The organism is Sphingopyxis sp. CR5 (assembly GCF_059693785.1).
The window spans coordinates 306336-360184 of record NZ_JCATIE010000001.1 but is presented as its reverse complement, the minus strand read 5'-3'; the positions used below and the strand labels follow the sequence as shown (position 1 = coordinate 360184).

Sequence of the window (53849 nt, the reverse complement as noted above, 5' to 3'; positions counted from 1 at the left end):
CGTGCTGACCTTTGCGTCGAAGATGCCGACGGTAAAGCTCGGCCGCATGGCGGGCCAGTTCGCCAAGCCTCGGTCCGCCGACATGGAGGAGGTGAACGGCACGTCGCTGCCCAGCTATCGCGGCGACATCATCAACGACATCGCCTTTGCAGCCGAGGGCCGCGAACCCGACCCGCAACGGATGATCAGGGCGTACAACCAGTCGGCGGCGACGCTGAACCTGCTGCGCGCCTTCGCGCATGGCGGCTATGCCAACCTGCACCAAGTCAATGCCTGGACGCATGATTTCATGGACCGTAGTCCGTGGGCGAAGAAATATCAGGAAACCGCGGCGCGCATTTCCGAAGCGCTCGCCTTCATGGAAGCGTGCGGCGTGACGCCCGAAACGGTGCCGCAGATCAAGGGCACCAGCTTCTACACCAGCCACGAGGCGCTGCTGCTCCCCTATGAACAGGCGTTGACCCGGCAGGACAGCCTGACCGGCGGCTGGTACGACACCTCGGGCCATTTCCTGTGGGTCGGCGACCGCACCCGCTTCGAGGGATCGGCGCACATCGAATATCTGCGCGGCATCGGCAATCCGGTCGGCATGAAATGCGGTCCGAGCCTGGAGCCCGACACGCTGTTGCGACTGCTCGACACGCTCAATCCGAACCATGTCCCGGGGCGCATGACGCTGATCACGCGTTACGGCCACGACAAGATCGAAGCGTATCTGCCCAGGCTGGTGCGCGCGGTGAAGGAATCGGGCCATCCGGTCGTGTGGTCCTGCGACCCGATGCACGGCAATGTCATCAAGACGTCGACCGGATACAAAACCCGGCCTTTCGAGCGCATTCTCGCCGAAGTGCGCGGCTTCTTCGCGGTCCACCGCGCCGAGGGGACGCACGGCGGCGGCATCCACATCGAAATGACCGGCCAGAATGTCACCGAATGCACCGGTGGTGCGATGGACGTCACCCAGATGGATCTTGCCGACCGCTATCACACCCACTGCGACCCACGCCTCAACGCCGGGCAGAGCATCGAGCTTGCCTTCCTGCTGGCGGAAATGCTCAATCAGGAAATGACCGAGCGCGCAAAGCAGGCGGCATGACCGAGCGGCGGGTCATCGTCCAGAACGAGGTGATCCGCAACGGCGTCGGCTTCGGCAGCGCCCTGGCAATCGCGATCAGCTTCACGACCCACAAGTCGGTGCTGTGGGCGATCATCCACGGCCTCTTCAGCTGGTTCTACGTCGCCTATTTCGTCCTGACACGCTGACTTTAATCGCCCGGCCATCGCTTCGTATCGGCAAAAGCGCGGCCGAGCGCGACGTGCAGGTCCGCATCCTCTGCCGCGCCGCCAAGCGGGATCTTGTCGGAAAATTCGTCCGCGGGCTGATGATAATCGCTGCCGAGGAAGGCCTCGAGCAACGCCATGTCGGAAAAACTGCCCCCGACCATCAGCGACGTCACGCCCTTTGCCCCCAGCGCCCACCCGTCCTGCCGCTGGACAAAGGCGTCGGCTTCGCCGTCCGAATCGATCGTGCGCCCCAATCCGGTCGCGACGCTGCGTACCATCGCATCATAGGCCGGCTTGCCGCGCCCGATGGTCGCAACCGGTGTGCCGCGCGGCGAGATGGCGATCGTGTCGACGTTGAGCGCAACGGTGATGTCCTTCAGCGGCAGCACCGGATGGTCGGCGAACCAGCGCGCGCCGAGCAGGCCTTTTTCTTCCGCGGTCGTCGCCATGAAATATATATCGCGGTCGGGACGCTGGCCCGCGGCAAGGCGCTTTGCGACCTCGATCAGCACCGCGATCCCGCTCGCGTTGTCGACCGCGCCGTTGCAGATGCGGTCGTCGGCATCGGCGGGACGGCAGATGCCCAGATGATCCCAATGGCCCAGGAACAGCACAGCCTTGCCGTCGGGCTTGGCGCCGGGCAGCTTTGCGATGATATTGTTGCTCGCAAAGGGGCGGATCGCGGTCCGCGTGTCGATATCGGCGGCCACCGGCAGGACGGCTCCGCGATAGTCGGGCGCCTTCGCGGCCTCGCGCAGCGCGGTGCCGTCCAGTCCCGCCTTGGCGAACAGCGCATCGGACGCCTCGAGCGACAGGAAGCCGGAGATTTGCGGCCCTTCTCCCTCGTCGCCGCCTAGCCGCACCGTCTTCGCACCCAGCGCGTCGCGAAGCCGCCCCCACGGCACCGCGTCGGTCGCGATGACGAGCACCCCCACCGCGCCGGCGTCGGCGAGCATCTGGCGCCGCTCGCGATAGCGCGGCTGCGTCTTGCCGAACGGCGGCGTATCCATCAACATGATCGCCAGCTTGCCACGGACGTCGGCGTTCGGGCGGCCACCGGCATCGACGCCATAACCGACGAACTGCGCCGGGACATCCTTCAGCGATACCGACGGATCGCGGCCGCTCAACAGGATGCCGTCATCCTCCAGCGCGAAATCGCGCCCGCGCACGCGGAACCGCGCGCTGCTTTCCAACGGCTCGCTTTCGACGAAGGGAACGGGCTGAAGCCACGGCGTCGCGCTGCCCGGCACCGGTTCGAGCCCCGCTCCGGCCCATGCCCCGACGATATAGGCGATCGTGCGATCCTCGCCCTCGCTTCCCGGAGCACGCCCCTCGAAAGCGTCGCTCGACAGGGTGCGCATGTGCGCCGCCAGGTCGGCTTCGGCGACCGGCGCGTCGGCGCTCCGGGCCTCGACCGCCGGCGCGGCAAGAAGGGCGAGGGCCGCGACCGCGGCTCGAAAAGCGGGATTCTGCATGGGTCGGCCGCATGACATGGCGCCCCCCATCAGGCAAGATGCGTTCGTCGAACGACGGGCGGCGCGGTCCTGTCAGGATGCGGCGCGCGCGAGCAGCACCCGCGCCGCCGCGACGTGCATATCCTCGATCATCCGCCCCTCGTGCCGCTGCGCCCCGCCGGTCGCGGCCGCGACGAGCGCCTCGGCCGCCGCAATCTCCTGCCCCGACGGCGCGAAGGCCGCGTTGCACGGATCGACCTGCGACGGATGGATCAGCGTCTTGCCGTCGAAGCCGAACCGACGCCCCTCGCCCGCTTCGGCGGCGAAGCCGTCCGCATCGTCGATCGCATTATAGACGCCGTCGAAGCACCAGGCGCCGCCCGCGCGCGCGGCGAGCACGATCGCCTGGATGGAAAGGCTCATCGCACCGCGATCGCCGCCGGGTGGCAGTTTCAGCTCGTGCGCGAGGTCGTTAAGCCCCGCGATCAGCCCCCGCACCCCCGGATCGGCGGCAATCGCGCGCGCCGCATAGATGGCGGCGGGCGTCTCGATCATCGCGAGGATCGGAATGCCGAGCCCGCGCGCAGGGTCGACATCGCCGGGCGCGTCGACCTTCGGGAGCACCACCGCATCGAGCGCGAGCTCCGCGACCGCGCCGAGATCGGCCGACTGGTGCGGGCTGCCGTGCCCGTTGATCCGCACCGCGATCCGCTTGCCCGGATATCCGTCCGCCACCGCCGCGCGCATCGCCGCCCGCGCGTCTTCCTTGCGATCCGCGGGCACCGCATCTTCGAGATCGATGATCAGCATGTCGGCGGCAAGTCCCCGCGCCTTTTCTAGCGCGCGCGCATTCGATCCGGGAACGTACAACAGCGAGCGCGGGGCGAAATCGATATCGGTCATGCGCTTTTCTGTGGCGCAGCGCAGCCGTTGCCGCAATAGTGGGGGCGCAATAGAGAGAGGGGATCGACATGTATTTCGCGCTGGCGCTGGTCATACTCGCCCTGGTGTTTCTGGTCTGGGCGCTGACGCCCGTGCGGCAGGGCTACGCCTATACGATCGAGCGTTTCGGCCGTTACACCCACACCGCTCAGCCGGGGCTCAACTTCATCATGCCGATCTTCGACCGCGTCGGGCGCAAGGTGAACATGATGGAGCAGGTGCTCGACATTCCGGGGCAGGAGATCATCACCAAGGACAATGCGATGGTCGCGGTCGACGGCGTCGTCTTCTTCCAGGTGCTCGACGCTGCGAAGGCCGCCTATGAGGTCAGCGACCTTTACCTCTCGATCATGAACCTGACGACGACGAACCTGCGCACCGTGATGGGATCGATGGACCTCGACGAAACGCTGTCGAAGCGCGACGAGATCAACGCGCGCCTGCTCCATGTCGTCGACGACGCGACGACCCCGTGGGGGGTCAAGATCACCCGCGTCGAGATCAAGGACATCCGCCCGCCCGCCGACATTTCGAACGCGATGGCGCGCCAGATGAAGGCCGAGCGCGAAAAGCGCGCCGCGATCCTGGAGGCAGAGGGGCTGCGCGCGTCGGAAATCCTGCGTGCCGAGGGCGAGAAGCAGGGACAGATCCTACAGGCCGAAGGTCGGCGCGAGGCGGCCTTTCGCGACGCCGAAGCCCGCGAACGCGAGGCCGAGGCCGAGGCCAAGGCGACGCAGATGGTCAGCGATGCGATCGCGAGCGGCAATGCGCAGGCAATCAACTATTTCGTCGCGCAGAAATATGTCGAAGCGGTAAGCCAGTTCGCGACCAGCCCCAACGCCAAGACGATCCTGTTCCCGGTCGAGGCGACGCAGCTCATCGGCACCCTGGGCGGCATCGGCGAGTTGGCGCGCGACGCGCTCGACCGCAAGGCGGGGGGCTGACATGCCCGGCTGGCTCGCCACCCTCGAACCGCATTGGGCGTGGTTGTCGCTCGGCGTGCTGCTGGCCGCGGCAGAGATCGTCGCGCCGGGCTTCTTCCTGATCTGGCTCGGCGGTGCGGCGGTCGTCACCGGTGTTCTCGCGTGGGTACTGCCAATCGGCATTCCGTTCCAGCTCGGCATTTTCGCGGTGCTGTCGGTCCTGATCCTCTATGGCGCGCGCAAGTGGCTCCACGACAATCCGATCGTCTCCACCGACCCGCTGCTCAACCAGCGCGGCGGCCGCCTCGTGGGCGAGGTGCTGACCGTCACCAAGGCGATCGAGGATGGCCGCGGCCGCGTGCGGGTCGGCGACGGCGAATGGCCGGTGCGCGGCCCCGACGCCGCCGAGGGCGCCAAGGTTCGCGTTGTCAGCGCCGACGGCGGGGTTCTGGTGGTCGAGGCGGTTTAAGGTCATGTCGTCGCCCCCGCGAAGGCGGGGGCTGCCGGCGGCCTTGCGCAGCGCGGCCGCGTATAACGACGACGCCCTTCCCGCCTTCGCGGGGGCGACGGATATTTCTACCCGCCCCTCGGCCGGCTATAGATCGCGACCACATGCCCCAGCGCATCGCTGTCGCCGATGCGGGCGAACCCCAGCTTGGACGCGACGCGTTCGGACGCGGCGTTGCCGGGATCGATGATGCAGCGGACCTCCTTGGCGTCGAGCGCCGCATCGGCCCAGCCGAGCGCGGCGGTCATCGCCTCGGTCGCGAGCCCGCCGCCCCAATGGTCGGCGTCGAACGCCCAGCCGGCCTCCGGCTGTCCTTCCAGTTCGGGGATGCCACGGCAGAAATAGCTCAGCCCGCCCATGCCGATCAGCGCGTCGGTCGCCCTGTCGGCAAAGACCCAATAGCCGAAGCCCATCACCGGCCAGAGGCCCGCGGACCCCAGAAACTTGCCCCAGCTCACATCGGGCGCACGCGGTTCGCCGCCGATGAAGCGCGTCACCCGCGCGTCGGCCCACATCGCGATATGCGTGTCCTTGTCCGCTAGGCGCGGCTCGCGCAGCCGCAGGCGGTCGGTTTCGATGACGGGCGGCGACGAAGGCATGGCGCGGCGCTATCAGCGCACGGCAAGCCAGGCAGGCGCCCCGCGATAGCGGACACGGTGGGGGAGAGAGAAGACCGCACCGTGCCCGCCGCCTCCGCAAGGAGCGGGTTCAGGCCGCGGCGGCGGCCTCGCGCGGCGCCGTCGATGCCTGTTCGGGCATCACCGCGGCGGCGTAATCGCTTTCATATTTGCCGATCAGCGCGCGATCGTCGTGGTTCCACGGGTGGAAGCCGGGCAGAAAATAGGCGAGCCACGGCAGGAAGCTCTTGCGCAGCACCCCCGGCGAGCCGAGCAGATACCACCAGATGCGCGCGGTGACCCGCCAGCCGCCGAGACCGTCCTGCGCGAGCAGCGCCTTCATGCCGCGCACGCGCTTCGGCCAGAAGCGGGTCGTGATGACGAGCATCATCAGCGACTTCGCCTTCCAGCGCCGCCAGCGGCTCCAGTCCTTCGTCGCGTGGAGCCAGGTGTCATAGGCGACGCCCTTGTGCTCGATCTCCTCGATCGCGTGCCATTGCCACAGCGCGCCCCATTCGGGCTCGGCGCCATCGTACATCTTCGGGTTCGACAGCATGATCGACGCGAGCATCGCGGTATAATGTTCGAGCGCGATCGTCGCCATCAGGTTGACGATCGGCGGGCGCTGTCTGATCAACTCCATCACCTGATCGACGTCGCCCTCGAGCTCCGAAAGATCGTAGCCCGCCTCCGCCGCCTTGCGGTTGAACACGACATGCTCGCGGCTGTGGATCACTTCCTGCTGGGTAAAGGCGCGGATTTCGCGCGCCAGCTTTTCGGGCACGCCGTCGCGGTGCGCCTTCACCGCCTCGATGAACATCGCCTCGCCCTTCGGAAAGGTCACCGACAGCGCGGTGTGAAAGGCGGAGGCGATCGGGTCGCCGTTCAGCCACCAGCGACCCTGCTTGTCGTCGCGCCCGAAGCGGCGATCGCGCGGCGTGATCGACAGGTCGTGCGGGGTCGGCGAAAGCGAAAGGCTGGACATATGTTCCTCACCGGCGTTTAGGTGGTGTCGGCGCGGGGGCGCCACAGGGGCAAGCATCTAGGAATTACTTACAGTGGTGTCAATAGCGAAGAAGCGTCTCAGCCCGGAAGAAAGCCGGTCGGTCGCGCTCGAAGCGGCGCGGCAGATCCTGATCGAAATGGGGCCGCAGGCGGTGACGTTGAAGGCCGTCGCGGCGCGAATCGATCGGACTCACGCCAATCTCCTGCATCATTTCGGCAGTGCTGCGGGGCTTCAGCGCGCGCTCGCCGCCTATCTGGCCGAAACCGTGTGCGACACGATCGCGGCAAGGATGACCGCCTCGCCCCCCGGCGAGCGCAACGTTCGCGAGATCGTCGACCTCGCCTTCGACGCCTTCGACAGCGGCGGCGCCGGCGCGCTTGCGACCTGGATGGCGGCGACGGGCAACGACGATGCGCTCGACCCGATCGTCGAGGCGATCCACCGCCTGATCGACGGCATGAGTCCCGACGCGCACGAAAAGAAGCTGATGCACGAAGACACGCTGGCGCTCGTGCTGATGGCGATGGGCGATGCCCAGCTCGGCGGCCCGATGGCCGAGGCGCTCGGCCTGCCGCGCGACACCGCGCGCGGGCTTGCAACCGAGCTGATTACCGGGCGTATCGCGGCTTTCTGGGCCGAGCAGGGCGGGAAGGCGGATTGCTGAAAGCGTAGCGCGAACAACCGGCTTTGGCAGATCGACGACCCTATTTTAATCGTCATCCCGGACTTGATCCGGGATCCATTTACGCAGCGCTGGAGCCTATGGATCCCGGATCAAGTCCGGGATGACGAAGATGGGTGAATGTCTGCTCCCGCTCCCCCCCTACCGACACCTGATCCCGCCGCCCGCGAAATCCGGCGCCACCTAGCCAAATCCCCGCCTTCCCCTTAAAGGGCCGCGATGCACTTTCTCGACCAGGCCAAGATTTTCGTGAAGTCCGGCGACGGCGGCCCCGGTGCCGTGTCGTTCCGGCGTGAGAAATATATCGAATATGGCGGTCCCGACGGCGGCAATGGCGGCAAGGGCGGCGATGTCGTGTTCGCGGCGGTGGCGGGCCTCAACACGCTGATCGACTTTCGCTATACCCAGCATTTCAAGGCCAAGCGCGGGACGCCGGGCGCGGGGCGCGACCGCACGGGCGCGGGCGGTCCCGACCTTGTCATCGAGGTGCCGGTCGGCACCCAGATCCTGGCCGACGACGAGGACCGCACGCTGCTTGCCGACCTCACCAAAGAGGGCGAACGCGTCGTCTTTCTGCACGGCGGCGACGGCGGGCGCGGCAATGCGAGCTACAAAAGCTCGACCAACCGCGCGCCGCGCCAGCACGGCCCCGGCTGGCCGGGCGAGGAAATGTGGGTGTGGCTGCGGCTGAAGCTGCTCGCCGACGCGGGCCTCGTCGGCCTGCCCAACGCCGGCAAGTCGACCTTCATCAACGCTGTCAGCAATGCGCAGGCGAAAGTCGGCGCCTATGCCTTCACGACGACGCGCCCGCAGCTCGGCGTGGTCAGCCACAAGGGGCATGAATTCGTCGTCGCCGACATTCCGGGACTGATCGAGGGGGCCGCCGACGGCGCCGGAATCGGCGACCGCTTCCTGGGTCATATCGAACGGTGCCGCGTATTGCTCCACCTTGTCGATGCGAACGACCCCGATGTCGCGACCAGCTATCGCGTCGTGCGCGACGAGCTCGACGCCTATGGCGCCGGCCTGACCGACAAACCGGTGATCGTGGCGCTCAACAAGGTCGATACGCTCGACGACGAGCTGATCGCCGCCTTGTCGGCCGAGCTCGAAGCGGCGAGCGGCCATCCCGTAATGGCGCTGTCGGGCGCGAGCGGAGCCGGCGTCGAAGCGGTGCTCGACAAGCTGCTGGAGGCCATCGGCCCCGCAAGACCCGCCGAAGAGGATGGGCGCGAAGACGGCGACTGGTCGCCGATCTGACGCCGAAAAACAGCGACGCGGCGTCGCGGAACCAAGCCTCCGCCGGGGGATTGCCTTTCAAACAACAAGGATTTTCCCATGCACCGCGCCGTTCGCCTCACCCTCGCCTGCCTGCCCCTCGCCGCCTTGGCCGTCCCGGCGTCGGCGCAGGACACCCCCGACGGCCCGGCAAAGCGCACGCGCCTGATCCTCGGCCCGCAGCTCGCGCCGTCCTGGCCCGGCGCCGATCGCTATAGCCTTGGCCCCTATGTCGACCTGTCGCGCTCGCCCGAAGGTGTGCCCTTCGAGTTCGAGGCGCCCGACGAGAGCTTTGGCTCCCCCCTCGTCCACAGCGGCAAATTCGCCTTCGGTCCGGCCTTCGGCTTCATCGGCAAGCGCACCCCGGACAAGCTCGGCGCGCCGCTTCCCAAGGTGGGCCTCAGCGTCGAGGCGGGCGCCTTTGCGCAAATGTCGGTGACGCCCGGATTTCGCGTCCGCGCCGAAGGACGCAAGGCGCTGAACGGGCATAAGGGCTGGGTCGGCGAAGTGAGCGCCGACTATGTCGCGCGACAGGGCGACGACTGGCTTTTCTCGATCGGCCCGCGCGTCACCCTGGGCGACGCCAGATACACGCGCGCCTATTTCGGCGTCGCCCCTGCCGACGTCGCGGCGTCGGGCCTGACCGCCTTCGATCCCGGCGGCGGGGTCCAGTCGGTCGGCGTCACCGCCGGCTATCTGCGCCAGATCGGCGGCAATTGGGGCATCGCACTCTATGCGCGCTACGACCGGCTGGTCGGCGACGCGGCCGACTCCCCGGTCACGCGCGCGCTTGGATCGCGCGACCAGCCGTCGGGCGGCATCGCGCTCAGCTATACGTTCGGCGGCGACCGCTGACGCAATAGCCGTTGGCGCGGACGTCTGCGCGCGCTATCGGCGGCGGCATGTTGTTCGCCCCCGCCTCCTGTCCGCGGCTGATCGTCAAGATCGGATCGGCGCTGCTCGTCGACGACCATGGCGCGGTCCGGCGCGAATGGCTCGCGGGCATCGCTGCCGATATCGCCGACCGCGCGCGTGCGGGACAGCATGTCGCGGTGGTATCTTCGGGCGCGATCGCGCTCGGCGCGCGGCGGCTGGGCCTGGCGAAAGGCGGACGCGCGAGCCTCGAGGACGCACAGGCGGCCGCCGCGACCGGCCAGATCGCACTCGCAGGCGTATGGGCCGACGTGCTCGGCGCCGAGGGCCTGACCGCTGCACAAATGTTGGTGACGCTGGGCGACCTCGAACATCGCCGCCGTTACCTCAACGCCGCAGCCACCCTTGATCGCCTCCTCAGCCTCGGGGTGGTACCGGTGATCAACGAGAATGACAGCGTCGCGACCGAGGAAATCCGTTTCGGCGACAACGACCGGCTCGCCGCGCGCATCGCCCAGGCGGCGGGCGCGCAGGGGGTCGTGCTCCTGTCGGACATCGACGGCCTCTACGACCGCAATCCGGCGCTGGCCGGCGCGCGGCATATCCCCCGCGTCGCGCGCATCGACGCCGCGGTCGAGGCGATGGCCGACACGGGCTCGGCGTCGGGCATGGGATCCGGCGGCATGGTGTCGAAAATAGCCGCGGCGCGCATTGCGGGGGCCGCCGGCGCGCATCTCGCGATTGCCTCGGGCCGGATCGATCGGCCCCTGTCCGCCGAGGCACGGCACACCGTCTTCGTCGCCGAAAAGGGCGCGAGCGCGCGCAAGGCGTGGCTCGCCGGCGGCCTGACCGCTCAGGGGCGGCTCACGATCGACGCCGGCGCGGTCGGGGCCCTTCGGGCAGGCGCGAGCCTGCTCGCCGCCGGCATCACCGGCGCGAGCGGCGATTTCGCGCGTGGCGACATTCTGGACATCGCAGGTCCCGACGGGCGCACCGTCGCGCGCGGCCTGTCCGAATATCCAGCGGCGGACCTCGCCGCGATTCTCGGTCTGGGCCGCGACGCGCAGGAGGCCGCGCTCGGCTATGCCCCGCGCGCCGCGGTCGTCCACCGCGACCATATGGTACTGGTATGACCGCCGCCCGGCCCGTCCTCGCGATGACCGGCGCGACAGGCTTCGTCGGCGGCGCGGTGCTGACGCGCGCGGTTGCCGGGGGCTGGCATGTCCGCGCGCTCACGCGCCGTCCGCAGCCCGAGCGGGCGGGGGTGACCTGGATCGCGGGCGCCCTCGACCGGCCCGACAGCCTTGCCGAAATGGCGCACGGCAGCGAGGTCGTCGTGCATGTCGCCGGCGTCGTCAACGTACCGACCCGTGCCGATTTCGAGGCAGGAAACGCGCTCGCGACCGGCCATGTCGTCGACGCTGCGCGCCGCGCGGGCATCGCACGCTTCGTCCATGTTTCGTCGCTTGCGGCGCGCGAACCCGACCTGTCCAACTATAGCTGGTCGAAGGCGCGAGCCGAAACGATCGTTCGGGCCAGCGGGCTCGACTGGACGATTGTCCGCCCCCCGGCCGTCTTCGGACCCGGCGACACCGAAATGCTCGATCTCTTCCGCATGGCCCGGCGCGGTATCGCGTTGCTGCCGCCGCGCGGCCGCATGTCGGCGATCTATGTCGACGAGCTCGCGCGGTTGCTCGTCGCGCTGGCCGGCGAGCGGCATATGAGCATCGGACAGCTTTACGAGCCCGACGACGGCCGCCCGAACGGCTGGTCGCACCGCGCCTTCGCGCAGGCGATCGGGCATGCGGTCGGCCGCAGCCATGTTTCGACGCTCGCGGTTCCGGCGCCGATCCTCAAGGCCGGGGGGCGCATCGATCCGTTCGTGCGCCGTCGCCGCGCCAAGCTGACCGCCGACCGCGCCCGCTATATCGCACACCCCGACTGGGTGGTCGCCGATGGGGCGGTTCCGCCGTCGGCATTGTGGGCGCCCGAAATCGCGACCGGAGAGGCGCTGGCGGAAACCGCGCGCTGGTACCGGGCGCAAGGCTGGCTCTGACGTCGCCGGTGGGCTGCCAACCGCCGCCGGTCGAAGCGTGCATTGCCAAGGATCGGCGGCGCGACTAATCCTTGCGGCATGACCGATACCACCGCCACTCCGCCAAGCGACAAACAGGGCCCCTGGGCCATTCCCGTTCGCGCCGCACAGCCCGGCCCGGACGCACCGCGACCCGCGACCAGCTTTCCGCGCAAGGTCTGGAACCTGCTCGTCGCGATCAAGGACGGGCTCGCCCTGATCTTCCTCCTGCTGTTTTTCGTGCTGCTCTTCGGCCTTCTCATGGGACGCCCCAACAGCGCGCTGCCGGTCAGCAAGGGCGCCCTGCAGATCGAACTCGACGGTGTGGTCACCGAACAGCCGACCGAAATAGACCCCTATGCGGCGCTCTCCGGCGGCAACAATCTCAAGGAAATCCGCGTCCGCGACGTCGTCCATGCGCTCGAGACCGCGGCGCAGGACGACCGGGTGACGTCGGTGGTGCTCGACCTCGATCGCTTCCTCGGCGGCGGACAGGTGTCGCTCGCCGAAATCGGCGGCGCGATCGACAAGGTCCGTGCCAAGAAAAAGCCCGTGCTCGCCTTCGCCACCGCCTATACGACCGACAGCTACCAGATCGCCTCGCACGCAAGCGAAATCTGGGCCGACCCGATCGGCGGCGTCGCGCTCGCCGGGCCCGGCGGTTCGCGCCTCTATTACAAAGGCCTGATGGACCGGCTCGGCATCACCGCCCATATCTATCGCGTCGGCACGTTCAAGAGTGCGGTCGAGCCCTATCTGCGCAGCGACCAGTCGCCGGAGGCGAAGGAGGCCAATCTCGCCTACGCCAGCGTTCTCTGGGACAAATGGCTCGCCGACGTGAAGGCGGCGCGGCCGAAGGCAAAGGTCGATGCGTTCGTCGCCGACGCCCCCGCGCTCGTCGCAGCGGCGGGCAACGACCTGTCGAAGGCGTCGCTCGACGCCGGGCTCGTCGACAAGCTCGGCAGCCGCATGGCCTTCGGCGAGCGCGTCGCCGACATCAGCGGCACCGAGGACGACCAGCGTCCGTGGGATTACAAGGCGATCCCGCTCGAAAACTGGGTCGCCGCCAACCCGCCAAAGGACAAGGGCAGCACGATCGCGGTCGTGCCCGTCGTCGGCGAGATCGTCGATGGCGAAGCCCCTCCCGGACAGGCGGGCGGCGAAACGATTGCCGAACATATTCTGGATGCCGCGACCGACAGCAGCGTGAAAGCGATCGTGTTGCGGGTCGATTCCCCGGGCGGGTCGGTGATGGCGTCCGAGGAAATCCGCCAGGCGCTGCTCGCGGCCAAGGCGAAGAAGCTGCCGATCGTCGTGTCGATGGCGAACGTCGCGGCGTCGGGCGGCTATTGGGTCTCGACCCCCGCCGATCGTATCTTCGCCGAGCCCGACACGATCACCGGCTCGATCGGGGTTTTCGGCATCATCCCGAGCTTCGACAAGGCGCTCGGCAAGATCGGCGTGACCGCCGACGGCATTGCAACGACCCCGCTGTCGGGACAGCCCGACATATTGGGCGGCGTCAACGACACGTTCAACACGCTCGCCCAGGCCAGCGTCGAGGACATCTATGCCCGCTTCACCGGCCTGGTCGCCAAGAGCCGCAAGCAACCGATCGAGAAGATCCGCACCATCGCCGAGGGTCGCGTCTGGGCCGGCGGCACCGCGCGCCAGCTCGGCCTCGTCGACCAGTTCGGCGGGCTGCCCGACGCGCTCGCCGCCGCGGCCAGGCTCGCGAAGGTCGAGGGCGATTTCCACGCGAAATATTTCGAGGAAGAGCCGAGCGAATATTCGAAGATCCTCGCCGGACTGCTCGGCAACGACAGCGGACAGGCGCACGTGCAAAGCGGCTGGTTCGGGGTCGCCGCGGCGCAACGACAGCTGCTCGAACAGCGGCTGTCTCAGGATGTCGGCCTGCTGACGAGCGAAGCGGGTTCGGTGCAGGCGGCGTGCCTCGACTGCCGCGCCTATCGCCCCGCGACGGCGCATCCGGCAGCCGGGACGAAAGGACTGTTCGCCAACCTCGCGCTGTTGCTGCGCTAGGCGGCGGCGGCCGCCGCGCCTGCGTGGCCGGCGATCGCGTCGGCAAGCGTATCGACGAGCGCGAGCGGCAGGTCGTGCCCCATGCCGGGGATCGTCATCAGCCGCGCGCCCGCGATGCTGGCCGCGGTGTCGCGCCCGCCCGCCGGCGGCACGAGCGGGTCGTCCTCTCCGTGGATGACGAGCGTCGGGGCGGTCACGCGCTTCAGCATCGAGCGCCGGTCGCCGTCGGCGACGATCGCCGCCATCTGGCGCGCGACACCCTGCGGATAGAAGCCGCGCTCGTAATCGGCCCGCACGCGGCGTTGCAGCCGCTCCTCTTCGGCGGGATAGCCCGGGCTGCCGATGACTCGCGCTGCCCGCACCGAATAGGCGATCATCGCCTCCGGATCGCCACCGATCGGACGGTTCGCGAGCACCTGCATCGCTTCCTTCCTGGCGCGCGGCAGGCGGCGATTGCCGGTCGTCGACATGATCGAAGTCAGCGACAGCGCGCGCTGCGGGTAGCGCGCCGCAATATGCTGCGCGATCATCCCGCCCATCGACGCGCCGACTATATGCGCGCGCGCGATCCCAAGATGGTCGAGCAGCGCAATGCCGTCGGCAGCCATGTCGGCGAGGCTGTACGCGCTGCGCACGGGCAGGCCGATCGCCGCCTTGACGAACATCCATTTCAGGTTAGGCACCCCCACCGCGTCGAACCGCGTCGACAGGCCGACGTCGCGATTGTCGTACCGAATGGTGCGAAAGCCGCGCGCAACCAGCGCGTCGACGAACTCGTCGGGCCACAGAGTCAATTGCCCGCCCAGCCCCATGACGAGCAGGATGGACGGCGCGTCGCGCGGTCCGCGGTCCTCATAGGCGAGGCGTACGCCATTCACGGTCGCCTGGTCGGTGGTCATGTGGCTGTCCCCCATCGCTCGATGGACCAAGCTTTGCCGCACCTTTTCCAGCGGTCAAGCCTTTGCTGCAACTGGTAGACTAGCGGGCCGCGGACCTGGTGCGCCGACGCATGCGGCCGGTTCGCGGCATCGCCGCAAGCGCCTTGATCGCCCTCCCGGCTTTCACGCCCAGGCGGAGCATCATCGGCCAGGCAAGCATCAGCGCCGCGACGAGCACGAGCGCGGGCAGGCCGGCCTCACCGCCCCCGCACGCGTGCGTGCAGGCGGGCGCCCGCACGCCCGCGCCGAAAGACATCAAAAGGAACGTCATGGAAATCCGGGGAGCGTCGCGACCTTGTCCAGCCTCTTTCGATCGGGCTGTTTAGGACAACAGGGTTAAATCGACATTTAGGTCGAATTATGACAGATCAAAACTGTTCGCGGCCGGGCCCCTGATCGTCGCGCCCTCGATAGACTGGCAGGGCCAGCGACCATCGGATCGCCGCGCCGCGTAGCGCGAAGCCCGCCGCCGCCCCTGTGATCGCCGCGACCGCGGTTCCCGCGCCGATCCAGATCAGGAGCAGGTAAAGGCCCGACGCCAACGCGGCCGCGGTCACATAGATTTCGGGACGGATGATGATCGACGGCACCCCGGCGAGCATGTCGCGGATGATCCCGCCGACGCAGCCGGTGATGACGCCCATCAACAACGCGGGAACGACCGGCACGCCCCAGCTCGTCGCCTTGGCGGTGCCGAAGACGCTGTAGGCCGCCAGACCGACCGCGTCGGCCCATTCGAGCAACCGCCCCTGCCACCAGCGTTCGGGGGTCACCCACACGAGCAGCGCGATCGCTATGCACACCGCGGCGACCGCGCCGTCCTGGATCCAGAACACGGGCGCGCCGATCAACAGGTCGCGCACGCTGCCGCCGCCGACGCCCGTTACCAACGCGAAAAAGCCCGCAGTGACGAGCGTCTGGCGCAGGCGCACCGCCATCAACGCGCCGGTGAGCGCGAACACGCCGATCCCGGCCAGATCGGCGAGCGCGATGATCGAAGGCAGGTCGGCTTTCATCGGGGCGCCCTATATCGCCTAAAAGCGGACCTGTCTCGCGCAGGTGACAGGCATGCCCGCCGCTGGCACAGTCCGGCCATGGACAGGACAGGCTGGCGCCCGATGCGCCCCCACGACCTCGACGCGGTGGCCGCAATCTCCGATGCCGTCCACGACGGCGCCTATTCGGAACGCCGCGCGATTTATGCCGAGCGGCTCGCGCTCTATCCGGCGGGCTGCCATGTATGCGCGATCGCGGGCGAACCCGCTGGCTATCTGATCGCGCATCCCTGGCATCGCGATGCGCCGCCGGCGCTCGACGCGCCGCTCGGCACCCTGCCCGTCGATGCCGGCACCTATTATCTCCACGATATTGCCCTCCTCGCGCCCGCACGGGGCGGCGGCAGGGGCGCCGCGGCGCTGGGCCTCGCAATCCGCGATGCGCGCACCGCGGGGTTCACAGAGATCAGCCTGGTCGCGGTCGGCGGCGCCGACGGCTATTGGGACCGGCAGGGATTCCGGCCGATCGCGCCCTATCCGGCCTATGGCCCGGAGGCGGTGCTGATGCGTCTCGACGTTTAGGCCAAGAAAAGGGCCGCCCGGCAATCCGGGCAGACCCGTTCATGGGCATGGTCGATCAGACGTGGATCGGCTTGCCGGTCACCGCCATCGCTGCTTCCTTCATCGCCTCGCTGTGCGTCGGATGCGCGTGGCAGGTATAGGCGATGTCCTCGGAGGTCGCGCCGAATTCCATGGCCTGCGCGGCCTGCGCGATCATCGTGCCCGCGACGCTCGCGATGCACCAGACGCCGAGCACGCGGTCGGTCTTCGCATCGGCGATCACCTTCACGAAGCCGTCGGGCTCGTGGTTGGTCTTGGCACGACTGTTGGCGAGCATCGGGAATTTGCCGACCTTGACCTCGCCCTGTTCCTTCGCTGCCTCTTCGGTCAGGCCGACACCGGCGATCTCCGGCATCGTATAGACCACCGACGGGATGACATCGTGATTCACAATGCCGGTCAGTCCCGCGATATTCTCGGCACAGGCGATGCCTTCATCCTCGGCCTTGTGCGCGAGCATCGGGCCCGGCACGACGTCGCCAATCGCCCAGATGCCGTCGACCTTGGTGCGGAAATCATGGTCGGTCTCGATCTGGCCGCGTTGGTTGACTTCCAGCCCCGCCTTGTCGAGTGCAAGCCCGTCGGTGTTGGGGCGGCGCCCGATCGACACGAGCACGACGTCGGCCTCCAGCGTCTCGGCTTCACCGCCAGCCGCGGGTTCGAGCGTCAGCACCGCCTTCTTGCCTTTCACCTCGGCCTTGGTGACCTTGGTCTTCAACTTGAATTCGATGCCCTGCTTCTTGAAGATCTTGTTCGCTTCCTTGCGGACGTCGCCGTCCATACCGGGCAGGATCTGGTCGAGGAATTCGACGCAGGTGACCTTGGCACCCAAGCGGCGCCACACGCTGCCGAGTTCGAGCCCGATCACGCCGCCGCCGATCACGACCATATGCCCCGGCACCTTGGCGAGCTCGAGTGCGCCGGTCGAATCGACGATCACGCCCTTGTCATTATCGACCTCGACGCCGGGCAGCGGGGTCACCGACGAGCCGGTGGCGATGATGATATTCTTCGCACGGACCGCCTTCCCCGCGACTTCAACCGTGTCGGCGGAGGTAAACTTGGCATAGCCCTTCAGCCAGTCGACCTTGTTCTTCTTGAACAGAAATTCGATCCCGCCGGTCAGACCCTTGACCGCGTCCTTGCGCTGGCCGTGCATTGTGTCGAGGTCGAGCTGGGGCTTTACCTTGATCCCCATTTTTTCCATCGCGCCATTTGCGGCGGCGTCGAAATATTCCGACGCGTGGAGCATCGCCTTCGACGGAATGCAGCCGACGTTGAGGCAGGTGCCGCCGAGCGTTTCGCGTCCCTCGGCGCATGCGGTCTTGAGCCCGAGCTGCGCCGCGCGGATCGCCGCGACATAGCCGCCGGGACCGGCCCCGATCACCAGAACGTCATAATCATAGTCAGCCATCATTCACTCCATTTCGAGTCCCGGCGACGCGACATAGACCCAGGCCGCACGACCCGATTCCAGCGTCACGTGCCGCCGCTCATAGTCTTCGGCCTCATAAGCGTCGGCCGCGGCCAATTCGTCTTTCGTCAGCCAATATAGGGTGCCCGCCACGCGCTGCGAAGCCGCTGCGTCGACAGCGAGCACCGGATAATGCGTCTCCCCGCTCCGCCGGACGACCTCCGCGTCGTCGATCGCGATACGTCCCATGCGAAATCCCGAGAGGGCGTCCGCCGTTCCGTCGAGCATCCGCCCGATCTGCTCGCGTTGCACGTCGGCGCGCTGCAAGCTGCCATAAGCGAACAGCGGTTCGAGGGCCGCAGCCATCGGCCTAGACCTCCAGCCCCGCCCGCTTGGCGCATGTTTTCATCACCGGCACGGCCTTGTCGTCGGAAAGCGACATCAGCTGCGCCGGGCTGTATTTCGCGACCAGTTCGTCGGCGGCGCAGCGGCAAACGGTCGCGGCAATATCGGCGGGAGCGCCGCTCTCGCTCGCGCTGGCCTGGCACGACTTGACGAACGAATCGACGAACTGCTTTTTGTAGCCGTCGTCGAACTCCTTCTTTGCCTCACCGCAGCCCGCCAGCGCCATCGCCGCCGTCAGGCCCGCACCCGCAAACCAGACGCGCGTCGCGGCGAACGACTGCAAGTTCATGCCCATCTCCTTCGCTTTGGCGTGGCGCGCGGCCGTCAAAGGTCGATCAACAGCCGCGTCGGATCCTCGATCGCTTCCTTGATCGTTTTCAGGAAGGTCACCGCCTCGCGGCCGTCGACCAGCCGATGATCGTAACTCATCGCGAGGTACATCATCGGACGGACCACGATTTCGCCGTTGCGCACGACTGGCCGGTCCTCGATGCGATGAAGGCCGAGCACCGCCGACTGCGGCGGATTGATGATCGGGGTCGACATCAGACCGCCGAACACGCCCCCGTTCGAAATGGTGAAGGTGCCCCCGGTCATGTCGTCCATCGTCAACGTGCCGTCCTTGGCGCGCTTGCCAAGGTCGGCGATCGCCTTTTCGATGTCCGCGAAGGACAGGCTTTCGGCGTTGCGCACGACGGGCACCACAAGCCCGTTCGGCGCGCTCACGGCGACCGACACGTCCAGATAATCGTGATAGACGATCTCGTCGCCATCGATGCGCGCATTGACCGCCGGAATATCGTGCGCAGCGAGCGCCACCGCCTTGGTGAAGAAGCTCATGAAGCCAAGGCGGACGCCATGCTTCTTTTCAAAAATGTCGCGATACTTCTCGCGCGTCTCGATCACCGCCGACATGTCGCAGTCGTTGAATGTCGTCAGCATCGCCGCCGTATCCTGCGCCGACTTGAGCCGCTTCGCGATCGTCTGGCGCATGCGCGTCATCTTGACGCGCTCTTCCTTGCGGCCGGGCGCGCTTGCTGAAGCGGGGGCTGCGGCTTCCGGGCTCGGCGCGGGCGATGCGTCGGGCGCGGCATTGGCGGCCGCGAGCACATCTTCCTTGGTCAGCCGCCCATCCTTGCCGCTGCCCTTGATCTTGGTCGGGTCGAGCCCGTGCTCCAGGACAAGGCGGCGCACCGCCGGCGACATGGTGGTGACGGTGTCGACGCTCTCGCCGCCCGTCGCGGCGGGCGCGGGCGCCGCGCTTTCCGCCTTCGCTTCCACCTTGGGCGCCGGCGCGGGCGCAGCCTTGCCATCGCCCGCCTCGATCGTCGCGATTACCGCGCCGACATTGACGGTGTCGCCGACCGCGACGACCTGTTGCCCCATCACCCCGGCGACGGGCGACGGCACTTCGACCGCGACCTTGTCGGTTTCGAGACTGGCGATCGGTTCGTCGGCGGCAACCGCCTCGCCGGGCTGCTTAAGCCATTCGCCGATCGTCGCTTCGGTGACGCTTTCGCCGAGGGTGGGAACTTTGACTTCGGTGCTCATGGGGTTCGTTCCTTGGGGATCAGGCTTTTTTCTTGGTGCGGCGGATTTCGGCGCGGACGCTGAGGCCCAGCGCGTCGGCGACGAGCGCCGCCTGTTCGGTCTGGTGGCGGCTCATCAGCCCGGTGGCCGGCGACGCGGCGGCATGGCGACCGGCGTAGCGCGGCCGCATATCCTTGTGCCCGGCCTCGTCCAGCGCTTCCTCGATCAGCGATTCGACAAAGAACCAGGCGCCGTTGTTCTTTGGCTCTTCCTGCGCCCAGACGACGCATTCGAGATTCTTCATCCGCTTGAGCCGCACCGCAAGCGCTTCGCCCGGGAAGGGGTAAAGCTGTTCGATGCGTACGACGCTGACATCGTCGAGGCCGGCACTGTCGCGCGCTTCCATCAGGTCATAGGCGACTTTGCCCGAACAGAGCACCAGCCGCTTGATCTTGTCGTCGGCGGGCGGGGTCATGTCGGACTTGATGCGCATGAAGTGGCTGTCGCCCAGAAAATCCTCGCGCGGACTGACCGCGAGCTTGTGGCGCAGCAGCGACTTCGGCGTCATGATGATCAGCGGCTTGCGGAAATCGCGAAGCATCTGACGGCGCAGCACATGGAAATAATTCGCCGGCGTGGTGATGTTGCACACCTGGATATTGTCGCCCGCGCACAGCTGCAGGAAGCGCTCGAGGCGCGCCGAACTATGCTCCGGCCCCTGCCCTTCATAACCGTGCGGCAGCAGCAGGACGAGGCCGTTGGCACGCAGCCACTTCGCCTCGCCGCTCGCGATGAACTGGTCGATCATGATCTGCGCGCCGTTGGCAAAGTCGCCGAACTGCGCTTCCCAGAGCACGAGGCTCTTCGGATCGGCCATCGCATAGCCATATTCGAAGCCGAGCACCCCATACTCGCTAAGCGGGCTGTCGAGCACCTCGAAGCGGCCGTGCGGCAGCGTCTTGAGCGGAACATATTTCGCCTCGGTCGATTGATCGACCCAGACGGCATGGCGCTGGCTGAAGGTGCCGCGCCCCGAATCCTGACCCGACAGGCGCACCTGATAGCCTTCGCTGAGCAGCGTACCGAACGCGAGAGCCTCGCCGGTCGCCCAGTCGAAATTATCGCCCGATTTGAACATCTCGGCGCGCCCGTCGATCACGCGGCGCAGCGTCTTGTGGACGTCGACGTCGTCCGGGATCGTCGTGATCGCGCGGCCGACGGCGTCGAACAGCTTGCGCTCGACGCCCGTTTCGACGTTACGGCGTGTATTGCCCTCGTCCTTCGGGGCATAGAGCCCCGACCAGCGGCCCGCGAACCAGTCGGCCTTATTCGCCTTGTAGTTCGCGCCGAGCTTGAACTCGTCTTCGAGATGGGCGGTAAAATCGCTGCGATGCGAGGCCACGAAATCGCCCTCGATCACGCCTTCGTCGACCAGCCGCGCACCGAACAGCTCGCTGACCGGCGGATGCTTGCGGATGATCTTGTACATCAGCGGCTGGGTGAAGCTCGGCTCGTCGCCTTCATTGTGGCCGAAGCGGCGATAACACCACATGTCGATCACGATGTCGCGCTTGAACTGCTGGCGAAAGTCGATCGCGAGCTTGCAGGCAAAGGTTACCGCTTCGGGATCGTCGCCGTTGACGTGCAGGATCGGCGCCTGGACGCCCTTCGCGACGTCCGACGGATAGGGGGACGATCTCGCGAAAGCGGGACTCGTCGTGAAACCGATCTGATTGTTGACGATGAAGTGGATACAACCACCGGTGTTGTAGCCGGGGACGCCCGAGAAGCCGAGGCATTCCCACACGATGCCCTGACCCGCGAAGGCCGCATCGCCGTGGATCAGCACCGGGAGCACCTGTTCGTGCTTGGCCAGGTCGTCGCGGTGGACCTGCTGCGCGCGCACCTTGCCGAGCACGACCGGATCGACCGCTTCGAGGTGCGAGGGGTTGGGGACGAGCGACATATGGACGCTGATCCCGTCGAACTCGCGGTCGGTCGAGGTGCCGAGGTGATATTTGACGTCGCCCGATCCGCCGACATCGTCGGGGTTCGCGCTGCCGCCCTGGAATTCGTGAAAAATGACGCGATACGGTTTCGCCATCACATTCGCGAGCATGTTCAGCCGCCCACGATGCGCCATGCCGTACACGATCTCCCGCACGCCATATTGGCCGCCGTATTTGATGATCGATTCCATTGCCGGGATCATCGCCTCGCCGCCATCGAGGCCGAAGCGCTTGGTGCCGACATATTTCTTGGCGAGGAATTTCTCCCACTCCTCGGCTTCGATCACCTTCTTGAGGATCGCCTGCTTGCCTTCCTTGGTGAATTCGACGCGCTTGTCGGCGCCTTCCATCCGGTCCTGCAGGAAGCGCCGTTCCTCGACGTCGGCGATGTGCATATATTCCAGGCCGACATGCCCGCAGTAGTTCGCCTGCAGGATCGACACGATCTCGCGCACCGTCGCGCGCTCGACGCCCAGCGTGCCGCCCAGATAGACGGGACGGTCCTGATCGGGACCGACGAAGCCATGATATTCGGGGGTCAGATCGGCAGGAAGCTCACGCGTCGACAGGTGCAGCGGATCGAGATTGGCGGCAAGGTGACCGCGCACGCGATAGGTGCGGATCAGCATCATCGCGCGGATCGAATCGTCCGCCGCGCGCTCGACCTCCGCGTTCGACAACGGAGCGCCGGCTTTCGCGGCGGCCGCCTTGACCGCGACCTGCATCTGCTGCGGGTCCAGTGCAGCGGTCCAGTCGTCGCTGAGGGTGGGCGGCCAGTTCTTCGGCGCCCAACTCGGCCCCGCCTGCGGCTCGTCGATGTCAAAGCTCTGTCGTTCGAGGTTCATATCATTTCACTCGCTGTGCCCCTGCGAAGGCAGGGGCCCATCTTTTGGGGACTAAACAAGCGTCTCGAATAGATCGGTCCAATCGGGATTTCGTTCCTCAATTCGCTTGATCTTCCAAGCCCGTTTCCATTTCTTCATTCGCGCTTCAAACTGCCGGGCGTCATGAATGCTTTCGAACATCTCGAACCATACCAGCAGTGTGCAACTATAATCCTTTGTAAAACCTTCGACCATGCCTTCGCGATGTTGCCATGCCCGTTGGGGCAGGTCGCTCGTCACGCCGATATAGATGGTCCCGTTTTTCCGGCTTGCCATGATGTAAACATAGCCGGGGCGGACCATCTCAAGCACCCCATCCGTGTGTCCCCGCGAAGGCGAGGACCCATGCAACGCTGCAATGGGTCCCCGCCTTCGCGGGGACACACGAATTGGCAGGTTGCCCTGAAATCACACCCGCTCCTTCAAAACCTCCGCCAGCGTCGTGCCGAGTTCGGACGGGCTGGCCGACACGGTGATGCCGGCGGCTTCCATCGCCGCGATCTTGCTTTCGGCGTCGCCCTTGCCGCCCGACACGATCGCGCCGGCGTGGCCCATGCGGCGGCCCGGAGGCGCGGTGCGGCCCGCGATGAAGCCGACCATCGGCTTCTTGCGGCCGCGCTTGGCTTCGTCGATCAGGAACTGCGCCGCCTGCTCCTCGGCGTCGCCGCCGATCTCGCCGATCATGATGATGCTCTTCGTGGCGTCGTCGGCCAGGAAAAGTTCGAGTACGTCGATGAAGTTGGTGCCGTTGACCGGATCGCCGCCGATGCCGACGGCGGTGGTCTGGCCGAGGCCGGCGTTGGTGGTCTGGAACACGGCTTCATAGGTCAGCGTGCCCGAGCGCGAGACGACGCCGACGCTGCCCTTTTTGAAGATGCTGCCCGGCATGATGCCGATCTTGCATTCGTCGGGGGTCAGCACGCCGGGGCAGTTCGGGCCGATCAGCCGCGACTTCGAACCCGACAGCGCGCGCTTCACCTTCACCATGTCGAGTACCGGGATGCCTTCGGTGATGCAGACGATCAACTCCATCTCGGCGTCGATCGCCTCGAGGATCGAATCGGCCGCGAACGGCGGCGGAACATAGATACAGCTCGCGGTCGCGCCGGTCGCCGCCTTGGCTTCTTCAACGGTGTTGAAGTTCGGCAGACCGATGTGCGTCGTGCCGCCCTTCCCCGGCGTCACGCCGCCCACCATCTTGGTGCCATAGGCGAGCGCCTGCTCGGTGTGGAAAGTGCCGGTGGCACCGGTCATCCCTTGCGTGATGACCTTGGTATTCTTGTCGATGAGGATGCTCATTTATCTATTCCTATCTTTGTTCCGGCATCAGCCGCGCGCCGGCGCCTCTAGCCAACTGAAAAAGCGACGCCCCAACGGCCAGAGCAAAATCGCGAGACATTCGAGAAGTAGAACTCCCGTAATTCCGTCTGCGATTCCCGCGTAGGCGACCCGGTTTCCATAAACCGGCGGAGCGCCGTAAGAGGACACCAATACGAACGCACAATAAGACGCCGCAACGGCACAAACCGCTCTAAGCGTCGCGGCCCCTGCAAGCTTGAAAATCAGAAACTGGATGCCGCCGACCACAATGATCGGCGCCCCAATCAGGATTACAAGAAGCAGGCCCACGTCCATCAGGCTAGGCTAGGGTCCAGATTCTTGCACGCGTCGAGCAGTTCCTTGACCGCGTCGACCGAGACCTGCAGGCCCGCCTTGTCGGCGTCGTCGAGTTCGATTTCGACGATCTTCTCGACCCCGCCCGCACCGATCTGCACCGGCACGCCGACGTACAGGCCATCGACGCCATACTGGCCGTCGACATAGGCCGCGCAGGGCAGGATGCGTTTCTGGTCACCCAGATAGGCTTCGGCCATCGCGATGCCCGAGGCTGCGGGCGCGTAGAAGGCCGATCCGGTGCCGAGCAGCGCGACGATCTCGCCGCCGCCGCCGCGGGTGCGCTTGACGATCGCGTCGATCTTGTCCTGCGTCGACAGGCCCATCTTGACGAGGTCGGGAACGGGGATGCCGTTGACGGTCGAGTAGCGGACGACGGGAACCATCGTGTCGCCGTGACCACCGAGCACGAAGGTGTTCACATCCTTCACCGATACGTCGAATTCGTCGGCGATGAAGTGGCTGAATCGCGCCGAGTCGAGCACGCCGGCCATGCCGACGACCTTGTTATGCGGCAGCCCCGAGAATTCGCGCAGCGCCCAGACCATCGCGTCGAGCGGGTTGGTGATGCAGATGACGAAGGCGTCGGGGGCGTTCGCCTTGATGCCCTCGCCCACCGCCTTCATGACCTTGAGGTTGATGCCGAGCAAATCGTCGCGGCTCATGCCCGGCTTGCGGGCGACACCGGCGGTGACGATGATGACGTCGGCGCCCGCGATGTCCTTGTAATCATTGGTACCGGTGATCTTCGCGTCGAAGCCCGCGATCGGACCGACCTGCGACAGGTCGAGCGCCTTGCCCTGCGGCACGCCTTCGACCACGTCGAACAGAACGACATCGCCGAGTTCCTTTTGCGCGGCGAGCAGCGCCAGCGTTCCGCCGATATTCCCGGCGCCGATCAGCGCGATCTTCTTACGTCCCATGGTGCGCGGCACTCCCTTCGTGGCAAGCCCGGCAAAGTGATTCACAGACCGGCGGGGGCACGGGCCAAAGCCTCTTGCCGGTCCCAAGGATGGCGACGCCCCTACGCCGATTCCGTTAACGAAACAACCGCGAAAAGGAGGAAAAACCGGCTTTCTTTGCAAATAGTTCGCAATATCTTTTGAGGGTGCATGAGTGAAGCCGTGTCGGTCATCCTGGCGCATCCGGCGGCTGCGGACAGCCATCTTGCGTTCGTCGGCGACAGGCGTAAGACAAATGGCGGTAGGGGCGTCCGGCGCAAGGGAGAGCCGATGCCATGAAGATATATCTCGCAGCCGCCCTGGCGGCCGCATCGCTGGGTGCGGGTATCCCGGCGCAAGCCAGCGAAAAAGGCTGGGACGATGCCGGATCGATCGCCCGCGACGCGCTGGTCGTCGCTGCGCTCGGCGTTCCCGCGGTCCAGGGCGACTGGGACGGCGCGCTCCAGGCCGGCGGCAGCATCGGCGTGTCGGCAGGCGTCACCTATGGCCTGAAAGAGGCGTTTCCCGAACGCCGGCCCGATGGCAGCGACAACAAGAGCTTTCCCTCGGGCCACACATCGATGTCCTTCGCCGCCGCGGCGACGCTGCATAACCGCTATGGCTGGGAAGTCGGCCTTCCGGCGCAGATCGTCGCGGCCTTCGTCGGGTTGAGCCGGGTCGAGGCGAAGAAGCATCATGTCCACGACGTGCTCGTCGGCGCGGCGATCGGCGAAGCGTCGGGATTCCTGATCACCCGCAAGGCGAGCGACCGCGTGCAGATTTTCCCCTGGGGCGATACCAAGAGCGGTGGCGTCGCGATGACCATGCGCTTCTGAATCGACCGGGCTCAGGCCCTATAGGGCACTTAACCGTCCTTTTAGGCCCTCTTGCTACGCACGATCGCCATGACGCGGGCGATTATCAGCTTCGACACCGAATTGTCGGCTGCCCTTTACCAAAAGGGGGCCGACGCGCGCGCCAATTTCGAAAGCTCGATCCTCGGCCGCTGTCGCGACGGCGATTTCGGGATCCTGTTCCAGATGGACCTGCTCGAAGCCCACGGGATAAAGGGTGTTTTCTTCGTCGATCCGATGCCCGCGCTCGTCTATGGACCCCGGATCATCGCCGACATCGTCCGGCCGATCGTCGAGCGCGGCCATGAGGTGCAGCTCCATATTCACACCGAATGGCTGAAATTCGCGCGCTTCAACCCGGTCGGCAAGCAACTCGGCCGCAATATCGGCGATTTCTCCCTTGCCGCGCAGAAAAAGCTGATCGGCCTGGCCCGCGACATATTGGAGCGCGCGGGTGCACGGCCGCCCACGGCATTCCGCGCCGGGAACTTCGGGGCCAACGACGATACGCTTCGCGCCCTCGCCGCCCTCGATTTTCGCTACGACAGCAGCTTCAACGCCGCCTATCGCGACCGCGAATGCCGGATCGGCCTCGACGCCGACAATCTGGGCATGCGGTTTCACAACGGCATCTGCGAAGTTCCGGTCAGCGGATTGATGGACAAGCCCGGTCGCTTTCGCCCGGCCCAGTTGTGCGCCATGTCCAAGGAAGAGATGCGGGACGCTCTCGCCCATGCCGTAGAGAGCGAGGCGATCCAGTTTTCGGCCTTCAGCCATAGCTTCGAATTGATGAGTCGCGATCGCGCGGTGGTCAACCGGCTCGCGGTCGCGCGGCTGAAGGCGCTTTGCCGCGCTGTCGCAGACGATCCGCGCGTGACGAGCGGCGGATTTGAAGGGCTGCCGCTACCGCCGGTGCAGCCGGGGCGCATCGAAGCCGCCGCTCCGCGCCCGGTTCGCACCTGGAAACGCGTCGTCGAACAGGGAGTCGGCCATCTCGCGCACGAGGTCCATTACATCCGCAGCCTTACTTATGTCGCCGCCAACTCATCGCGCTGGGGGAAGTTTGTCGGGAGCATCATCCTGGCCATGGCCTAGGGCGAGATATTCGTCGGACTGCATCTCGGCGAGGCGGCTGGCGGTACGCTCGAATTCGAAGGCGCCGTCGCCCGCGACGTAAAGCTGGTCGGGCTCGGCCGCGGCGCTCGCCAGCAACTTGACCTTATATTCGTAGAGCGCATCGATCAGCGTCACGAATCGCGCCGCCTCGTTGCGATTCTCCGGCCCCATGCGCGGAATGCCGACCAGAATGACGGTGTGGAATTGCCGTGCGACCGCCAGATAGTCGGACGCGCCCCGCGCTTCGCCGCACAGGCGCTTGAACGAAAAGACGGCAACGCCCTTCAGGGCCTTGGGCACCCGCAACGCGCGACCGCCCCCGACATCGAGGTCGAGCGACGGCACGTGCGCGCGGTCTTCGGGTGGATAATCGGTCAGGCGGAAAAAAGCCGCCGAGAGCGCCTCGGTCGCCGCAGCATCGGCGGGCACGAACCAGCGCTTGCCGTCGCCGAGGCGATGGCGGCGATAGTCGGTCGGCCCGTTGAGGCTCATCACGTCGAGCCGCTCTTCGATCAGGGCGATGAAGGGCAGGAAATGCTCGCGGTTGAGCCCATCCTTGTAGAGATCGTGCGGCGGACGGTTCGAGGTCGCAACGACGGTGACCCCCTCTTCGATCAATGCCGTAAACAGGCGCGAGAGGATCATCGCATCGGCGCTGTTGTTCACCACCATTTCGTCGAACGCGAGGCAGCGGACATTCTCGGTCAGCATGGCCGCGACCTGCGGAATCGGGTCGCCGCTCTCGGTGCGCCGCACCTCGCGCATCCGCGCATGCACGTCCTGCATGAAGGCGTGAAAATGGACGCGCCGCTTTCGCTGGATAGCGAGTCGGTCGTAGAACAGGTCCATCAGCATCGACTTGCCGCGACCGACCGCGCCCCACAGATACACGCCGCGCGGCGACGGCGGCTTGCGACGCGCGATGCGCCAGAGCAGGCTGCCGCGCGGGGGCGCCGCCTCCAGCTCGTCCTGCAGCAGCGCCAGTCGTTCGGCGGCGGTGCGCTGTTCGGGGTCCGGCTTCAGCTCGCTGGCGGCAACCAGCGCATCATAGACCGCGAGCAGCGTCATTCAGCGCTTGCTCGCCTTGCGGATCGTACCCGCGAAGCTCAGCACGATATGCGCATCGCCCTCCCCCTGGACGACCAGGCCGCGCAGGAAGATCAGTCGCCCGGTTTCGCGTACCAGTTCGACTATGGCGTCCATCGGTTCGCCGATCCGGCCGGCCCCGACAAATTGGGTCGACAGGTCGAGCGTCACCGAATGGCCGGCATCGAGCGACCCGAACTGGTGCGAGGCGGCAAACAGCGCGATATCGACAAGCGCGAGCGTCACCGCGCCATGGACGTTGTCGCCAAGGTTGCTGTGCTTGCGCTCGGGCAGCATCCGGACCCGCGCACGGGGGCGGCCGTCGGGCGTGGGTTCTTCACGGCGCACCGACAGGGGTTCGATAAAGGCGTTGAAGCGGCTGGGATCCTTCAGGTTCCAGCTCACCCAGCCGTCATCGAGCGCCTCGGCGCTGAAATTATCGCGGCGCTTCGGCTCTTCTATCCCGTCATTCATGGGGTGAGGTTCGCCATGCCGCCGTCGACGCAAGCCGTCATCAGACCTGCCGCTCGGCTTCCATCTTCTTGATCTCGGCAATCGCGCGCGCGGGGCTGAGCCCTTTCGGGCACGCATTGGCGCAGTTCATGATCGTGTGGCAGCGATAGAGGCGGAACGGATCCTCGAGTTCGTCGAGACGCTCGCCGGTCATCTCGTCGCGGCTGTCGGCGAGCCAGCGATAGGCCTGGAGCAGGATCGCCGGGCCAAGGAACTTGTCGCTGTTCCACCAATAGCTAGGGCAACTCGTCGAGCAGCAGGCGCAGAGGATGCACTCGTACAGCCCGTCCAGCTTTTCGCGCTCCGCGGGCGATTGCAGCCGCTCCTTGCCGCTCGGGGTCGTCGTCTTGGTTTTCAGCCACGGCTCGATCGAGGCATATTGCGCATAGAAATGGGTGAAGTCGGGGACCAGATCCTTGATGACTTCCATATGGGGCAACGGGGTGATCCGGATGTCGCCCTTCAGATCCTCGATCGCGGTGGTGCAGGCGAGGCCGTTCTTGCCGTTCATGTTCATCGAACAGCTGCCGCAGATGCCTTCGCGGCACGAACGGCGAAAAGTCAGCGAGCTGTCCTGTTCGCTCTTCATCTTGATCAGCGCATCGAGCACCATCGGCCCGCACGTGTCGAGATCGACCTCGAACGTGTCGAAATGCGGGTTCTCGCCGCTGTCGGGAGTGTAACGATAGACCTTGAACTTTTTGACGTTGGTCGCGCCCTCGGCAGTATGAACCGTGCCGCTCTTCTTCACGCGGCTGTTCTTGGGCAGGCGAAATTCGGCCATGTCGCGGGCTCCCTTGTGCAATCGGGCCGACGCCTAGACCCGATGAACCGCGACGGCAAGGGGGTGATGTCCCCATCGAATCGCATTCGTGTATCTCCGCGAAGGCGGGAGCACACAGCTTTTCTTTCGCCTCAATACCACTTAGGGGCGCAGCGATGAGCGAAGAGCCCGCCCCCGCGTCAGCCGTGACCAGCCGCCACGTTGCGAAGGGGCTCGGCACGACCGTCCTCGCGCGGCTCGGCGCGGTGGTCGAGATCGTCGCCCAGCCGCTCTATGTCGCGATGTTCGGGCTCGCCGGCTACGGCCTCTATGCGGTGCTGTGGGCGACGATCAACCTGATAGAGAATATCTTCGACCTCGGCATGACGAGCGCGATGCAGCGCACCGTGCCGCAGTCGGCGAGCGACGCCGACGCCGCCGCGGCGCTGCGCACCGCGATGCTGTTCGGGGTTGGACCGTGCCTGGTCGTCGCGGGAGCAATCGCGCTCTTCGCCGCCGACCTTGCGCCCTTCCTCAACGTCGCGGCGCGCGATCGCCCGCTCGTCGTCCCCGCGATCCAGCTCTTCGTCTGGGCACTTCCCCTGTGGGCCTTCGTCGAGATCGCGACGTCGGCGATGCGCGCGCGGATGGTGTTCGGCGCCGAGATCCGGCTGCGCATCGTGTGGGAACAGATCATGCGGTTGGTCTTCGCCGGCCTGTTCTTCGTCGGCGGACTGGGCCTCAAGGGATTGTTCATCGCCCATATCTGCTCGCTGGCGATCACCGCTCTGCTCTGTATCCGCCTGCTTGCGCGCTATTACAGCTTCGGCGACCTGTGGCGCGGGCCGTGGCGTGGCCGGACCGCGACGGACACCTTTTGGGCCGGCCTGTCGATCCTGCCCTCGAACGTCATCGCACGACTGTTCGGCGACGCACCGGCGCTGATCCTCAATCTGCTCATCCCCGGGGCAGGCGGCGCGGCGGCAGCGGGCCTGTTCACCATCGCGCGCAAGCTGTCGAGCGTCGTCCAGCTGGTCCGCATCGCCTTCGTCTATGTCCTCGCGCCGCTCGCGGCGAGCGCCGAGCGTGCCGACCGGAGGCAGGTCGCGGACATCTATGCCTATGCGACGCGGTTGATTTCGGCGATCGCGCTGCCGCTCGCGGCGGTTCTCGCGGCGGGCAGTTCGTCGCTGCTCGGCCTGTTCGGCGCGCAGGCTCATGTCGCGCAGGGAGCCGTCGTCATCCTGCTTTTCGCGCGCGCGATAGAGGCCGTGCTCGGCATATCGCTGCCGGTGCTCCAGGTCGTCGCCGCCTTTCGCCACCAGCTCACCGCGAGTATCTTCGGTGTGCTCGTGGCGCTGGGCGCCGGCTGGCTGATCGTCGGCCACATGGACGAACTGACCGGGGTGACGCTGGCGATGGCCATCGGCCTTGTCGTCATGGCGGGCATTCCGATGATCCAGCTTGCGGCGGGCGAGCAACTCCAGCCCTTCGACCATCAGTTCCCCAAGGTCGCGGCGATCGGGCTCGCGATCACCATCGCCGCCGGACTGCTCGCGCTCGCGGTGAGCCGCCTGCCCGACGCCGCCGCGCTGCCGCTTATCGCCCTCATCGCGGCGGGCGCGATCTGGCTGTCGCTGCGCTTCGCCCTGCCCCATGCCGACCGCGCGTCGCTCGGCAAGACCGCGCGCAAGCTCAAGCTGGTCTGACCCTGCTTTCGTCATGCTGGTGACGATGACGGGTTGGGTCTTATTTTGGCCGCAAACTTTGCTAGAGGGGACGGCTCGTAATTTGCCGCACAGCGGCCAACAGGCGGAACAGCATGTACCAGCAAGAACTCGCTCGCAGCGGCAAGCGCCTCTTTTTCATCCGCGGCACCTATATCTACATCACCATCGCGATTTCGGTGCTGATTGCCTGGGTATCCAAGGACTGGGGTCCGTTCCAGACCGCGACCGGCGATTGCGCCTGGTTCTGGATATCGCTGGCGGTCGCCAGTGCGGGCGCGATCGTCCGCATCTTCACGAGTGGCTGGGCCGCGCTCGGCACCTCGGGCCGCGCCAAGGTCGCCGCCGAGGCGAGCGAGCTCAACACGACCGGCCCCTACAGCCTGGTGCGCAATCCGCTCTATGTCGGGCGCATCCTGAACTTCACCGGCCTTGCGATGCTGTCGGGAAGCTGGGTGTTCGGTGCGATCGTCTTTCTGCTTGCCGTGCTGATCTATGAGCGCATCTCGATCTACGAGGAAGAGTTCCTGCGCGAAAAATTCGGCGCCGCGCATGCCGAATGGGCGAAGGACGTGCCCGCACTCCTGCCGCGCCTGTCGGGCTGGGTGAAGCCCAAATATCCCTTCTGGTGGAAGCGGATGATCTGGCGCGAGCAGAACAAGCTGTTCCTGCTCGCCACCGCGGTCTTCCTGACCTGGTTCGCGCGCCTCGACTTCAACTTCGACGCGCTGACCCCGGCCCAGTGGAACTGGATCTATGCTTATGCCGCCTTGGTCGTCGTCCGCTTCTTCATCGGCGGGTTGAAGATGATCGGCTTCTTCAAGGAACTGAGCTGACGCGATGGGGAGCGATCTCGCTCCCCTGATCGCCGTCGTCGGCAGCGACGGGTCGGGCAAGTCCACCCTGTCGGCCGATCTGCTCGCGCATATCCGGGCAACGCGCCCGGCCGAGGCGGGCTATCTCGGTCTCGGGTCGGGCGAACAGGGGCGTCGTATCGGCCGCTGGCCGATCGTCGGCCCGCCGCTCCACCGCTTCCTCGACGGCATCGCCGACCGACTGCGCGAACGCGACGAGCCGATCCCCGGCCGCTTCGCCGCACGCTACGCGCTCGGAAAATCGCGCAAGCGGCGTGCGAAGTTCGAGGAATTGCTGGCTCGCCGCCGCGCCGGCATCACCATCGTCACCGACCGGTATCCGCAGATCGAAGTCCCTGGCCTCCACGACGGCGCGATCCTCGCCGGACGTGCCACGACCTCGCACCTCGCGGCGATCCAGGCCGAGGAGCGCGCGCTCTATGCCGAAATGGCGGCGTATGTGCCGACGCTGGTCATCCGGCTTCACGTCGATGTCGACACGGTCATGGCACGCAAGCCCGACCACGACCGCGCCTTGATCGCGCGCAAGGTCGAAACCGTGCCGCAGTTGACCTTCAACGGCGCGCCGATCGTCGATATCGACGCGACGCTTCCCTATGATGAGGAATTGGCGCTGGCGATCGCAGCGATCGACCGCGCGCTGACTGCGACGACATAGTCTCCTTTCGCGGGTGCACCTATTTGCCCCGCGCCGCCATGATCCTTTCGATCAACTCGATATCGGCTGGCTTGTCAGCGTCTATGCAGGCTTCGCCGTCGGACATCGGCACGACGTTAGCCTTCAATCCAAAACGGGCGCCGGCGCGCGCCACCCCCTGATGAATGGTGATCAGCCGCAGGACCACCGCGAGCAGCAGCACGGGACCGAAGGCCGCGATGATCTTCAACCCCTTTTTCCGGTCGCGCTCGATCCGCGACCAAAAATCCAGCAGCGGCAGAACGCGGCGTCCGCGAAGCCGAAAGAGGTTCGCTCCCGACCACCACCCGCCGCGGAACTTGAGCCAGGTGCGCCGTGATTCGGGATAGCGCGCGAGCAACACCTCCTTTTCGACCATCGCAACCGCGACATCGCTTTCGGCCGCAGCCGCCAGAAACTCCGCGATCATTGCCGGCGTGAGCAGGACATTGTCGGCGGTCGTCACCAGAACCGGCGTGTCGCCCGGCGGAAGCGCGGCCGCGAGCGACGCGCTGATTCCCTGTCCCGAATCGGCGAAGTGCAGGTTGTCGATGCCGGCAAGCGTGGGCTCGGCGGCAAGCCGCGCGCTGTCTTGCGCCAGAACGATGATCGACCCGACCCCGGGCGCGGCGCGCAGCGCGTCGACGACATGCGCGAGCATCGGTTTGCCCGCGATCGGCAGCAACGCCTTGGTCGTCACGCCGCTGCCGGTCAGCAACGGGTCCGGGCCGGGGCGGCTGCCGGCCATCACGATCGCGGAGATCGGCGGGGTCATTGCGCCGCGGCTTCGATCGGCGCGACGCGGCGCGCCGTAACGCCGCGCAGAAAATCGGTCGCGTCCGCCAGCACCGGCCCCTTGCCGCGAAACGGCGCCGACAGCGCCATGACGATGCCCGTGTGGCCCATGCCCGGATAGAGGCGCAACGTCGCGTCGCCGCCGGCGCGCTCTATCGCCGCCGCCAGATTTCGGCTGTTGCGCGGACGCACGACATCGTCGTCCTCGCCCGTGGCGAGCCACAGGGACGGGGCGTCGCCGCGCGCATAGGTGATCGGTTGCGTCCGTTCGGCCGGGCGCACCTTGCCCATCGCCTTGTCGGCGCTGCCGCCCTTTTCAAGCGGGAGGAAATCATAGGGGCCGGCCAGCGCCGCGACACCCCGGATCGCCGACGGATCGCTTCCCGCCTTACGCAGCCAGTCCGGGTCGAGCGCGAGCATTACCGCATTATAGGCGCCCGCCGAATGACCCATCAGGGCGATGCGATCCGGGTCGCCGCCGATCGCCGGGGCATGCTCGCGAACCCACGCGACCGCCGCCGCGCTATCCATCAGGAAATCGGGCCACTGGGCGCGGGGGGTCAGCCGATAATCGGGAATGATCGTCAGGAAGCCCTGCTGCGCGAGCGCGCGCCCCGCAAAGCCATAGCTTTTGCGATCCCCGCTGTTCCAGCCGCCGCCGTAAAAGAAGATCACGACGGGCAAGCGATCCCCCGCCTGCGTCCCCTCCGGCCCCCAGACGTCGAGCGACTGGCGCGGTCCGCGGCCATAGGGCTGGTCGGCGATCAAAAGCTGGGCACCGTCGCCCGAACCGAGCAGGCGGTCGGCCGCGTTCAGTGATCGCGCGCCACCGGCGACGACCATCTTGGCTCCGCCCCCGAACAGCAGCAGCAGGAGAATCGCCACGAACAGAAATTTGATCAAAAGCCGCCGTCCTTGCCTGCGCGTCCCGCGCCCCTACCGCGCGTCGCGGGTCACGACAAGCGCCGTCACCTTTTCTCGCCTCGTGCGTAGGACAGGCATGACCCATGCTGTCCGGCGTCCCGCCCTCGTCTGCAATAGCCGAAGCGGGAGCCATGATGAAATCATGCTCGAAACCCTGTCCGGCCGCTGCCGCGAGGCCGGCACGCCGCTTGTCGCGACCTTCACCCTGCCCGATGCCGGGCTTCCAGATGCCGACGCGCTCGCCAGGGCGGGGATCGACACGCTGCTCGTCTGGACGGGAGACGGGACCATCAACGCCGCTGCCGGCGCCGCGAAAGGCTGGAACGGTGCGATCGTGCCGCTGCCCGGGGGGACGCTCAACCTGCTGTCGAAAGCTCTGCACGGGGACCGCACGGCCGACGAAATACTGTCGGATGCACTTTCGGGCCGCGCGCGCAGGATTTTCCCGCCGATCATCCGCTGCGACGCGGGCGATGCCTATATCACCCTCGTCGCCGGGCCGGCGACGCGCTGGGCCGAGGTGCGGGAGACGTTGCGGAGCGACGGCCTGATCGAAGCGAGCCAAGAGGCGCCCGAGGCGCTCGCCGCCATGCTCGAAGCCCCGGGGGTGCGCGTCGCACCGGACGGCGCCGACTATCCGGCGATCGTGCTGACCCCGACACCGCGCGGCATTCGCGCCCACGGCGTCCTGGCCGAATCGGCCGCAGACATCCTGCGGCATGGGCTGGCGTGGCTGGGGGGCGATTTTCGCGACGGGCCGAGCGAAGCGATCGCAACGGCGGCGATGCTGACGCTCGAAAGCTCCGCGCCGATCGCGGTCGAGCTCGACGGGGAAATTGCCGAACTTCGCGCCTATAGCCAAGTCTGGGGCAATACCAGTACTGTCGCCTTTCTGGCCACCGCATGATAAAGGTCTTTCATATCAGTGACTTGCATTTCGGCCTGGAAGATCCGGCGGCGCTGGCCTGGTTTGGCGATTGCGTCCGCCGCGAAGCGCCCGATGCGGTGCTGGTCACCGGCGACCTGACGATGCGCGCCCGGTCGCGCGAATTCGCCGCCGCGTGCGACTGGATCGGCGCACTCGAGGTGCCGGTGACGGTCGAGGTCGGCAACCACGACCTGCCCTATTTCAACCCCGTCGAACGCTTCCTCCACCCCTATCGCCGCATCGGCCGCATCAAGGACGTGCTCGAACGCGAACTCGACCTGCCCGGCGTCGCGATCGTGCCGCTGAAGACGACGGCACGCGCGCAATGGCGGCTCGACTGGTCGAAAGGCTGCGTGACGCGAAGGGCGCTCGCGAAGACGCTCGCCGCGATCGACGCGCAGCCGCCCGGAACGCAGGTTCTGGTGACCGCCCATCACCCGCTCGTCGAGGCGGGGACCAGCGGCCGCGCCCTGACCCGCGGCGGCGAACACGCCCTGGGCGAGCTTGCGGCGCGCGGAGTCGCCGCGGTGCTCACCGGGCATGTCCATGATGCATTCGACCTCACCAAGCCGACCGCGCAAGGTCCGATCCGTATGATCGGCGCGGGAACGCTGTCGCGGCGCATCCGGTCGACCCCGCCGAGCTTCAACGCGCTGCGCATCGACGCCGCGGCCGGGGCCATCGACGTGACGGTGCGCAACCTGGCCGAAGTGCCGACCCCCGACATGCAGATCTGCGACATCCCGCCCGATGCGATGCCGCCGCGCGCGCCCGGAGAGCCTGTCGCCCCCGTCGGCGCGGTCCCGCCGGTCGATCCACCGGTGCATTGACGCGGCCCGTCTTCCCGTTAGGTTGCAAGAAAAAACGGGATGAGGGTTCATGCTGACAAAAGGCGACGATTATCCGCTGCACCAGACGAGCGAGCCGGTGGCCTTTGCGGGCACCGACCGCAATTTCTATGACCGCTATTTCTTCAACGGCTATAGCGCCGACGGGTCGCTGTTTCTGGCCGCGGCGATGGGATTCTATCCGCAGCTCGGCATTGTCGATGCCAGTGTCAGCGTCCTTGTCGGCGGCGTGCAGCACAATCTTCGCGCGAGCCGGCGGTCGGGCGGCGAGCGGCTCGACCTGTCGGTCGGCCCGATCGCGATCGTCATCGACGCCCCGCTCGAGCGCGTCACGGTGCGGATCGCCCCGAACGATGGCCCGCTTGCGGGCGAGCTGAGCTTCACGGGGCGCCATTTCCCGATCGAGGAGCCGCGCTTCGTGCGCCGCAACGGCACCCGGATGTTCATGGACTACACCCGGATGACGCAGAACGGCCGCTGGTCGGGCTGGCTTTCGGTCGATGGCGTCCGGATCGATCTGGGCGCCGACTGCGCGGGAACCCGCGATCGGAGCTGGGGCATTCGTCCCGTCGGCGCGAGCGAACCGCAACCGCCGCCCGACGGCAATTTCAACCAGTTCTTCTGGCTGTGGACGCCGTGCAATTTCGCCGACCGTTCGCTTTTTTTCCACAGCAACGACGATGGCGACGGCACCCCGTGGAACCGCCGCGCGGTGGTCGTAAGCGACGGAGGCACCGAGCGCCATTTCGACGGCGCGAGCTTTGCGGCGACGTGGGACGCCGGGACGCGGCGGCTGGCCCGGCTCGATGTAGAGCTGGACCCCGGCCGCTCGCTGCGGCTGACGCCGTCGGGGCCGGTGTTCGCGATGAGCGGGCTCGGCTATACCCACCCGCAATGGAGCCACGGGCTCGACCACGGTCCCGATCCGGCGGTCGCGCACGACCGGCTGATCGAGGAAGACCGGCACTGGGGCAATCCGCTCGCGCTGCATATCCAGGCGCTTGTCACCGCCGAACTGGCGGACGGCGACAGCCTGCACCGCGGCGTCGGGGTGCTCGAGCAATTGTTCGTCGGTCCGCACGCGCCGACCGGGCTCACGGGCCCGATGGACCCCGTGCGATGAGCTTTCCGACGTCGCCGGAGGCGATGACCCCGGCGTGGCTCGCGGCCCGGCTCGGCCAGCCGGTGACCGCGCTGCGCGGCTTCGCGACCGAAAAGGTCGGAACCGGCCAGATGTGCGACAGCTTTCGCCTGACGCTCGACTGGGCGGATCGCGTCGACGCGCCCGCCAGCGTCGTCGCCAAATGCCCGAGCCACGACGAGGCGAGCCGCAACATCGCGGCGCTGACCGGCACCTATGTCAAGGAAGTGAGCTGGTATCGCGAGCTGGCGGCGGGCAGCGGGGTTGCCGCGCCGCATTGCCACCATGCCGAAATCGCCCCGAACGACGTCGATTTCATCCTGTTGCTCGACGATCTCGCGCCCGCGCGCCAGGGCGATCAGCTGGCGGGGCTGGGCCTGGACGGGCTGGCCCCCTGCATCGAGGCGGCCGCCGGATTGCACGCGCTGTTGTGGAACGATGCGCGGCTCGACACGCTGCCGTGGCTGGCGCGCGACAGCGGCGACCTGGTCCGCGCGCTGTTCCCGCAACTCTATCTCGGCTTTCGCGAGCGGTACGTCGGCCGGCTGGCGCCCGAGATACTCGACGTCGGTGCCGGGCTCGTCGAGCGGCTCGAGGCCTATCTGACCCGCACGCCCGCCGCGCGGACGATCGTGCACGGCGACCTCAGGATCGACAATATTCTCTTTGCCCCCGACGGACGCGGGTGCTGGCTGGTGGACTGGCAGACGCTGGGGCGCGGCAGCGGCGCCGCCGACCTGGCCTATCTGGTGGGCACCAGCATCGCCGACCCGGCCGAACGGGCCGCGGCCGACCGCCCCGCCTTCGATCGCTGGATCGCGGCGCTGCGCGACCGCGGCATCGCGCCCGACGCCGACGCGCTGTGGAGCGATTATCGGGTCGGTGCGCTCAGCGGCTATTTCATGGCGGTTTTCGCATCGATGAACGTCGAACGCACCGCGCGCGGCGACGAGATGTTCGCGGTGATGGCCGAGCGTCCGGCCCGCCAGGCGCTGGCGCTCGGCAGCCTCGATCTCCTGCCCTGACGCGCCTTGGTCGGGACCCTAGTTGGCGGGCTTGGTCTCGTCGATCTTGTCGACCCATTCGGGATAGAAGCTCGGCTCGCGCGCCGACCAGCCGGGCGCCGTCGCGGCCGCTTCGCTGATCGACTGGAGCAGCAGCTTGCGCTTGTCCGGATGCAGATGCGGCAGCGACGCCGCGGCGCAAAAGGCGCCCGGCAGCCACGGCCGCGCATGCGCACCGAGCAGTCGTTCGTAAAGGAAACGATAGGCCGCGAAGCCGGGAAGCCGGTCCTGGCCCAGATCGAACGCCGACACGGTGACGAGCGGTGCCATGAAGCCTTCGAGCGCATCGAGGCCGCTGTCGTCGGGGATATGCGAGCGGATGTCGCCCAGCCGCCGATAGATTTTCGCCTGTACGCGGATCGCGGTCTCTTCGACCATGTCGCGCGACCAGCGTGCGATCGCGTCGTCGCGTTCGAGTCCGATATCGAGCGACCGGCGGATATAGCGCTGGGTGGCGGCGGGAAAGCCCGCAAATTCCTTGATTTCCGCGATCGAGAGATCGCCTGCTGCCGGTCCTGAACGCGTCGCCATGGTCATGCTCCCGCACGGCGCCCGGAAAGCCATCCCCCGGAGGCCTGCATCTGCCAATATGCCACCAGATTGGTTAGCGGCTGGTTAACCATGATGTCGGGACGGGTTCAGCAAGCCTGTCGGGCGTTGCGCCGCGCGGGGACCGGGCCTAATCACCGTCTTGAAACCATAAGACACGCGAGAGAGCCATCATGCCCAACGCACCGCAGCCGGTCCTGTCCGCAACCGGCCTGTTCACCCCCGCCGAAACCATCTCGAACGAAGAACTTGTCGCCAGTTTTAACGATTATGTTGCACTGCACAACAAAAAATATGCCGAGGCGATCGCGGCGGGCGACGTCACCGAGCTGACCGAATCCAGCGTCGAATTCATCGAGAAGGCGAGCGGCATCGGATCGCGCCATGTCGTCGACAAGGCGGGAATCCTGGACCCCGAGCATATGGCGCCGCGACTGCCCGAGCGGTCGAACGACGAGCCGTCGATCCTTGCCGAGATCGGCGTCGCGGCGGCGAAGGACGCGCTTGCCCGCGCCGGGCGCGACGCAAGGGATGTCGATGCGGTGCTGTGCGCGGCGTCGAACATGCAGCGCGCCTATCCGGCGATGGCCATCGAGATTCAGGACGCGCTGGACATCGACGGCTTCGCCTTCGACATGAATGTCGCCTGCTCCTCGGCGACCTTCGGCATCCAGACGGCGGCCGACTATATCCGCGCCGGCCACGCGAAGAGCGTGCTGGTCGTGAATCCCGAAATCTGTTCGGGGCACCTCAACTGGCGCGACCGCGACAGCCATTTCATTTTCGGCGACGTCGCGACGGCGATCCTGGTCGAAGATAAAGGCATCGCGCCGGCGGGGCATTGGGACATATTGGGCACCAGGCTGAAAACCGTCTTTTCGAACAATATCCGCAACAACTTCGGCTTTCTGAACCGCACCCACGGCGCCATCGACCAGTCGGGGCCGAGGACCGACAAGCTGTTCGTCCAGGAAGGGCGCAAGGTGTTCAAGGAAGTCGTGCCGATGGTCGCAGCGATGATCGCCCGGGAAATGGAGACGCTGGGACTCGCGGGCGCCGACATGCGCCGCCTGTGGCTGCACCAGGCGAACACCAACATGAACCGGCTGATCGCCCAGCGCGTGCTGGGCCACGAAGCGAGCGAGGACGAGAGCCCGACGGTGCTCGACACCTATGGCAACACGTCGAGCGCGGGATCGATCATCGCCTTTCACCTGAACCACGAGGATATGGCGGCGGGCGACACCGGGCTGATCTGCTCGTTCGGGGCGGGGTATTCGGCGGGAACGGTGTTCGTTCGCAAGACCTGAATTGCATATCGTCGTCTCCGCGAAGGCGGGGACGGTTCAAGTCAAGGCACGAAGGTCGTGAACAGGTAGATCGCGAACAGCATCAGGTGGATCGTGCCCTGCAGCACCGTCGTCCGCCCATTCGCCAGCGTCTGCGACGCGACGATCAGCGACAGGAACAGCAACACCGTCGATTTGGCGTCGAGGCCCAGGCTGATCGGCATGTCGGCGACGATCGACAGGATCGCGACCGCCGGGATCGTCAGTCCGATCGTCGCGAGCGCCGATCCCAGCGCGAGGTTGAGGCTGGTCTGCAACCGATCGGCCTTCGCCGCGCGCACCGCCGCCAGCCCCTCGGGCGCGAGGATCAACGCCGCGATCAGCACGCCGAGCACCGCCGGGGGTGCCCCGGCCGCCGCGAGCAGGTCGCCGATCACCGGCGAGAGGTTTTTGGCGAGCATCACCACCGCGAACAGGCTGGCGAGCAACAGAGCGCCCGACAAGGCCGTGCGCCGGTTGTCCGGCGGCGCGGCATGCGCGTCGGGTTCGTCCTGTGCCTCGCCATCGGGCAGGAAATAATCGCGGTGCCGCACCGTCTGCACGAGCGCAAAGGTCGCATAGAGGATCAGCGACACCGCCGCGACAAAGGCGAGCTGTGCGTCCGAATAGCGCGGTCCGGCGGCGCTCGAGGTGAAATTGGGCAGCACCAGCGTGACGACCGTCAGCACGGTCAGCGTCGCGAGCGCCGCGCCGATGCCGGTACGCTGAAACCGCTGTTCGTGGTGGCGGATCGCGCCGCTGAGCAGGCAGAGCCCCATCAGCAGGTTGAGGATCACCATCACCGCCGCGAACACCGTATCGCGCGCCAGCGTCGCCGCCTTGCCGGGTTCGGCCTGCATCAGCGTCAGGATCAGCCCGACCTCGATCACCGTCACCGCAAGCGCGAGGATCAGCGTGCCGAACGGCTCGCCGACGCGGTGCGCGATGACCTCGGCATGATGGACCGCCGCGACGACCGCACCGGCCAGAACCAGCCCGACCAGGAAGGGATTGAGCGGCATGGCGAAGCTCGCAAGCGCCGCCACGAAACCCAGGATGGGAAAGGCTTCGGGGGCATAGCGGCGGATCGGGCTCGTCATACGCCGCTTATTGCAGCCGCCCCGCCGGAGCGCCAGCCCGCAATCAATGCGCGCGGACGGGAAGTCCGGCCGCGGCGAGGCGGGCGTGCGCGTCGGCGATCCTTGCCTCGCCGAAATGGAAGATGCTGGCGGCGAGCACCGCGCTTGCCCCGCCTTCGAGGACGCCGGCGACGAGATGGTCGAGATTGCCGACCCCGCCGCTCGCGATCACCGGCACGCTCACCGCATCGGCGATCGCGCGGGTCAGCGCAAGGTCGTAGCCGTCCCTGGTCCCGTCGCGGTCCATGCTGGTGACGAGCAGTTCGCCGGCGCCGAGTTCGGCCAGGCGGACGGCATGATCGAGCGCATCGACCCCGGTCGGCGTCCGCCCGCCGTGGGTGAAGATTTCCCAGCGCCCCTCGCCAACGCGGCGCGCGTCGATGCTGCCGACCGCGCACTGGCTGCCGAAGCGGTCGGCGATGTCGGCGACGAGCTCGGGCCGCGCAACCGCGGCGCTGTTCACCGCGACCTTGTCGGCGCCTGCGAGCAGCAGCGCGCGCGCATCCTCGGCGCTGCGCACGCCGCCGCCGACGGTCAGCGGCATGAAGCACACTTCGGCGGTGCGGCTCACCATCTCGAGCAGGGTGCCGCGCCCCTGGTGGCTGGCGCTGATGTCGAGGAAGCACAGCTCGTCGGCGCCCGCAGCGTCATAGGCGCGCGCGGCCTCGACCGGGTCCCCCGCGTCGCGCAGGTCGACGAAATTGACGCCCTTGACGACGCGCCCGTCGGCGACGTCGAGGCAGGGGATGACGCGGACGCGGACGGTCATGGAAAAATATATCCAAAATCCGTTTGTGCTGAGCTTGTCGAAGCACCCTTCTCCTCTTCGATGTCAAAGAAGGACGGCCTTTCGACAGGCTCAGGGCAAACGGAAAAAAGGATGGCGCCCACCCTCACGCCCGCCCCGCCGCAATCGCTTCGGCCAGGCCGAGGCGGCCGTCATAGAGCGCGCGGCCGGTAATCACGCCTTCGATGCCGTCGGCGACGTGCGGCCGCAGCGCGTGAATATCCCCGATATCGGCGACGCCGCCGCTCGCGATCACCGGAATATCGACCGCCCGCGCGAGCGCGACCGTGGCCTCGACATTGCATCCTTTCAGCAGCCCGTCGCGACCGACGTCGGTGAAAAGCAGCGCCGCGACGCCCGCATCCTCGAAGCGGCGCGCCAGATCCTCGACCCGCACGTCGGAAACATCCGCCCAGCCCTCGGTCGCGACCATCCCGTCGCGCGCGTCGACCCCGACGACGATCCGCCCCGGCATGTCGCGCGCCGCCGATTTGACGAAGTCCGGGTCTTTCAAGGCCGCGGTACCGATGACGACGCGGCAGGCGCCGAGCGCGAGCCAGCGGTCGACCCCGGCGCGGTCGCGGATACCGCCGCCGACCTGAACCTTGCCCGGAAAGGCCGCGACGATGGATTCGACCGCCGCGCCATTGACGCTTTCCCCCGCGAACGCGCCGTCGAGATCGACGACATGCAGGTGCGTCGCGCCGGCGCCGGCGAACAGGCGGGCCTGCGCGGCGGGGTCGTCGCCATAGACGGTGGCGCGCGCCATATCACCCTCGGCGAGCCGCACCACCTGCCCGCCCTTCAGGTCGATCGCGGGGAAAATGGTCAGCGGCATGGCATGTTCCTAAAGCCCCTCCCCTTCAGGGGAGGGGTTGGGGTGGGGGCCAGCGCGGTGGCGCAAGGCCGATGGCCCCCACCCGCTGCGACTAGCGAACAAGTTCGCAAGTCTCGCTGCCCTCCCCTGAAGGGGAGGGCGGAAATTACGGGCGCCATGCGAGAAATCTTTCCAACGTCGCGAGGCCATAGGCCTGGCTCTTTTCGGGGTGGAACTGGACGCCCAGAATATTGTCGCGGCCGACCGCTGCCGGGAACATGATGCTGTGGTCGCTTAATGCCAGAACGTCGCGCGGCTGACTTGCCTGAAAATAATAGCCATGCAGGAAATAGGCTTCGCCGAACCCAAGGACAGGATGGCAAGCTCCTGCCAAATCGTTGGCGGCTGGCTTCCCGACTTCCCCGGCAAGGGGAACGACGTCATTCCACCCCATATGCGGAAACCGATACCCGAAACCTTCCTCAAAACGCCGCACCGTTCCGCCGATCCAGCCGAGCCCCTGGTGCATCCCATGCTCTTCGCCCGCGTCGGCGAGCAATTGCATCCCGACGCAGATGCCCAGGAAGGGGGCGCCTTCGCCGCGCACGCGCCGGTCCATCGCCTCGATCAGGCCGGGGATGGCGGCCAGCCCGTTCATGCAGGCCGCGAACGCGCCGACGCCGGGCAGCACGATGCGGTCGGCCCGCCCGACGAGATGGGGATCGGCCGTCACCGCAACATCCTCGGCGCCCGCCGCGACAAGCGCGTTGTGCACCGAACGAAGGTTGCCGGCGCCATAGTCGATCAGGGCAATGGCGCTCATCGGAGAATCCTAAAGAACCCCCTTGGTCGACGGGATCGCATCGCCCTTGCGCGGGTCGATCTCGACGCCCTGGCGCAGCGCGCGCGCCAGCGCCTTATACAGGCTCTCGGCGATGTGGTGGTTGTTCTCGCCATACAGGGTTTCGATGTGGAGCGTGATGCCCGCGGTCTGCGCGAAACTGTGGAACCAGTGCGGAAACAGCTCGGTATCCATTTCCCCCAGCCGCGGCTGCGAGAAGGCCGATCTATAGACGCAGTGCGGGCGCCCCGAAATGTCGAGGACGCAGCGGGTCAGCGTCTCGTCCATCGGCGCATGCGCCTCGCCATAGCGGGCGATGCCGCGCTTGTCGCCAAGCGCCTTGGCCACCGCTTCGCCCAGCGCGAGCGCGCTGTCCTCGACCGTGTGGTGCTGGTCGATGTGGAGGTCGCCCTTTACCTGCATCGCAATGTCGATCAGCGAGTGGCGCGACAATTGTTCGACCATATGGTCGAGGAAACCGATGCCGGTGGACACCGAATAGTCGCCGCTTCCGTCGAGATTGACGGTGATGGCGATATCCGTTTCCTTGGTCGTGCGCTGGACGGTGGCGGTTCGCATGGCGCCCCCATAGCACTCACTTTTCGCCGCGCAAGGTGACTCTCCCCTCTTGACCAGCGAACGCGCGCCGTTCATCCCCCACCGCCATGAGTGAAGACGTTCGCGACAGCCTGATTCCCTATGACGAAATCGTGCAGGACGCGCTGCGCGCCGTGGTCGGCCGCGTCCTGAGTCAGGTCGAAGGCCAGGAAAGCCTGCCCGGCGAGCATCATTTCTATATCACCTTCAAGACGCAGGCGCCCGGCGTCGCGATTCCGGGGCATCTGATCGCCAAATTCCCCGACGAAATGACCATCGTGCTCCAGAACCGTTTCTGGGACCTGTCGGTCGAGGACGATCATTTCAGCGTCGGCCTGTCGTTCAACCAGACCCCGACGATGCTGACCATTCCCTATGCGGCGATCACCGCCTTCGTCGATCCCTCGGTCGATTTCGGCCTGCAATTCCAGGTGAGCGAAGACGAGCTGGCCGATCCCGAGCCGCATGACGAGCCCGACAACGACCGTCCCGACGTTTCGAGCGAGGACGGATCGAACGTCGTGACGGTGGATTTCGGCAAGCGGAAATAGCGTGGCGGGCCCGTCCTGGCCCCCCAGCCGGTTCTGGCAATATTGGGCACTCGCCGGGATGGTGGTGCTGACCGCCGCCTTTTGGTGGGGTGCCGAAGGCTATGCCTATATCGAGAGCCATTATCCGCGCGGACAGATCGCCGACGGCCTGTTGCGGTTCAGCCTGTTTGCCCTGACCCCCGCGCTTCTGCTCGTCTGGGTCGCGGCGGCATGGCTGAAACGGCGCGTCGGTGACGGCGGCTATTGGCAGATGCTGGGGCTGGTCGCGGCGATCTGGGTCGGCGCGGTGCTGGTGACGAGGATGATATTGGGATGAGCGAAACGCGGATCGAAAGCGACAGCATCGGCGAGATAGCGGTGCCGGCCGACGCCTATTGGGGCGCGCAGACGCAGCGGTCGATAGAGAATTTCCCCTTTGGCGCCCGCGAACGGATGCCGGTGGAGATCGTCCACGCGCTCGCGCTGGTCAAACAGGCGGCGGCGCGCGTCAACCGCAGGCACGGCCTGTCGGCCGAAAAGGCCGACGCGATCGAGGCGGCGGCCCAGGAAGTCGTCGCCGGCAGGCACGACGAGCAGTTCCCGCTCGTCATCTGGCAGACCGGCAGCGGTACCCAGAGCAACATGAACGTCAACGAGGTGATCGCGGGGCGCGCCAATGAAATGCTGACCGGCGCGCGCGGCGGCAAGGCGCCCGTGCATCCCAACGACGACGTCAACCGCAGCCAGTCGTCGAACGACAGTTTCCCCACCGCGCTGCACGTCGCCGCGACGCTGGCCATGCGGCGCCGGCTGATGCCCGCGCTCGATCGGCTGATGGACGCACTGCTCGCCAAGGCAAAGGCGTGGGACGGGATCGTCAAGATCGGCCGCACCCATTTGCAGGACGCGACACCGCTGACGCTGGGGCAGGAATTTTCGGGCTATTACGCGCAGCTCAGGCTGTGCCGGACGCGTACCGAACCGATGATCGACCATGCGATCACCCGGCTCGCGCAGGGCGGCACCGCGGTCGGGACCGGGCTCAACGCGCCCGCCGGGTTCGCCGAGGACTTTGCGACCGAAATCGCGGCGATCACCGGTGTCGCCTTTGTGAGCGCGCCGAACAAGTTCGAGGCGCTGGCCAGCCACGACGTGCTCGTCGATCTGTCGGGGCGCCTCAACACGCTGGCGGTCGCGCTGACCAAGATCGCCAACGACATTCGCCTGCTCGGATCGGGACCGCGCGCGGGGCTCGGCGAACTGTCGCTGCCCGCGAACGAACCGGGCAGCTCGATCATGCCGGGCAAGGTCAACCCGACCCAGTGCGAAATGCTGACGATGGTCGCGGCCCAGGTGATCGGCAACCACCAGGCGGTGACGGTCGGCGGTATGCAGGGTCATCTCGAACTCAACGTCTTCAAGCCGCTGATCGGCGCCAATGTGCTGCGGTCGATCGACCTGCTCGCGACGGGCATGGAGAGTTTTGCGATGCGCTGCGTCGAGGGGATCGAGGCGAACGAGGCGCGGATCGCCGATCTGGTCGATCGGTCGCTGATGCTCGTCACCGCGCTGGCGCCCGAAATCGGCTATGACAAGGCCGCCAAGATCGCCAAGCAGGCGCACGAACGCGGCACCACGCTTCGCGAAGCGGCGCTGGACCTGGGCTATGTCGACCCGGCGACGTTCGACCGGCTGGTCGATCCGCGCACGATGCTGGGTTCGGAACCCGAATCGCCCGTCGCGGATTGATAGCGTCGAAGGAGAGTGACAATGATGGCACGCATCGTCGGCAGCCTGCTCGGCCGCGGGATCGGGCACGAAAAGGGACATCCGGTGGCCGGGGCGATGATCGGCGCCGGCACGCTGTTCGCGGCACGGCGCCTGTTCCCCCAGCGCTATGCGGTGATCGCGGCGACCGCCGCCGCCGCTTATCTGACCAAGAAGTGGGCCGATCGCGCAGACGCGCGCCGCGCCGCGGAAGCGGCGCATGCGGCCGACCCGAAAGCGGCGTCGGAGGGCGTGGTCGATGTCTACGCGGGCATCGACGCACCCGACGGTCGTCAGATCGGCGACGCCCTGCCGCCCGCGATTCCCGTCGAGGCGAACGGCGCCCCCCGGCCATCGGTTCACTGACGGGTCAGCCGCCTGCCTGCCACTCTTTCACCGCCTCGACCGGCGCGACGAGCATCAGCACGTTGAGTGTCAGATTGTCGCGGATCGTCCAGAGGGTGAAGAGTTCGAAGACGATCGCGATCGCCAGCGTCGCCCACCAGCGCATCCGGCTTGCGGCGAGAAAGCCGAGAATCATGAAACCGGCGTCGCTCACCGAATTGAGGATCGAATCGCCCGCATAGCCATAGGCCATCGTCACCTCGCGATAGCGGTCGATGATGATGGGCGAATTTTCCAATATCTCCCACGCGCCTTCGACCCCGATCGCGAGCGCCAGCGCGGCGCCCAACGGCGCGCGGGGCATCAGCCAGCGCGACAGGCCGAAAAAGATGAAGCCGTGGATGATGTGGCTGAAGCTGTACCAGTCCGACACCTGCTGGCTGTTCTGGTTCGACTGGACGGTGCCGTGCCACAGGCTGACCGTGCCGCACGGGCAGATCGGCGGGCGCCCCATCGCGAACAATATGGCGGTGAAAAGCAGCATCAGCGCCGCCGCGACGAACCAGCCCTTGCGTGAAATTCCGAAGATGATCCTGCCCCTTCGCGCTTGACCGCCGCGCTCCCTCGCGCAAATAGCCCCAATGGCTGAAACTATGCATCTCGATCGCCGCGGCGTGTTGTTCGTCCTATCCTCCCCGTCGGGCGCGGGAAAGACCACCATTTCGAAAAAGATGCTGGCGGGCGATCCCGACATCGCGCTGTCGATCTCGGCCACGACGCGCCCGATGCGGCCGGGCGAGAAGGACGGGGTCGATTATCATTTCGTCGATGTCGACACCTTCAAGACGATGGCGGCCGACGGCGAATTCCTGGAATGGGCGCATGTCTTCGGCCACCGCTATGGCACGCCCCGCGCGCGGGTCGAGGAATTGCTCGCGGCGGGAAAGGACGTGCTGTTCGACATCGACTGGCAGGGCGCGCAGCAGCTGTATCAAGAGGCCGGCCCCGACGTCGTGCGCGTCTTCATCCTGCCGCCGACGATGGACGAACTCGAGCGCCGCCTCCGCGCGCGCAAGACCGACAGCGACGAGGTGATATCGGCGCGCATGGCGCGCGCGGCGAACGAGATCAGCCACTGGGACGGCTATGATTATGTGCTGATCAACGACGATGTCGAAGGCTGTTTCGACGAGGTGAAGGCGATCCTGCGCGCCGAACGGCTGAAGCGCCGCCGCCAAGTCGGCCTGATCGGTTTCGCGCGCGACCTGATCCGCTCGGTGCCCGAGGCCGATCCGACGCTGTAGCCCTCCGGCGCATTATGATCGTGCGTCCCCGCGAAGGCGGGGACCCATCTCCCGCCCGCTTAAAATCGCATCGGCCGGAGATGGGCTCCCGCCTTCGCGGGAGCACCCTGTTTTCGACGCAACGACCCTTCAGCCCGCCCGCGCCAGATTCGCTTCGAGCTCCGCCACCATCTCCGCACGCAGCGGCTTTGCCTGCCCGTCGGTGCGGCACACGACCACGGTGTCGCAGGTCGCGATGCAGCGGCCGTTCTGGAACATCGCCTGGACGATCGTCCAGCTCGAGGTGCCGATGCGGCCGATGCCGGTGGCGATCTCGACCGGGTCGGGGAAATTGCCTTCGGCCAGATAGTTGATCTCGACCGCGGCGACCATCGTGCGCTCGTTCGCGGGGCGGTCGCCGAAGGGGCGGATGCGGCGATTCATCAGCACGCGGCCGCTTTCGAACAGCGCGGCAAAGGCCACATTGTTGAGGTGGCCGTTGATGTCCATGTCCTGAAACCGCGTCTGGAAGCTCTCGCAGACGGGGTAGCTGGCGGGGTTCAGCCGCCAGCTCTCCGGTTTCGCCATATCAGCGCGGGCCCATGCGGATGCCGCCGTCGAGGCGCACGTCCTCGCCGTTGAAATAGCCGTTTTCGATCATGCACATCGCGAGCGCGGCATATTCGTCGGGATTGCCGAGTCGCTTCGGGTTGAGCACCGAGGCGCCGAGCGCGTCGCGGACATTCTGCGGCGCGCCGGCGAGCAGCGGGGTGTCGAAGATGCCGGGCAGGATCGTGTTGACGCGGATGCTCTCGCTAGCCAGGTCGCGCGCAACGGGAAGCGTCATGCCGACGACGCCGCCCTTCGACGCCGAATAGGCCGCCTGGCCGATCTGGCCATCCTCGGCCGCGACGCTCGCGGTGTTGACGATCGCGCCGCGCTCGCCGTCTTCCATCGGGTCGAGCGTCAGCATCCCCGCCGCCGACTTGGCGATGCAGCGGAAGGTGCCGACGAGGTTGATCTGGATGATCCAGTTGAACGCATCGAGCGGGAAATGCTTGATGCTGCCGTCTTCCTTGCTGCGGCTCGCGGTCTTGATCGCATTGCCGGTGCCCGCGCAGTTGACGAGGATGCGCTCCTGCCCGATCGCCTCGCGCGCCTTGGCGAAGGCCGCATCGACGCTGGCGTCGTCGGTGACGTTGCATTCGCAGAAAACGCCGCCGATTTCGTTGGCGATGGCGACGCCCTTCTCTTCCTGCAAGTCGAAGATCGCGACCTTGACGCCCTTGGCGGCAAGCGCGCGCGCGGTCGCCGCGCCGAGGCCCGAAGCGCCGCCGGTGACGACGGCGGATACGGTGGAATCGAGTTTCATTTGAGGCTCTCCTTAAAGCCCCTCCCCTTCAGGGGAGGGGTTGGGGTAGGGGTCGCAGCGGGGTGCCAGGCTGATCGGCCCACCCCGCTGCGACTAGCGGGCAAGCCCGCAAGTCTCGCTGCCCCTCCCCTGAAGGGGAGGGGCTTGGATCGTTACAGCCGCTCGACGATGGTGACGTTGGCCTGGCCGCCGCCTTCGCACATCGTCTGGAGGCCGTATTTGCCGCCGGTCGCATCGAGCACGCCGAGCAGTGTCGCCATCAGCTTGGTGCCCGAAGCGCCGAGCGGGTGGCCGAGCGCGATCGCGCCGCCGTGGACGTTGAGCCGCGCGTGATCGGCGCCGAGATATTTCATCCACGCGAGCGGCACCGGCGCGAACGCCTCGTTGACCTCATAGGCGTCGATGTCGCCGATGGTCATCCCCGCCTTCTTCAGCGCCTTTTCGGTCGCGAACAGCGGCTCTTCGAGCATGATCACCGGATCGCCCGCGGTCACCGAGATGTGGTGGATGCGCGCACGCGGAGTCAGGCCGTGATCCTTCAGCGCCTGTTCGGAGACGATCAGCGCCGCCGAGGCGCCGTCGCAGATCTGCGAGCTCGACGCAGCGGTGATCGTGCCGCCCTCCTGGAGCAGCTTCACACCCGCGATACCCTCGAGCGTCGCGTCGAAGCGGATGCCCTCGTCGATCCTGTGCATCTCGCTGCCTTCGGGGGTTTCGATCGCGATCGGCACGACCTCGCGCTCGAACTTGCCCGCTTCGGTCGCGGCCCTCGCGCGGCGATGGCTTTCGAGCGCGAAGGCGTCGAGATCGTCCTTGGTGAAGCCATGCTTCTTGACGATCATCTCGGCGCCCATGAACTGGCTGAACATGATGCCGGGATATTTTTCCTCGAGCCGCGGCGATTTGTAATTGCCGAGCCCTTCCTTCATGAACAAGGTCGCGACGCTGCCCATCGGCACGCGCGTCATGCTCTCGATCCCGCTCGCAAGGACGATATCCTGCGTCCCCGACATCACCGCCTGGGCGGCGAACATCATCGCCTGCTGCGACGACCCGCACTGGCGGTCGATCGTCACCGCGGGGATCGAATCGGGCAGCTTCGAGGCGAGGACGGCATTGCGGCCAAGGTCCATCGTCTGCTCGCCGCCCTGGCTGACGCAGCCGGTGATGACGTCGTCGATCGCCGCAGTGTCGAAATCGTTGCGGTCGGCGATCGCGTCATAGACTGCGGCTCCGAGGTCGACGGGGTGGACCCCCGCAAGCCGACCGCCGCGGCGGCCGCCGGCGGTGCGAACCGCGTCGACGATATAAGCTGTAGCCATTGGGGAGTTCCTTTCCTGCATCAATCCCCCTCCCGCTTGCGGGAGGGGCTAGGGGTGGGCCGCGAGCGGAGCAAACATCCGGGGGTGAGCGGACCCACCCCGCTGCGACTAGGGAGCGAGCTCCCAAGTCTCGCTGCCCCTCCCGCAAGCGGGAGGGGATTATAATTTCCGCCCGATCAGTTCCTTCATGATCTCGTTCGTACCGCCGAAGATGCGCGTCACGCGCGCCGCGCGCCACGCGCGGGCGATCGGATATTCGTTCATATAGCCCGCGCCGCCGAACAGCTGGAGGCACTTGTCCATCACTTCCCACTGCAGGTCGGTGTGCCACAGCTTCGCCGCGGCGCCCTCTTCGGGGGTGAGTTCCTTTTTCATGTGGCGCGCGAGCGCCCAATCGAGATGCGCCCAGCCAACCTGCAGCTTGGCCTTCAGATCGGCGAGGACGAAACGGCTGTTCTGGAAGTCGAGGATCGGCTTGCCGAACGCCTTGCGGTCGCGGGTATAGTCGACCGTATCGTCGAAAGCGCGCTGCGCCGACGCCTGCGCGCTGACCGCGATCGACAGGCGTTCCTGCGGCAGTTCGCTCATCAGATAGATGAAGCCCTGCCCCTCTTCGCCCAGGCAGTTGGTGATCGGGACGCGGACGTCGTTGAAGAACAGCTCTGACGTGTCGGCTTCGTCCTGCCCGATCTTGTCGAGGTTGCGGCCGCGCTCGAACCCTTCGCGCTCCGCCTCGACAAGGACGATCGACACGCCCTTCCACGCCGGCTGCACCTCGGTATCGGTCTTGGCGCAGACCAGGATCAGGTCGGCATTCTGTCCGTTGGTGATATAGGTTTTCGACCCGTTGATGACATAATGATTGCCATCCTTCTTCGCGGTGGTGCGCATCCCCTGAAGGTCGCTGCCGGTGCCCGGCTCGGTCATCGCGATCGCGGTCACGACCTCGCCGGCGACCATCTTGGGCAGCCAGTGCTTCTTCTGCTCTTCGCTGCCATAGCGGACGATATAATTGGCGACGATATCCGACTGGAGCGAAAAGCCGGTGGTGACGCGGCCGTAATAGGCGCTTTCCTCGTCGACGATCGCATTATAGCCGAAGTCGAGGCCCAGCCCGCCATATTCCTCGGGCACCGTCGGGCAAAGCATGCCGATCTCGCCCGCCTTGGGCCACAGCGCCTTGGGGACGATCTTGTCCTCGGACCATTTCGCCTGATTCGGGGCGACTTCCTTTTCGAGGAACTGGCGCACCGTCGCGCGGAACGCCTCATGGTCCTCGTTATAGGCGGTGCGCGACAGATTATCGAGCGACATGATCTTCCTTTCCCGTTCGCGGCAAATGGCCGCGCATCGCGGCGCGTCCTTCGAGGGCCAATGGACCTTACGTTTACGTCCACGTCAAGTGGAAATGCCGCTACGGCATGAAACTTGTTGCCCCTCGCCACCGCGCAGGCGGGGGCCGCAGGCCGCCTTTCCTGCGAGGCTGTGTGAACCGACAGCGGCCCCCGCCTGCGCGGGCGCGACGAATAGGTCTGCGACGCTGGGCAGCGGCGCCGGCCCGCGCTAAGGCGCGCACATGGTTGACCTGCTTCTCGACGCCCGCGCGCTGCTGGGCGAATCGCCGCGCTGGAACGGCGCCGACGGACGCCTCTATTGGGTCGACATCGACGCGCATCGCATCCATCGCACCGACCCCGCGACCGGCGTCGACGAGGTGATGCAGCTCGATGGTCCGGTCGGCTGCATCGGGCCGCGCGCCGGCGGCGGGCTGATCGCCGGATTGAAGGACGGCTGCGCGCTGATCGATACGTGGGGCGACACACCGCGCGCCTTCGGACCGCAAATGCTCGCCGACATTCCCGAACAACGCTGCAACGATGCCTGCGTCGACGCCGCCGGGCGCTTCTGGGTCGGCAGCGTGACGAGCGACAAGGCCAACCCGGCCGCGCATCTCTATCGGCTCGACCCCGACGGGTCCCTGTACACTGTCTTCGGCGGGCTGCTGACGAGCAATGGCGCGGCGTTCAGTCCCGACGGCCGCATCTTCTATCACGCCGACACGCCGACCCACGCCTTGAAAGCCTATGACGTCGATCCGGTCACGGGTCTGCTCGGCAAAGGCCGCCTCTTCCACCAGTTCGAGCATGGCACCGGCCGCCCCGACGGCGGCACGGTCGACGCCGAGGGCTGCTATTGGTCGGCGCTGTGGGACGGGTGGCGCGTCGTGCGCCTGTCGGCCGCGGGCGAACTGCTCCAGACCGTCGACCTGCCGGTGCAGCGTCCGTCGATGATCACGCTGGGCGGTCCCGATCTGCGCACCGCCTTCGTCACCAGCGCGGGCAAGAATCTCACCGACGAGGAGCGCGCACGCCAGCCGCACGCGGGGGGCCTCTTCACCTTCCGCGTCGATGTGCCGGGGATTGCCCAGCCGGGCTTTGGCGGCTGAACCGCGCGACGATTTGCGATGGGGAAAGCGACTGGAGGCTGACCTTCCTTTCCTCGTCACCCCGGACTTGATCCGGGGTCCATGACTTCGGCGCTGCTATGGATCCCGGATCAAGTCCGGGATGACGAATATCAGTGAACGGACGGTAACGTTCTTAAGCCCCTCCTCTGAAGAGGAGGGGTTTGGCCGAACGTCCGCTCCACACCCCAATCCGGACACTCAGCCACGCTTGGATTATCCGCCGGCCCGACCTCGCCAGCTTGCGCCGTGCCGCCCTATCGGGTTAAGGCACCTCGACATGGTTTCGTCCGAAACCAA

59 protein-coding genes (1 of these 59 only partly in view) are annotated in these 53849 nt (G+C 66.7%); 27 read left to right on the top strand and 32 right to left on the bottom strand.

The annotated features are described in order from the left end of the window. Nucleotides 1–1096 carry the 3' portion of a class II 3-deoxy-7-phosphoheptulonate synthase gene (locus AC58D2_RS01670; RefSeq protein ID WP_497387155.1) on the top strand. The gene continues 278 nt to the left of window position 1, outside the view, so the window shows 1096 of its 1374 coding nt (coding positions 279–1374); the start codon falls outside the window, past its left edge; it ends in the stop codon at nt 1094–1096. Then, nucleotides 1093–1263 carry a hypothetical protein gene (locus AC58D2_RS01665; protein ID WP_497386710.1) on the top strand — a complete coding sequence of 57 codons (171 nt, stop codon included), beginning with the start codon at nt 1093–1095 and terminating at the stop codon, nt 1261–1263. The genes AC58D2_RS01670 and AC58D2_RS01665 overlap by 4 nt, the downstream gene beginning before the upstream one ends. A gap of 2 nt (nt 1264–1265) precedes the next feature. Here the strand turns inward: AC58D2_RS01665 and AC58D2_RS01660 are convergent, their stop codons facing one another. Continuing rightward, complete coding sequence (locus AC58D2_RS01660) at nt 1266–2762, bottom strand: M20/M25/M40 family metallo-hydrolase (RefSeq protein WP_497386708.1); 1497 nt, start codon at nt 2760–2762, stop codon at nt 1266–1268. Nucleotides 2763–2834: 72 nt separating this feature from the next. Further along, on the bottom strand, nt 2835–3644 hold the full coding sequence (locus AC58D2_RS01655; protein WP_497386706.1) for an HpcH/HpaI aldolase/citrate lyase family protein: 810 nt from the start codon (nt 3642–3644) through the stop codon (nt 2835–2837). 68 nt (nt 3645–3712) lie between these two features. Here AC58D2_RS01655 and AC58D2_RS01650 point away from each other — a divergent pair, with 68 nt between their 5' ends. Then, nucleotides 3713–4627 carry an SPFH domain-containing protein gene (locus AC58D2_RS01650; RefSeq protein WP_497386704.1) on the top strand — a complete coding sequence of 305 codons (915 nt, stop codon included), beginning with the start codon at nt 3713–3715 and terminating at the stop codon, nt 4625–4627. A gap of 1 nt (nt 4628) precedes the next feature. Then, nucleotides 4629–5075, top strand: coding sequence for an NfeD family protein (locus AC58D2_RS01645; protein ID WP_497386702.1), 447 nt, complete (start codon nt 4629–4631; stop codon nt 5073–5075). Between the two features lie 107 nt (nt 5076–5182). Here the strand turns inward: AC58D2_RS01645 and AC58D2_RS01640 are convergent, their stop codons facing one another. After that, nucleotides 5183–5713 (bottom strand): GNAT family N-acetyltransferase, encoded by a 531-nt coding sequence (locus AC58D2_RS01640; protein WP_497386700.1) that lies wholly within the window; start codon nt 5711–5713, stop codon nt 5183–5185. 109 nt (nt 5714–5822) lie between these two features. After that, nucleotides 5823–6716, bottom strand: a complete 894-nt coding sequence (locus tag AC58D2_RS01635; RefSeq protein WP_497386698.1) for a metal-dependent hydrolase — start codon at nt 6714–6716, stop codon at nt 5823–5825. Between the two features lie 76 nt (nt 6717–6792). Between AC58D2_RS01635 and AC58D2_RS01630 the strand changes: the two genes are divergently transcribed. The 6 genes from AC58D2_RS01630 to sppA all read left to right on the top strand — a co-directional run bounded on the left by AC58D2_RS01630 (nt 6793) and on the right by sppA (nt 13687). Then, nucleotides 6793–7401, top strand: a complete 609-nt coding sequence (locus AC58D2_RS01630) for a TetR/AcrR family transcriptional regulator (RefSeq protein WP_497386696.1) — start codon at nt 6793–6795, stop codon at nt 7399–7401. A gap of 237 nt (nt 7402–7638) precedes the next feature. Then, nucleotides 7639–8679: a GTPase ObgE gene (gene obgE, locus AC58D2_RS01625; RefSeq protein ID WP_497386694.1), complete on the top strand. Its 1041-nt coding sequence runs from the start codon at nt 7639–7641 to the stop codon at nt 8677–8679. Nucleotides 8680–8757: 78 nt separating this feature from the next. Next, complete coding sequence (locus AC58D2_RS01620; RefSeq protein WP_497386692.1) at nt 8758–9552, top strand: MipA/OmpV family protein; 795 nt, start codon at nt 8758–8760, stop codon at nt 9550–9552. Nucleotides 9553–9599: 47 nt separating this feature from the next. Continuing rightward, nucleotides 9600–10703 carry a glutamate 5-kinase gene (gene proB, locus AC58D2_RS01615; RefSeq protein WP_497386690.1) on the top strand — a complete coding sequence of 368 codons (1104 nt, stop codon included), beginning with the start codon at nt 9600–9602 and terminating at the stop codon, nt 10701–10703. Further along, complete coding sequence (locus AC58D2_RS01610; RefSeq protein WP_497386687.1) at nt 10700–11626, top strand: SDR family oxidoreductase; 927 nt, start codon at nt 10700–10702, stop codon at nt 11624–11626. The genes proB and AC58D2_RS01610 overlap by 4 nt, the downstream gene beginning before the upstream one ends. Nucleotides 11627–11704: 78 nt before the next feature. Continuing rightward, nucleotides 11705–13687, top strand: coding sequence for a signal peptide peptidase SppA (sppA, locus tag AC58D2_RS01605; RefSeq protein WP_497386685.1), 1983 nt, complete (start codon nt 11705–11707; stop codon nt 13685–13687). Here the strand turns inward: sppA and AC58D2_RS01600 are convergent. The 3 genes from AC58D2_RS01600 to AC58D2_RS01590 form a co-directional block, all read right to left on the bottom strand. Next, nucleotides 13684–14586, bottom strand: coding sequence for an alpha/beta fold hydrolase (locus AC58D2_RS01600; RefSeq protein ID WP_497386683.1), 903 nt, complete (start codon nt 14584–14586; stop codon nt 13684–13686). The genes sppA and AC58D2_RS01600 overlap by 4 nt on opposite strands. Before the next feature lie 79 nt (nt 14587–14665). Next, a complete protein-coding gene (locus AC58D2_RS01595) occupies nt 14666–14896 on the bottom strand; it encodes a hypothetical protein (protein WP_497386681.1) in 231 nt (76 codons plus the stop codon). 97 nt (nt 14897–14993) lie between these two features. Next, nucleotides 14994–15641, bottom strand: a complete 648-nt coding sequence (locus AC58D2_RS01590; RefSeq protein ID WP_497386679.1) for a trimeric intracellular cation channel family protein — start codon at nt 15639–15641, stop codon at nt 14994–14996. Between the two features lie 102 nt (nt 15642–15743). Here AC58D2_RS01590 and AC58D2_RS01585 point away from each other — a divergent pair, with 102 nt between their 5' ends. Further along, the gene (locus AC58D2_RS01585) at nt 15744–16202 is read left to right on the top strand and encodes a GNAT family N-acetyltransferase (RefSeq protein WP_497386677.1); all 459 of its coding nucleotides are present in this window, start codon (nt 15744–15746) and stop codon (nt 16200–16202) included. Nucleotides 16203–16257: 55 nt separating this feature from the next. Here AC58D2_RS01585 and lpdA read toward each other — a convergent pair whose 3' ends face one another. The 9 genes from lpdA to mdh all read right to left on the bottom strand — a co-directional run bounded on the left by lpdA (nt 16258) and on the right by mdh (nt 25080). Continuing rightward, nucleotides 16258–17655 (bottom strand): dihydrolipoyl dehydrogenase, encoded by a 1398-nt coding sequence (gene lpdA, locus AC58D2_RS01580; RefSeq protein WP_497386675.1) that lies wholly within the window; start codon nt 17653–17655, stop codon nt 16258–16260. 3 nt (nt 17656–17658) lie between these two features. Further along, nucleotides 17659–18021, bottom strand: coding sequence for a gamma-glutamylcyclotransferase (locus AC58D2_RS01575; protein WP_497386673.1), 363 nt, complete (start codon nt 18019–18021; stop codon nt 17659–17661). Between the two features lie 4 nt (nt 18022–18025). Beyond that, on the bottom strand, nt 18026–18388 hold the full coding sequence (locus AC58D2_RS01570) for a hypothetical protein (protein WP_497386671.1): 363 nt from the start codon (nt 18386–18388) through the stop codon (nt 18026–18028). Further along, nucleotides 18385–19611 (bottom strand): 2-oxoglutarate dehydrogenase complex dihydrolipoyllysine-residue succinyltransferase, encoded by a 1227-nt coding sequence (gene odhB / locus AC58D2_RS01565; RefSeq protein WP_497386669.1) that lies wholly within the window; start codon nt 19609–19611, stop codon nt 18385–18387. The genes AC58D2_RS01570 and odhB overlap by 4 nt, the downstream gene beginning before the upstream one ends. 19 nt (nt 19612–19630) lie before the next feature. After that, the gene (locus AC58D2_RS01560; RefSeq protein ID WP_497386667.1) at nt 19631–22444 is read right to left on the bottom strand and encodes a 2-oxoglutarate dehydrogenase E1 component; all 2814 of its coding nucleotides are present in this window, start codon (nt 22442–22444) and stop codon (nt 19631–19633) included. Between the two features lie 51 nt (nt 22445–22495). Then, a complete protein-coding gene (locus AC58D2_RS01555; protein WP_497386665.1) occupies nt 22496–22786 on the bottom strand; it encodes a GIY-YIG nuclease family protein in 291 nt (96 codons plus the stop codon). 105 nt (nt 22787–22891) lie between these two features. Beyond that, a complete protein-coding gene (gene sucD, locus AC58D2_RS01550; RefSeq protein ID WP_497386663.1) occupies nt 22892–23782 on the bottom strand; it encodes a succinate--CoA ligase subunit alpha in 891 nt (296 codons plus the stop codon). Nucleotides 23783–23809: 27 nt separating this feature from the next. Next, nucleotides 23810–24118 carry a hypothetical protein gene (locus AC58D2_RS01545; protein ID WP_497386661.1) on the bottom strand — a complete coding sequence of 103 codons (309 nt, stop codon included), beginning with the start codon at nt 24116–24118 and terminating at the stop codon, nt 23810–23812. Then, a complete protein-coding gene (mdh, locus tag AC58D2_RS01540; RefSeq protein ID WP_497386659.1) occupies nt 24118–25080 on the bottom strand; it encodes a malate dehydrogenase in 963 nt (320 codons plus the stop codon). Before mdh ends, AC58D2_RS01545 begins: the two co-directional genes overlap by 1 nt. 314 nt (nt 25081–25394) lie before the next feature. On the opposite strand from mdh, the gene AC58D2_RS01535 reads away from it, so the two are divergent. Both AC58D2_RS01535 and AC58D2_RS01530 read left to right on the top strand, forming a co-directional pair. Next, complete coding sequence (locus AC58D2_RS01535) at nt 25395–25934, top strand: phosphatase PAP2 family protein (RefSeq protein WP_497386657.1); 540 nt, start codon at nt 25395–25397, stop codon at nt 25932–25934. A gap of 69 nt (nt 25935–26003) precedes the next feature. Further along, complete coding sequence (locus tag AC58D2_RS01530) at nt 26004–27047, top strand: polysaccharide deacetylase family protein (RefSeq protein WP_497386655.1); 1044 nt, start codon at nt 26004–26006, stop codon at nt 27045–27047. Here AC58D2_RS01530 and zapE read toward each other — a convergent pair. The 3 genes from zapE to AC58D2_RS01515 are packed head-to-tail and all read right to left on the bottom strand — an operon-like array spanning nt 26997 to nt 29451. Further along, nucleotides 26997–28136: a cell division protein ZapE gene (gene zapE / locus AC58D2_RS01525; RefSeq protein ID WP_497386653.1), complete on the bottom strand. Its 1140-nt coding sequence runs from the start codon at nt 28134–28136 to the stop codon at nt 26997–26999. The genes AC58D2_RS01530 and zapE overlap by 51 nt on opposite strands. Next, nucleotides 28137–28628: a PaaI family thioesterase gene (locus tag AC58D2_RS01520; RefSeq protein WP_497386651.1), complete on the bottom strand. Its 492-nt coding sequence runs from the start codon at nt 28626–28628 to the stop codon at nt 28137–28139. A 40-nt stretch (nt 28629–28668) separates the two neighbouring features. Continuing rightward, the gene (locus AC58D2_RS01515) at nt 28669–29451 is read right to left on the bottom strand and encodes a succinate dehydrogenase iron-sulfur subunit (protein ID WP_497386649.1); all 783 of its coding nucleotides are present in this window, start codon (nt 29449–29451) and stop codon (nt 28669–28671) included. A 155-nt stretch (nt 29452–29606) separates the two neighbouring features. Here AC58D2_RS01515 and AC58D2_RS01510 point away from each other — a divergent pair, with 155 nt between their 5' ends. The 3 genes from AC58D2_RS01510 to AC58D2_RS01500 all read left to right on the top strand — a co-directional run bounded on the left by AC58D2_RS01510 (nt 29607) and on the right by AC58D2_RS01500 (nt 32690). Then, on the top strand, nt 29607–31139 hold the full coding sequence (locus AC58D2_RS01510) for a lipopolysaccharide biosynthesis protein (RefSeq protein ID WP_497386647.1): 1533 nt from the start codon (nt 29607–29609) through the stop codon (nt 31137–31139). A 113-nt stretch (nt 31140–31252) separates the two neighbouring features. After that, nucleotides 31253–31993 (top strand): methyltransferase family protein, encoded by a 741-nt coding sequence (locus AC58D2_RS01505; RefSeq protein WP_497386645.1) that lies wholly within the window; start codon nt 31253–31255, stop codon nt 31991–31993. A gap of 4 nt (nt 31994–31997) precedes the next feature. Continuing rightward, nucleotides 31998–32690 carry a nucleoside/nucleotide kinase family protein gene (locus AC58D2_RS01500; protein ID WP_497386643.1) on the top strand — a complete coding sequence of 231 codons (693 nt, stop codon included), beginning with the start codon at nt 31998–32000 and terminating at the stop codon, nt 32688–32690. 19 nt (nt 32691–32709) lie between these two features. Here AC58D2_RS01500 and AC58D2_RS01495 read toward each other — a convergent pair whose 3' ends face one another. Continuing rightward, a complete protein-coding gene (locus AC58D2_RS01495; RefSeq protein ID WP_497386641.1) occupies nt 32710–33483 on the bottom strand; it encodes a nucleotidyltransferase family protein in 774 nt (257 codons plus the stop codon). Beyond that, the gene (locus tag AC58D2_RS01490; protein ID WP_497386639.1) at nt 33480–34406 is read right to left on the bottom strand and encodes an alpha/beta hydrolase; all 927 of its coding nucleotides are present in this window, start codon (nt 34404–34406) and stop codon (nt 33480–33482) included. The genes AC58D2_RS01495 and AC58D2_RS01490 overlap by 4 nt, the downstream gene beginning before the upstream one ends. 97 nt (nt 34407–34503) lie before the next feature. Here AC58D2_RS01490 and AC58D2_RS01485 point away from each other — a divergent pair, with 97 nt between their 5' ends. Genes AC58D2_RS01485 through AC58D2_RS01470 form a run of 4 tightly spaced genes read left to right on the top strand, consistent with a single transcriptional unit; the run spans nt 34504 to nt 38369 of the window. After that, entirely contained in the window at nt 34504–35334 is an 831-nt protein-coding gene (locus tag AC58D2_RS01485) for a diacylglycerol/lipid kinase family protein (protein ID WP_497386637.1), read from the top strand. Next, nucleotides 35331–36185, top strand: coding sequence for a metallophosphoesterase family protein (locus AC58D2_RS01480; protein WP_497386635.1), 855 nt, complete (start codon nt 35331–35333; stop codon nt 36183–36185). The genes AC58D2_RS01485 and AC58D2_RS01480 overlap by 4 nt, the downstream gene beginning before the upstream one ends. A 49-nt stretch (nt 36186–36234) precedes the next feature. Then, complete coding sequence (locus tag AC58D2_RS01475) at nt 36235–37326, top strand: Rv3169 family protein (protein WP_497386633.1); 1092 nt, start codon at nt 36235–36237, stop codon at nt 37324–37326. Next, a complete protein-coding gene (locus tag AC58D2_RS01470; RefSeq protein ID WP_497386631.1) occupies nt 37323–38369 on the top strand; it encodes a phosphotransferase in 1047 nt (348 codons plus the stop codon). The genes AC58D2_RS01475 and AC58D2_RS01470 overlap by 4 nt, the downstream gene beginning before the upstream one ends. 18 nt (nt 38370–38387) lie before the next feature. On the opposite strand, the gene AC58D2_RS01465 is transcribed toward AC58D2_RS01470, so the two are convergent. Next, nucleotides 38388–38939 carry a hypothetical protein gene (locus AC58D2_RS01465; protein WP_497386629.1) on the bottom strand — a complete coding sequence of 184 codons (552 nt, stop codon included), beginning with the start codon at nt 38937–38939 and terminating at the stop codon, nt 38388–38390. A 191-nt stretch (nt 38940–39130) separates the two neighbouring features. Between AC58D2_RS01465 and AC58D2_RS01460 the strand changes: the two genes are divergently transcribed. Continuing rightward, nucleotides 39131–40267, top strand: coding sequence for a beta-ketoacyl-ACP synthase III (locus tag AC58D2_RS01460; RefSeq protein ID WP_497386627.1), 1137 nt, complete (start codon nt 39131–39133; stop codon nt 40265–40267). Between the two features lie 41 nt (nt 40268–40308). Here AC58D2_RS01460 and AC58D2_RS01455 read toward each other — a convergent pair whose 3' ends face one another. From AC58D2_RS01455 to hisB, 5 genes are all read right to left on the bottom strand, one after another. Then, entirely contained in the window at nt 40309–41385 is a 1077-nt protein-coding gene (locus AC58D2_RS01455; protein WP_497386625.1) for a calcium:cation antiporter, read from the bottom strand. Between the two features lie 43 nt (nt 41386–41428). Beyond that, nucleotides 41429–42193 carry an imidazole glycerol phosphate synthase subunit HisF gene (hisF, locus tag AC58D2_RS01450; protein WP_497386623.1) on the bottom strand — a complete coding sequence of 255 codons (765 nt, stop codon included), beginning with the start codon at nt 42191–42193 and terminating at the stop codon, nt 41429–41431. Between the two features lie 124 nt (nt 42194–42317). Further along, nucleotides 42318–43049, bottom strand: a complete 732-nt coding sequence (gene hisA / locus AC58D2_RS01445) for a 1-(5-phosphoribosyl)-5-[(5-phosphoribosylamino)methylideneamino]imidazole-4-carboxamide isomerase (protein ID WP_497386621.1) — start codon at nt 43047–43049, stop codon at nt 42318–42320. 145 nt (nt 43050–43194) lie between these two features. Then, nucleotides 43195–43851 (bottom strand): imidazole glycerol phosphate synthase subunit HisH, encoded by a 657-nt coding sequence (gene hisH / locus AC58D2_RS01440; RefSeq protein ID WP_497386619.1) that lies wholly within the window; start codon nt 43849–43851, stop codon nt 43195–43197. A 9-nt stretch (nt 43852–43860) separates the two neighbouring features. Continuing rightward, a complete protein-coding gene (hisB, locus tag AC58D2_RS01435; RefSeq protein ID WP_497386617.1) occupies nt 43861–44448 on the bottom strand; it encodes an imidazoleglycerol-phosphate dehydratase HisB in 588 nt (195 codons plus the stop codon). Between the two features lie 86 nt (nt 44449–44534). On the opposite strand from hisB, the gene AC58D2_RS01430 reads away from it, so the two are divergent. The 4 genes from AC58D2_RS01430 to AC58D2_RS01415 are packed head-to-tail and all read left to right on the top strand — an operon-like array spanning nt 44535 to nt 47129. Then, on the top strand, nt 44535–45017 hold the full coding sequence (locus AC58D2_RS01430) for an SspB family protein (protein ID WP_497386615.1): 483 nt from the start codon (nt 44535–44537) through the stop codon (nt 45015–45017). 1 nt (nt 45018) lies between these two features. Then, a complete protein-coding gene (locus AC58D2_RS01425; RefSeq protein WP_497386613.1) occupies nt 45019–45333 on the top strand; it encodes a hypothetical protein in 315 nt (104 codons plus the stop codon). After that, nucleotides 45330–46745 (top strand): class II fumarate hydratase, encoded by a 1416-nt coding sequence (gene fumC, locus AC58D2_RS01420; protein WP_497386611.1) that lies wholly within the window; start codon nt 45330–45332, stop codon nt 46743–46745. The genes AC58D2_RS01425 and fumC overlap by 4 nt, the downstream gene beginning before the upstream one ends. 21 nt (nt 46746–46766) lie before the next feature. Next, on the top strand, nt 46767–47129 hold the full coding sequence (locus tag AC58D2_RS01415; protein ID WP_497386609.1) for a hypothetical protein: 363 nt from the start codon (nt 46767–46769) through the stop codon (nt 47127–47129). Nucleotides 47130–47133: 4 nt separating this feature from the next. Here AC58D2_RS01415 and AC58D2_RS01410 read toward each other — a convergent pair whose 3' ends face one another. Further along, on the bottom strand, nt 47134–47700 hold the full coding sequence (locus tag AC58D2_RS01410) for a DUF2585 domain-containing protein (RefSeq protein ID WP_497387153.1): 567 nt from the start codon (nt 47698–47700) through the stop codon (nt 47134–47136). Between the two features lie 49 nt (nt 47701–47749). Between AC58D2_RS01410 and gmk the strand changes: the two genes are divergently transcribed. Next, the gene (gmk, locus tag AC58D2_RS01405) at nt 47750–48412 is read left to right on the top strand and encodes a guanylate kinase (RefSeq protein WP_497386607.1); all 663 of its coding nucleotides are present in this window, start codon (nt 47750–47752) and stop codon (nt 48410–48412) included. Between the two features lie 129 nt (nt 48413–48541). Here the strand turns inward: gmk and AC58D2_RS01400 are convergent, their stop codons facing one another. The 4 genes from AC58D2_RS01400 to AC58D2_RS01385 form a co-directional block, all read right to left on the bottom strand. Beyond that, nucleotides 48542–48979, bottom strand: coding sequence for an acyl-CoA thioesterase (locus AC58D2_RS01400; protein ID WP_497386605.1), 438 nt, complete (start codon nt 48977–48979; stop codon nt 48542–48544). Between the two features lies 1 nt (nt 48980). Then, nucleotides 48981–49763, bottom strand: a complete 783-nt coding sequence (locus tag AC58D2_RS01395; RefSeq protein ID WP_497386603.1) for an SDR family NAD(P)-dependent oxidoreductase — start codon at nt 49761–49763, stop codon at nt 48981–48983. Nucleotides 49764–49915: 152 nt separating this feature from the next. Further along, nucleotides 49916–51085 (bottom strand): acetyl-CoA C-acetyltransferase, encoded by a 1170-nt coding sequence (locus tag AC58D2_RS01390; protein ID WP_497386601.1) that lies wholly within the window; start codon nt 51083–51085, stop codon nt 49916–49918. A 159-nt stretch (nt 51086–51244) separates the two neighbouring features. Next, nucleotides 51245–52399 (bottom strand): acyl-CoA dehydrogenase family protein, encoded by a 1155-nt coding sequence (locus tag AC58D2_RS01385; RefSeq protein WP_497386599.1) that lies wholly within the window; start codon nt 52397–52399, stop codon nt 51245–51247. Nucleotides 52400–52661: 262 nt separating this feature from the next. On the opposite strand from AC58D2_RS01385, the gene AC58D2_RS01380 reads away from it, so the two are divergent. After that, entirely contained in the window at nt 52662–53531 is an 870-nt protein-coding gene (locus AC58D2_RS01380) for an SMP-30/gluconolactonase/LRE family protein (RefSeq protein ID WP_497386597.1), read from the top strand. Nucleotides 53532–53849: the final 318 nt, after the last annotated feature.

Bases quoted from the DNA above. Each gene is read 5' to 3' on its own strand.
- AC58D2_RS01665 (WP_497386710.1), top strand. From the start codon at position 1,093: ATGACCGAGCGGCGGGTCATCGTCCAGAACGAGGTGATCCGCAACGGC.
- AC58D2_RS01660 (WP_497386708.1), bottom strand. From the start codon at position 2,762: ATGCAGAATCCCGCTTTTCGAGCCGCGGTCGCGGCCCTCGCCCTTCTT.
- AC58D2_RS01655 (WP_497386706.1), bottom strand. From the start codon at position 3,644: ATGACCGATATCGATTTCGCCCCGCGCTCGCTGTTGTACGTTCCCGGA.
- AC58D2_RS01650 (WP_497386704.1), top strand. From the start codon at position 3,713: ATGTATTTCGCGCTGGCGCTGGTCATACTCGCCCTGGTGTTTCTGGTC.
- AC58D2_RS01645 (WP_497386702.1), top strand. From the start codon at position 4,629: ATGCCCGGCTGGCTCGCCACCCTCGAACCGCATTGGGCGTGGTTGTCG.
- AC58D2_RS01640 (WP_497386700.1), bottom strand. From the start codon at position 5,713: ATGCCTTCGTCGCCGCCCGTCATCGAAACCGACCGCCTGCGGCTGCGC.
- AC58D2_RS01635 (WP_497386698.1), bottom strand. From the start codon at position 6,716: ATGTCCAGCCTTTCGCTTTCGCCGACCCCGCACGACCTGTCGATCACG.
- obgE (WP_497386694.1), top strand. From the start codon at position 7,639: ATGCACTTTCTCGACCAGGCCAAGATTTTCGTGAAGTCCGGCGACGGC.
- AC58D2_RS01620 (WP_497386692.1), top strand. From the start codon at position 8,758: ATGCACCGCGCCGTTCGCCTCACCCTCGCCTGCCTGCCCCTCGCCGCC.
- proB (WP_497386690.1), top strand. From the start codon at position 9,600: ATGTTGTTCGCCCCCGCCTCCTGTCCGCGGCTGATCGTCAAGATCGGA.
- AC58D2_RS01610 (WP_497386687.1), top strand. From the start codon at position 10,700: ATGACCGCCGCCCGGCCCGTCCTCGCGATGACCGGCGCGACAGGCTTC.
- sppA (WP_497386685.1), top strand. From the start codon at position 11,705: ATGACCGATACCACCGCCACTCCGCCAAGCGACAAACAGGGCCCCTGG.
- AC58D2_RS01600 (WP_497386683.1), bottom strand. From the start codon at position 14,586: ATGACCACCGACCAGGCGACCGTGAATGGCGTACGCCTCGCCTATGAG.
- AC58D2_RS01595 (WP_497386681.1), bottom strand. From the start codon at position 14,896: ATGACGTTCCTTTTGATGTCTTTCGGCGCGGGCGTGCGGGCGCCCGCC.
- AC58D2_RS01590 (WP_497386679.1), bottom strand. From the start codon at position 15,641: ATGAAAGCCGACCTGCCTTCGATCATCGCGCTCGCCGATCTGGCCGGG.
- AC58D2_RS01585 (WP_497386677.1), top strand. From the start codon at position 15,744: ATGCGCCCCCACGACCTCGACGCGGTGGCCGCAATCTCCGATGCCGTC.
- lpdA (WP_497386675.1), bottom strand. From the start codon at position 17,655: ATGGCTGACTATGATTATGACGTTCTGGTGATCGGGGCCGGTCCCGGC.
- AC58D2_RS01575 (WP_497386673.1), bottom strand. From the start codon at position 18,021: ATGGCTGCGGCCCTCGAACCGCTGTTCGCTTATGGCAGCTTGCAGCGC.
- odhB (WP_497386669.1), bottom strand. From the start codon at position 19,611: ATGAGCACCGAAGTCAAAGTTCCCACCCTCGGCGAAAGCGTCACCGAA.
- AC58D2_RS01560 (WP_497386667.1), bottom strand. From the start codon at position 22,444: ATGAACCTCGAACGACAGAGCTTTGACATCGACGAGCCGCAGGCGGGG.
- AC58D2_RS01555 (WP_497386665.1), bottom strand. From the start codon at position 22,786: ATGGTCCGCCCCGGCTATGTTTACATCATGGCAAGCCGGAAAAACGGG.
- sucD (WP_497386663.1), bottom strand. From the start codon at position 23,782: ATGAGCATCCTCATCGACAAGAATACCAAGGTCATCACGCAAGGGATG.
- AC58D2_RS01545 (WP_497386661.1), bottom strand. From the start codon at position 24,118: ATGGACGTGGGCCTGCTTCTTGTAATCCTGATTGGGGCGCCGATCATT.
- mdh (WP_497386659.1), bottom strand. From the start codon at position 25,080: ATGGGACGTAAGAAGATCGCGCTGATCGGCGCCGGGAATATCGGCGGA.
- AC58D2_RS01535 (WP_497386657.1), top strand. From the start codon at position 25,395: ATGAAGATATATCTCGCAGCCGCCCTGGCGGCCGCATCGCTGGGTGCG.
- AC58D2_RS01530 (WP_497386655.1), top strand. From the start codon at position 26,004: ATGACGCGGGCGATTATCAGCTTCGACACCGAATTGTCGGCTGCCCTT.
- zapE (WP_497386653.1), bottom strand. From the start codon at position 28,136: ATGACGCTGCTCGCGGTCTATGATGCGCTGGTTGCCGCCAGCGAGCTG.
- AC58D2_RS01520 (WP_497386651.1), bottom strand. From the start codon at position 28,628: ATGAATGACGGGATAGAAGAGCCGAAGCGCCGCGATAATTTCAGCGCC.
- AC58D2_RS01515 (WP_497386649.1), bottom strand. From the start codon at position 29,451: ATGGCCGAATTTCGCCTGCCCAAGAACAGCCGCGTGAAGAAGAGCGGC.
- AC58D2_RS01510 (WP_497386647.1), top strand. From the start codon at position 29,607: ATGAGCGAAGAGCCCGCCCCCGCGTCAGCCGTGACCAGCCGCCACGTT.
- AC58D2_RS01505 (WP_497386645.1), top strand. From the start codon at position 31,253: ATGTACCAGCAAGAACTCGCTCGCAGCGGCAAGCGCCTCTTTTTCATC.
- AC58D2_RS01500 (WP_497386643.1), top strand. From the start codon at position 31,998: ATGGGGAGCGATCTCGCTCCCCTGATCGCCGTCGTCGGCAGCGACGGG.
- AC58D2_RS01495 (WP_497386641.1), bottom strand. From the start codon at position 33,483: ATGACCCCGCCGATCTCCGCGATCGTGATGGCCGGCAGCCGCCCCGGC.
- AC58D2_RS01485 (WP_497386637.1), top strand. From the start codon at position 34,504: ATGACCCATGCTGTCCGGCGTCCCGCCCTCGTCTGCAATAGCCGAAGC.
- AC58D2_RS01480 (WP_497386635.1), top strand. From the start codon at position 35,331: ATGATAAAGGTCTTTCATATCAGTGACTTGCATTTCGGCCTGGAAGAT.
- AC58D2_RS01475 (WP_497386633.1), top strand. From the start codon at position 36,235: ATGCTGACAAAAGGCGACGATTATCCGCTGCACCAGACGAGCGAGCCG.
- AC58D2_RS01470 (WP_497386631.1), top strand. From the start codon at position 37,323: ATGAGCTTTCCGACGTCGCCGGAGGCGATGACCCCGGCGTGGCTCGCG.
- AC58D2_RS01465 (WP_497386629.1), bottom strand. From the start codon at position 38,939: ATGGCGACGCGTTCAGGACCGGCAGCAGGCGATCTCTCGATCGCGGAA.
- AC58D2_RS01460 (WP_497386627.1), top strand. From the start codon at position 39,131: ATGCCCAACGCACCGCAGCCGGTCCTGTCCGCAACCGGCCTGTTCACC.
- AC58D2_RS01455 (WP_497386625.1), bottom strand. From the start codon at position 41,385: ATGACGAGCCCGATCCGCCGCTATGCCCCCGAAGCCTTTCCCATCCTG.
- hisF (WP_497386623.1), bottom strand. From the start codon at position 42,193: ATGACCGTCCGCGTCCGCGTCATCCCCTGCCTCGACGTCGCCGACGGG.
- hisA (WP_497386621.1), bottom strand. From the start codon at position 43,049: ATGCCGCTGACCATTTTCCCCGCGATCGACCTGAAGGGCGGGCAGGTG.
- hisH (WP_497386619.1), bottom strand. From the start codon at position 43,851: ATGAGCGCCATTGCCCTGATCGACTATGGCGCCGGCAACCTTCGTTCG.
- hisB (WP_497386617.1), bottom strand. From the start codon at position 44,448: ATGCGAACCGCCACCGTCCAGCGCACGACCAAGGAAACGGATATCGCC.
- AC58D2_RS01430 (WP_497386615.1), top strand. From the start codon at position 44,535: ATGAGTGAAGACGTTCGCGACAGCCTGATTCCCTATGACGAAATCGTG.
- fumC (WP_497386611.1), top strand. From the start codon at position 45,330: ATGAGCGAAACGCGGATCGAAAGCGACAGCATCGGCGAGATAGCGGTG.
- AC58D2_RS01415 (WP_497386609.1), top strand. From the start codon at position 46,767: ATGATGGCACGCATCGTCGGCAGCCTGCTCGGCCGCGGGATCGGGCAC.
- gmk (WP_497386607.1), top strand. From the start codon at position 47,750: ATGGCTGAAACTATGCATCTCGATCGCCGCGGCGTGTTGTTCGTCCTA.
- AC58D2_RS01400 (WP_497386605.1), bottom strand. From the start codon at position 48,979: ATGGCGAAACCGGAGAGCTGGCGGCTGAACCCCGCCAGCTACCCCGTC.
- AC58D2_RS01395 (WP_497386603.1), bottom strand. From the start codon at position 49,763: ATGAAACTCGATTCCACCGTATCCGCCGTCGTCACCGGCGGCGCTTCG.
- AC58D2_RS01390 (WP_497386601.1), bottom strand. From the start codon at position 51,085: ATGGCTACAGCTTATATCGTCGACGCGGTTCGCACCGCCGGCGGCCGC.
- AC58D2_RS01385 (WP_497386599.1), bottom strand. From the start codon at position 52,399: ATGTCGCTCGATAATCTGTCGCGCACCGCCTATAACGAGGACCATGAG.
- AC58D2_RS01380 (WP_497386597.1), top strand. From the start codon at position 52,662: ATGGTTGACCTGCTTCTCGACGCCCGCGCGCTGCTGGGCGAATCGCCG.